We start from the raw sequence: 55,341 nt of genomic DNA, 5'->3' as shown, positions 1-55,341 counted from the left end.
TGACCCAGATCCAGGAACAGACCCTGGTCTATGCGCCCAAGATCATCGCCATCTTCATCTCCCTGCTGCTGTTCCTGCCGCTGATGGGGGGTCTGCTCGGCGCCTTCATGCGGACCATCGCGGCGCGCATCTCGGGCATGTAGCGGGGCTGAATGGAGCCCTACGCCACCGCCGATCAGGTCTGGGCCGGCGGGCTGATCTTCGCCCGCATCGGCGCCATCATCCTGACCCTGCCGGGCATCGGCGAGACCTATGTCCCGCCGCGCATCCGGCTGTCGCTCGCGCTGGTGATCTCGCTGGCCCTTTGGCCCGTGATCGGCGGGACCCTGCCGGCCCTGCCCGACAGCCTGGGCGCCACGGTGGGGTGGGTGATCCGCGAGGTCATCACCGGCCTGATGATCGGCGTCATCCTGCGGGCCTTCACCAGTGCGCTCGCCACGGCCGGAGAGATCGTCTCGCTCCAGACCACGCTCAGCTTCGCCCAGACGACCAACCCGCTGCAGGCCCAGCCGGGCACCACCATCGCCGCCTTCCTGATGCTGCTGGGGACGGTGCTGGTCTTCGCCACCAACACCCATCACCTGTTCATCGCCGGACTGGTGGGGTCCTATGAACTGATCGCCCCGGCCCGACCGCTGATCGCCGCCGACTTTGCCGAGCTGGCCATCCGCACCGTGGCCGACAGCTTCATGCTGGGCCTCCAGCTGTCGGCGCCGGTCGTCGTCTTTGCCCTGATCTTCAACCTCGCGGCGGGCCTGGTCGGGCGGGTGATGCCGGCCTTCCAGATCTTCTTCGCCGCCGCCCCGCTCAGCATCATCCTGGGCCTGTCGGTCTTCGCCCTGTCGCTCGGCGTGCTGGGAACGGTCTTCATCGACCGCTACCGCGCCCTGGCCAACCTGTTCGTCTCGGGATCGGGAGAGATCGGTGGCTGACGACAAGGATCCCGACTCCAAGACAGAAGAGGCGACACCTCAGAAACTCGAGGAGGCGCGAAAAAAGGGCGACGTCGCGAAATCCGCCGACGTCGCCCCGGCCCTCAGTCTGCTCGGCGCCACCGCCGTCATCGTCATGGGCGGCGGCTATTTCGCCACCTCGATGGCCGAGGCCTTCATGCCGTTTATCGCCTCGCCCCACCTGCTGATCGGCGGGCTTGAGGCGGGAGCGGGCGTCGAGATCGGCATGAACGCCATCTGGGCCGCTGCCCCTTTCCTGGGCGCTGTCATGCTGGCCACCATCGTCGGCGGCGTCGGCGGCAATGTCTTCCAGTCCGGCTTCCTGTTCTCGGCCGAGAAGATGAAGCCCAAATGGGAGAAGGTCAGCCCGATGGGCGGGCTCAAGCGCATCTTCGGCCCCGACGGTCTGATGCAGTTCGCCCAGACCTTCGCCAAGCTGATCGCCGTGTCGGTCATCTGCTGGATGGTGCTGAAGCCCCACGCCCGCGAGTTCGAGAACATGGCGGCCATGTCGCCGGCGGCCATCCTTCCGCTCGCGCGCGACATGATGATCGCCCTGATGGCCTCGACCCTGGTCTTTCTGGTTCTGGGCGCCGGGGCCGACTTCATCTGGCAGAAGATGCGCTTCGCCAAACGCCAGCGGATGACCAAGGAAGAGGTCAAGGAAGAGTACAAGAACACCGAGGGCGATCCGCACGTCAAAGCCAAGCTGAAGCAGATCCGCATGCAGCGCAGCCGCCAGCGGATGATGCAGAACGTGCCCAAGGCCACGGTCATCGTCACCAACCCGACCCACTATTCGGTGGCCCTGCGCTACGAGGCCGGCGACGCGGCTCCGGTCTGCGTGGCCAAGGGCGTCGACGCCCTCGCCCTGCGCATCCGCGAGGTCGCGCGCGAGCACGATGTGCCCATTGTCGAGAACGTGCCGCTCGCCCGCGCCCTCTACGCCGCCGTCGACATCGACGAGACCATCCCGCGCGAACACTTCGAAGCCGCCGCCAGGGTCATCGGCTTCGTCATGCAGAAGCGGAAGCGGCGATAGCGCTGTATGATCAGCCCACTGATTCGCGGGGCTGCCTTGCCATGACCGTCTCCAGCGCGCCCTCGGCGCCGAAGTTCGACATCACCGTGATCCTGATGGCGGTCGGTTTCGCCGTGGCCATAGCCGCCCTGGCCTGGCCCGCCTTCCAGGCCGGTCCCCTCACGACGCCGCACATGATCCTGCTGGTCACCGTGGCGGCCGTCGCCCTGATGGGACTGTTCGCCCTCAACCGGATCGAGGTCCGAAGCAGCGACCGGCCCGCCGGGGATGTGGCGGTCGAGATGCTCGACGCCATGGCCGAGCCCGCCGCCCTGGTCTGGGCGTCCGGCGCCGTGCTGGCCTACAACGGAGCCTGGGCCTCCCAGAACGGGGCGACCGTCAACCTGCCGAAAGGCAAGTCCGCCCAGGCCCTCTACATGGCCTTCGCCCAGGCCAGGTCCGGGCAGCAGGGCCGCGCCATCGTCCTGATCGGCGAGCGCGAGATCGAAGTCCTGATCGGCCAGGCCGGGGAGGGGCGGTTCCTCGTTCGCGAGGCGCCCGAGGCGACCCTCAGCAGCACCCCGACCGCCGTCGCCGCGCCCGCCTATGCCGCATCTGCCGGTGACGCCCGCGCCATGGCGGCCGGGGCGCCGTTCGGCTCTGCGGTCATTGCCGGCGACGACATCTTCTCCTGTCGTGCCGAGGAGGCGAACCCGGCGCTCGCCACCCTGACCGGTCCCGCCTCGGCCCGCGACGCCGCCTTCGGTCATCTGTTCGACCCGGCCGGGGTGATCGAGGCTCGCGACCGGATCGCCGCCGGATCGACCGGCCCGATCGAGCTGATCGCCCGCGCTCACCCCGACAGGATGCTGCATCTCTATGTCGCCCCGGAAGGCGACAAGCGGCGCGTCTGGCTGTTCGACGTCTCGGCCCAGAAGTCGATGGAGCTGCAGCTGTCGCAGGCCCAGAAGATGCAGGCCGTGGGCCAGCTGGCCGGCGGCGTGGCCCACGACTTCAACAACCTGCTGACCGCCATCCAGCTGCAGCTGTCAGAGCTGCTGGAGCGCCACCCGGTCGGCGATCCGTCCTATGACGGGCTGAACCAGATCCGCCAGACCGGCATCCGCGCCGCCGATCTGGTGCGGAAGTTGCTGGCCTTCTCGCGCAAATCGACCGTCCGCCGCGAACGTCTCGACCTCGGCGAACTGGTCGGGGAGTTCGCGGTCCTGCTGCGGCGTCTGCTGCGCGAGGACGTGCGGCTGGAAACCGACTACGGCCGCGACCTGCCGGTGGTGCTGGCCGACAAGTCCCAGCTGGAGACGGCGGTCATGAATCTGGCCGTCAACGCCCGCGACGCCATGCGCGGCGTGGTCGAGCCCGGCGCCGGCGTGGTCACGATCAAGACCCTGCGGCTGACCCAGGCCGACGCGCGCGCGCTGGGCTGGCATGAGGCGCCGGAGGGCGACAGCGCCCTGATCGAGGTCTCCGACACCGGTCCCGGCGTTCCGACCGAACTGCTCGACAAGATCTTCGAACCCTTCTTCACCACCAAGGCGGTCAACGAGGGCACGGGCATGGGCCTGGCCACCGTCTACGGCATCGTCCAGCAGGCCGGCGGTCATATCGGCGTGGCCAATCTGGAAGGGGCGGGCGCCGCCTTCCGCATCTTCCTGCCCGCCGCCTCGGAACAGGAACTGATCGAGGCCGGCCCGGTCGAGGCCAAGGTCAAGGCCGCCCCGCGCGACCTGTCCGGCAACGGCCGCATCCTGTTCGTCGAGGACGAGGCCGCCGTGCGCGGCATCGCCGCCCGCCTGCTGCGCCAGCGTGGCTACGAGGTCATCGAGGCCGCCGACGGCGAGGAGGCCCTGGCCCTGGCCGAAGAGTGGGCCGGTCAGATCGATATGATGATCTCGGACGTCATCATGCCCGGTCTGGATGGACCGTCCTTGCTGAAGAAGGCTCGCCAGTATCTCGGCGACGCCCCGGTCATGTTCATCTCCGGCTATGCCGAGAGCGACTTCTCCGACCTGCTGCAGGACGAGACCGGCGTGTCCTTCCTGCCCAAGCCGCTGGACATCAAGACGCTTGCAGAGCGGGTGAAGCAGGAACTGCGGCCGGGGTGAAGCGACCCTGCCTCTGGGAGGAGGAACTGACCGCCCCTTGCCTCCCGGCCCCGCTTCCTACCCTATGCGGCCGGACCCAGTTCCGGAGTTAGCCATGCTCGATCGCCGCAGCCTCATGTTCTCCGCCGCCGGGGCCGGCCTGCTCGCCGCCTTGCCGGTTTCGGCCTTCGCCCAGTCGCAACAGGACGCCGCCCTCGACGCCTTGCTGGGCGAATGGTTCTACGACAACGTCGAGCGCAACCCGACCTTCGCCACCAGCCTGGGCATCGACAAGGACGACCGGGCCCATCTGGCCGCACAGTTCGCTGACCTGAGCCTTGAGGCGGAGGAGGCAGACAAGGCGCGGGATATCGCCCGCTGGAACCGCATCAGGGACTGGCCGACCACCAACCTGTCCGACAGCATGAAGGTCACCCTGGCCGTCTCGCAGTTCCAGGCCGAGACCGCCGCGATGCGCGCCGAACTGCCCTTCGCCGGTTCGCCCTATGTCGTGGCCCAGAACGGCGGCGCCTATTTCAACGTTCCTGACTTCATGACCAACCAGCACCGGCTGGAGAGCGCGGCCGATGCCGAGGCCTTCCTGTCGCGGCTGAAGGCCTTCGCGGTCCAGCTCGATCAGGAAAACGCCCGGCTTGAGGCGGACGCCGGGGCGGGCATCACCCTGCCGGCCGTTATCATGGACAAGACCCTGACGCAGCTGAAGACGCTGCGCGACACCGCCGCCGCCGAGATGGCCATGGTGCAGGCCCTGGTCCGCAAGACGGGCGAGAAGGCGATCTCCGGCGACTGGGGCGCCCGCGCCGTTGTCATCGTCGATGAAGAGATCAGGCCGGCCCTGACCCGCCAGATCGCGGTCTTCGAGGCCCAGCGGCCGGACGCCTCGACCGACGTCGGCGTCTGGCGGCTGCCGCAGGGCGAGCGGCTCTATAATCTCGGCATACGGGGCTACACGACCACGACCTATACCGGCGCCGAGATCCATGAGATCGGCCTGCAACAGGTCGCCTCGATCCAGGCCGAGATCGACACCATCCTGAAGAGCCTGGGCATGACCGGGGGCACGGTCGGCGAGCGGGTCAATGCGCTCGGTCAGGACCCGCAGCACCTGTGGCCCAACACCGACGAGGGCAAGGTCGCCCTGATCGCCTCGCTCAACGACATGGTCGCGGCGATCACCCCGCGCCTGCCCGAGGTCTTCTCGACCCTGCCCCAGGCGCCGGTCGAGATCCGGCGCGTGCCGGTGTCGATCCAGATCGGCGCGCCGGGCGGCTACTATCAGGCGGCGTCGCTGGATGGCTCGCGACCGGGCGCCTACTACATCAACCTGCGCGACACGGCGAACCGGCCGAAATGGTCGCTGCCGACCCTGACCTATCACGAGGCGGTGCCGGGTCATCACTTCCAGATTTCCGTCGCCCGCGAGGCCGGGACCCTGCCGATCTATCGCCGGGCCAGCGGCTTCTCGGCCTACAATGAGGGCTGGGCCCTCTATTCCGAACGCGTCGCCGCCGACGACCTGAACATGTACGAGGGCAACCCGCTGGGCCGGATCGGCTATCTGCAGGCCTATCTGTTCCGCGCCGTCCGCCTGGTCGTCGACACCGGCCTGCACGACAAGCGCTGGAGCCGTGAACAGGCGATCGCCTACATGATCGCCGAGGCCGCCACCCCCGCCAACGCCGCCCAGTCCGAGGTCGATCGCTACATCGTCTGGCCGGGCCAGGCCTGCTCCTACAAGCTGGGCCAGACCGTCATCGAGGGCCTGCGTCAGGAAGCGGAAGCGAAGCCGGGCTTCGATATCAAGGCCTTCCACGACCGGATGTTGCTCAACGGCTCGGTGCCGCTGGCGGTGCTTCAGGGCATCATGCGGGCGTAAGCGCAATCTCGGCGGCGATGTCGGGATCGGCCGCCGCCTCGGCCAGCAGCCAGTCGCGGAACCGCGCGATCTTGGGCGACCGCCGGCGATCCTCGGGCCAGGCGATGAAATAGCCTTCGGACAGTCTCACCGTCTGCCGGAACGGTCGGACCAGCAGGCCCGCCTTGATCTCGCGGGCGAAAAGGATGGGCGACCCCAGGGCGATCCCCTGACCGCCCATGGCCGCCGCCACCTCCAGCCCCTGGATGTCGGCCCTCAGCCGCGAGGCAGGCGTCGCCCCCGTCGTGACCCCGGCGCAGGCGAACCATGCCGCCCATTCCTTCTCGTCCCCGACCCTGGGCGCGTCGACCAGATCGGCCGGATCCTTCAGCCTGAGCCGCTCGCAGAGGGTCGGGCTGCACAGGGGGGTGAAGACGCTGGGCATCAGCAGGGCGCATTCGACCCCGGGCCAGTCGCCGTCGCCTGACCTGAGCGCGATATCCATGTTCTCGCGCGCGAGGTCGATGATGGTCGGGCTCGTGTCCAGCCTGACGGCCAGCCCCGGATTGGCGACCTGAAATGCCCCGAGCCGCGGCGCCAGCCACTGGGTCGCCAGGGTCGTCAGGGTGGTGATCGACAGCACCCCCTGATCCGCCTCGGTCACCTCGGCGAAGGCCCGGCGCAAAATGGTCATGGCCTCGGTCGCCGCCCGCGACAGCCGCTCGCCCTGTTCGGTCGGCTGAACCTCGCGCGGCAGTCGCCGGAACAGGCTGAACCCCAGCCGCGTCTCCAGCGCCTTGATCTGCCAGCTGACCGCCGCCTGGGTCATGCCGAGTTCCTCCGCCGCGCGGGTGAAACTGTTCAGACGCGCCGCCGCCTCGAACACGCGAATCGACGAAAGGGGCAGGCCGGCGAGCGGATCACGCATAAGGACACCTAGGGCTGACCCGTCATACTACTGGTTTGCGAACGGGCGCTGTCAAGCCGATATGTTCAATATCGAAGGCAATCGGCACAGGAGGCCGCCATGGAAGAGATTCATCGTAAGCATAAGGAAGCCGCGTGGGGGTGGCTGGCTCTCGTTCTGGCCGTCCTGGACGGTTTCCCCAGGCGTCGCACCCGGACGACGGCCGCGCGGCGCCGTTTGACGAGCGTGGTGACGCCTTGGAGCAATCACTCGCCCAGCGGCTGGTCGGCCTGATCGATTTCTGAACACAGCCGCTTGTCCCGGCGGCGCGGTTGATGACCAATGCGGCTCGTTGTTTTCGGGAGCCCGCCATGATCGACCGCCGCCGCCTGATGTTCACCGCCGCCGCCGGAGCCAGCCTGATGGCCGCCGGGCAGGTCATCGCCCGGCCCCAGGCCGGAACGGCATCGGCCGCCTTCACGGCGGTAATGAACTCGATCGTTCAGGAGACGCTGATGACGTCTCCGGAGCTGCTGACCTCGCTGGGCTTCGACAAGGGGCCGAACGCGCCGAAGAAGGCGCAGCTCGACGACCGGTCCCAGGCCAAGATCGATGCGGACAAGGCGACCTTCCGCGGGCAGATGACCGCCCTGAAAGCCGTCGACCGCGCCGCCCTGAGCACCGACGAGAAGGTGTGGTACGACTCGCTCGAGTATTTCGGCGACACCGCCATGCTCGGCTACGACTTCCCCTACGGCGGCGGGTTCAGCCCGTCGCCCTACAGCGTCAGCCAGCTGACCGGTTCCTACCAAGGCATCCCGGACTTCCTCGACAGTCAGCATTCGATCGAGACGGCCGAGGACGCCGAGGCCTATCTGAGCCGCGTCTCGGCTTTCGCCACAGCTCTCGATCAGGAGACGGCGCGGATCGAAGCCGAGTTCGAGGCCGGGGCGGTCCCGCCTGATTTCGTCATCGCCCGCACGCTCGGTCAGATGGAATCGCTGATGTCGCCCGGCGCGGCCGGAACGACCCTGGTTCAGTCGGTGGTCCGGAGGACGGGCGAGAAGTCGATCGCCGGCGACTGGGGCTCGCGCGCCGAGACCATCGTCAACGACGCCGTCTTCCCCGCCCTGACCCGTCAGGCGGATGCGCTGCGTGCGCGTCAGGCCGGGGCGACCCACGACGCCGGCGTCTGGCGTCTGCCGGACGGCGATGACTTTTACCGCTTCGGCATCCGGAGCTACACGACGACCAATCTGTCCGGCGACGAGATCCACGAGATCGGTCTGGCGCAACTAGCCGAACTGTCCGCCCGAGCCGACGGCCTGCTGAAGGCGCAGGGGCTGACGCAGGGGTCGGTCGGCGCGCGGATCAAGGCGCTCGGCGAAGACCCGGCCCAGCGCTATCCGAATACGGATGAGGCCAAGGAGCAGCTCCTGCGCGACCTCAATACCCAGACGGAAGAGGTGCGCCGTCGCATGCCGCAGTATTTCGGTCGCCTGCCGCAGGCCGCCGTCGAGATCCGGCGCGTGCCCAAGGCGATCGAGGCCGGGGCGCCGGGCGGCTACTACAACTCGCCCGCGCTGGATGGGTCGCGGCCGGGCATCTACTACATCAACCTGCGCGACACGGCCGAGTGGCCAAGGCTGCAGCTGCCGACCCTGACCTATCACGAGGCGGTGCCGGGCCATCACCACCAGATCGCCCTGGCGCAGGAGCGGGCCAATACGCCGCTGCTGATGAAGGTGCTGGGCTTCTCGGCCTATTCGGAAGGCTGGGGCCTGTATGCCGAACAGCTGGCCGACGAGATCGGCATGTACGAGAACGATCCCTACGGGAAGATCGGCTATCTCCAGTCCCTGATGTTCCGGGCCACGCGCCTGGTTGTCGACAGCGGCATGCACGCCAAGCGCTGGAGCCGGGAGCAGGCGATCCGGTTCATGGTCGACGCGCTGGGCGACGCCGAGAGCGCGGTCACCACCGAGATCGAGCGCTACTGCGTCTGGCCGGGGCAGGCCTGCTCCTACAAACTGGGTCACACCAAATGGGTCGAGCTGCGCGAGACGGCTAAGGCGACCTTGGGCGACCGGTTCGACATCAAGGCCTTCCACGACGCGGGCATGAACACCGGCGGTGTTCCCCTGACGGTGCTTGAGCGGGTCATCACCGAATGGACCGCAGCGCAGGCGGCCGCCTGATGATCGATCGTCGCCGACTGCTCGTCTCCGCCGCCGCGGGAGCGGGTCTCGCCGCCCTGCCGTCCCTGGCCTTCGCCCGCGCGGACGAGGACGCGCGGCTGGACGCCATCCTGTCGCGCCAGTTCGATGAGGATATGGATGGGGCGCCGCAGGGAGCGACGGCGCTGGGGCTTGATGTCGGCGAGCGGGCGGGGCTGCGGAGCCGGCTGGATGACCGGTCGTTGGCCGCCGCCGAGCAGGAGGCGGTTCGGGCGCGCGAAAGGCTGCAGGAGCTTCAGACGATCGATCCGGCCGCCCTCTCGGCCGAGGGGCGGGCGAGCTACGACGTGCTGTCGTTCCAGAAGGAGATCGCGGCCGAGTCCGCCGGCTTTGGCTGGCACACAGCCGACAGCTGGCGGCGGACCCCCTATGTCGTCAGCCAGATCAACGGCGCCTATGTCGACGTGCCGAGCTTCCTCGACACCACCCATCCGGTGAAGACGCGCGAGGACGCCGACGCCTTCATCGAAAGGCTGAGCGCCTTCCCGGCCTCTCTCGATGGGGACACCGAACGCAGCCAGGCCCATGCGGGCATGGGGATGGTCGCGCCGGACTTCATCCTCGACAAGGCCATCGCCCAGCTGACCGCGCTGCGGGATCAGCCCGGAACCGACCAGGCGATGGTGCGCAGCCTAGCCCGCAAGATGGCCGAGGCGGGGATCGAGGGCGACCACGTCGGCCGGGCCGAAACCCTTCTGGACGGGCCGGTGAAACAGGCGCTGGAGCGGCAGATCGCAGAGCTGCGGCGTCAGCGGGTCGAGGCGGTCCATGACGCCGGGATCGGCGGGCGGCCGGACGGCCAGTCCTATTACGCCCTGAACCTGAAGGCCTATACGACCACGACCTCTGCGGCAGCCGAGATCCATCAGCTGGGTCTGGACCAGGTGGCCGACATCCAGTCTCAGGCCGACGCCCTGCTGAAGGCCGAGGGCTATACCCGGGGCACTGTCGCCGAGCGGATGGCGGCGCTGCGGACCGAGGCGCGGTTCGTCTGGCCCAATACGGACGCGGGTCGGGCCGACCTGCTGACCTACGTCAACGCCGAGATGGAGCGCGTTCGCGCCCGCATGCCGGAGGTGTTTGCCCGTGTTCCGACCAGCGAGTTCCTGGTCCAGCGCGTCCCGCCCGCGATCGAGGCCGGCGCCCCCGGCGGCTATGCCCAGGGCGGCAGTCTGGATGGGAGCCGGCCCGGGATCTACTTCATCAACCTGAAGGACACGGCGGACTGGCCGCGCTGGACGCTGAAGACCCTGACCTATCACGAGGCGGCGCCGGGGCATCTGTTCGAAGGCGCGCTGGCGCTGCAGTCGGCGAACCTGCCGCTGTATCGCAAGACGGTCGGCTTCTCCGCCTATGGCGAGGGCTGGGGCCTGTATGCGGAGCGGCTTGCCGATGAGCTCGGCCTCTACGAAGGCGATCCCTTCGGCCGCATCGGCTATCTGGAGAGCTTCCTGTTCCGCGCCTGTCGCCTCGTGGTGGACACCGGTCTGCACGCCAAGGGCTGGAGCCGCGAAGAGGCCATTCGCTACATGGCCGAGAATGTCGGTGATCCGAACGAGACCGAGATCGACCGTTATTGCTCCGCCCCGGGTCAGGCCTGTTCCTACAAGATGGGAGAGATCGCGATCACCGGGCTGCGGGAAGAGCTGAAGACGGGTCCGAACTTCGATCTGAAGCGGTTCCATTCTGCGGTGCTGGATGGCGGTCGCATGCCGCTGACGGTGCTGGAGCGACGGGTGCGGGCGGCCTTCGCCTAGACGGTCTGGCCGTCCTGCTGCCGCAAGGTGTTGTGGATGTCGGTCGCGGCGACAGCGGCCTCGGCGGTGGCGACGGCGATCTGGTTGAGGCCGCGCACGACGTCGCCGGCGGCGTAGAGGCCGGCGATGCTGGTCTTCTGGTGCAGATCGACTTCGAGCCCTCCGTCGTCGGCGAGGCGGGCGCCGAGGGACTGGGCCAGTTCGGCGTTGGGTGAGGTCCCGAGCGCGGAATAGACGAGGTCGAAGGCCTGATACTGACCGTTCCAGCACAGGGCGGTGACGCGGTCGCCTTCGAGACGCACCTTTTCGATCGGCGTCTCGACCAGTTCGATACCGAGGCGGACAAGGGCCTCGCGTTCGGTCAGGGCGTCAGTTGCGCCGACGTGGATCAGGGTCACCCGGTCGGAATAGGTGCGCAGGAAGGCGGCCTCGCGCACCCCCTTGTCGTCGTGGCCGATGACGGCGACGGCCTTGCCGGTCACTTCGTAGCCGTCGCAGATGGGGCAGATGCGGACCAGAGTGCGCTCGATGGCGCGTTCCACGCCCGGCAGGTCGGGGTGGTGGTCGATCACTCCCGTCGCCAGCAGGACCGCCCGCGCCCGGATCTCGCGTCCGTTCAGAGAACCGACGAAAAGGTCGCCGTCATGCCGGAGGGTCTCGACGCGACCGGCCTCGATCCGCGCGCCGTATTCTTCCGCCTGCTCGCGCATGCGGGATAGGATGGCGTCGCCGGTGATGCCGGCGGGAAAGCCCGGCATGTTGTGACTGAGCGGGATCCAGCCGGCGCGCGGGGCGCCGCCGTCGGCGATCAGCACAGAGCGCAGGAAACGGGTCAGATAGGTCGCGGCGGTCAGGCCGGCGGGACCCGCCCCGACGATCAGGACGTCGATGTCGGCCTGTGCATCGGTCATTCGCTGACCCAGGACGCGGGCCAATAGTCGCTGGGGACGCCCCAGCATTCGGACATCGCAGACGACGATTTCAGAACGAAGCCCTGACTCGTCCAGGCCCAGCTGTCGGCCATGCCGCAGTCGCCAAGGCCGCGTCCCTTGTTGAAGGCGTCGAGGACCCGGGTCGCCGGATCGAAGGCAGAGTTGACGAGAAACGCCTCGTGTTCGCCGGCGGCGGTCGGGAAGGTCAGGCGGCGCGGATCGGTCCCCCGGGGCGTCGTCGTGAAATAGCCGGTGATCAGATTGTAGGCGCCCGCGCCGCAGGGGACGCCCCACAGGACGGTGTTCGCATCCAGCCGGGCCGAGGAGATCACCGTCTGCAGGGATGGGTTGAAGGCGGTGTCGGCCCGGCACTGGACCACGGCCGGCAGGGCCTCCAGCGCCGCGGGCAGGGTCTGGCCCTCCTGATCGCCGTATCCGGCCTGGGACACGGCGGGAGCCGGGGTCACGCGGGGGGGAGGGGTGGCTGCGGGCGCGGCGGAGGCCGGGCGCGACCCCTTGCGGATCAGGGCGGTGGTCGTGCCCAGCCGGCCCTGATGCTCGTCGATCCACAACAGGGAGGCGGCGGCGCCGCTGAGCGAAATGGGCACGCTCTCCGAACCGGCGCCCAAGGACATGGTCTGGCTCTCGGCCATCTCGTCGATCAGGCTTCGCACGAGTTCAGGATCCACCGTCGCGACGGGGAGGGCGTCCTCGCCGGTCGCCGCCGTCAGGCCGTTGAAGGTGTTGTTGTCGATCCGTGCGGTCACCGGGCCGTCGAACGATCCACTTTCCGGCCAGAAGCCGACGACGACCTGTGGTCGGGCATCCGGTCCGGCCGGCATGGTGATCCGGACCCAGCCGGCCCCCTCGGTGGCATGGCCGAAGGCGTGGCAGGTCCCGATGTTGTCGCAAACGGCGAGCCAGTCCCGGAACGTCCGTTCGTTCGGATTTCCCTCTCCGGCGTCAGCGCTTCCGGCCAGGGCTCGCGCGCGACCCTTGGCATCGGCCCTGGCGGACTGGTCATCACCGCACGCGGCCAGCAAGGCCGCCAAGGCCATCAGTGCGATCAGACGCATTCCATTTCCCCTGTCGCAGGCCGGTCAGGCCTTGCGCAGCCCCGACGGCCTGTGCGCGCCGACTTTGCCGCTCTCGACCCGATACTCGGGGTTATCTGAGGTCGCCGCAACCGTGTGGGACTTGATGGTCGGGGGGTGTCGTCAGCTTGCGGACGATCCGGCCGGGCGTAGTGTCCTGACTGTGGTCCCGTTCATGGGGTCGTCGTCTCCTGCCTGGCGTCGACATCAGCGAGAACGGCCCGCATCAGTTCCACGTCGACCAGGATCGGCACTTCGCAAAAGGCGATGATCCAGCGTTGAATCAGGCGTTCGGTCTCATCGTTCATTCGGCGTATCCCTCTGGAACCGGGCACGCCCTTCCGCCGGACAGAACCGGCCCGACCGGTCGGGGTTCAACTTGACCGCAGGCGGCTTTTTCGGGGCAGGGTTAATACCGGACGCCTCGCCCTTTGCCTCGCGCGCCCGTGGTCGCTATACCGCCGCCACCTCCCGAAACTTGCAGAACAGGACGAAGCCACATGGCCAAGATCAAGGTCGCCAATCCCATCGTGGACATCGACGGCGACGAAATGACCCGCATCATCTGGCAGTGGATCAAGGACAAGCTGGTCTTCCCGTTCGTTGACGTCGAACTGGACTACTACGACCTGGGCATGGAGCACCGCGACGCCACCGACGACCAGGTGACGATCGACGCCGCCCACGCCATCCAGAAGCACGGCGTCGGCGTGAAATGCGCCACCATCACCCCCGATGAGGCGCGGGTGAAGGAATTCGGCCTGAAGAAGATGTGGAAGTCGCCGAACGGCACGATCCGCAACATCCTGGGCGGCGTGGTCTTCCGCGAGCCGATCATCTGCCAGAACGTGCCCCGTCTGGTTCCGGGCTGGACCCAGCCGATCGTCGTCGGCCGTCATGCCTTCGGCGACCAGTACAAGGCCACCGACTTCCTGGTTCCCGGCCCCGGCAAGCTGATGATGACCTTCACCGGCGACGACGGAAAGGTCATCGAGCACGAGGTGTTCCAGTTCCCGTCGGCCGGCGTGGCCATGGGCATGTACAACCTCGACGACTCGATCCGCGACTTCGCCCACGCCTCGTTCAGCTACGGCCTGAACCGCAACTTCCCGGTCTATCTGTCGACCAAGAACACGATCCTCAAGGCCTATGACGGCCGCTTCAAAGACATCTTCCAGGAAGTCTTCGACGCCGAATACGCGGACAAGTTCAAGGCCGCCGGCCTGACCTACGAGCACCGCCTGATCGACGACATGGTGGCCGCGGCCATCAAGTGGTCGGGCGGATTCGTCTGGGCGTGCAAGAACTACGACGGCGACGTGCAGTCCGACGTGGTCGCGCAGGGCTTCGGCTCGCTGGGCCTGATGACCTCGGTCCTGATGACGCCGGACGGCAAGGTGATGGAGACCGAGGCCGCCCACGGCACCGTGACCCGTCACTTCCGCCAGCACCAGAAGGGTGAGGCCACCTCGACCAACTCGATCGCCTCGATCTTCGCATGGACGGCCGGCTTCAAGCACCGCGCCAAGCTGGACGACAACGCCGAGCTGCTGCAGTTCGCCGAGACGATGGAAAAGGTCGTCGTCGACACCGTCGAGGCCGGCTTCATGACCAAGGATCTGGCGCTGCTGGTCGGCGATCAGCAGGGCTGGCTGACCACCGAGGGCTTCCTCGACAAGGTCGCCGAGAATCTGAAGAAGGCATTGCCGAACGTCGGCTAACGCTTCCTCGATCACCGATCGAATCTTTCGACCCCGCCGGAGCTTCTCCGGCGGGGTTTCGTTTGAGCGGTGAGCCCCGACGTGCATTGATGGCGTTTGCGTCGGAGGAGGGGAGACCACCGGTGAAAAGGGTATTCGGCAATCTGGTGCTGGCCGCCATCGCGCTCGCGGGGATCAGCTTCTTCGCGGCTCCGGCCGTGGCCTTCTTCGGCATCCGCTCGGCGGCGCAGTCGGACGATGTCGCCGGGCTGCAGCGGTTGATGGATTTCGACGCCGTGCGCGCGTCCCTGCGACCCCAGCTGTCGGGCCGGCCCGAGGCCCTGACCCCGCCGCCCTCCTTCATGAACGACCCGATCGGCGCCTTCCGCCGCCAGTTCGAGGACGCCGCCGCGCCGCAGGGGCCGAACCCCGACGCCTATCTGACCCCCGACGCCATCGACGGCCTGACCCGGGCCGAGGGCCGATACGCCGCGGTGCGCAGCACCGCTACGTTGGAGACCGACACACAACCGCCGCCCTGGCCCAAGCCGGTCTACTGGGGGATCAACCGCGCCCGCATGGCCGTGACGGACGAGGGAGGGTCGGACACGGTCTTCACCTTCGAGCGCAAGGGCGCGTTCGAATGGAAGCTTGTCCACATCGGCCTGCCTGACGGCGCCACCCCTCAAACGCCTGCGCGTGTTGCGCCGGTCACCCCCGCTCCGGAGACGAAACGATGAAGGGCCTGATCAAAGGCGTTGTGGTCCTGGCGGTCGTCGCGTTTGTCGTCGTCTACTTCGGATCGCCGATCCTGACGGTGAACGCCCTGGTGACGGCGGCCAAGGCCGGGGACGAGGCGGCGCTGGAACGGCTGGTCGACTTTCCCGCCTTCCGCGACAGCCTGAAGGACGAACTGACCGCCAGACTGATGGCCGAGGCCGAGGCGGATCCCGATGTCCGCAACAGCGGGCTGGGCGGTCTGGGCATGATGCTGGCGCCCATGCTGGTCGGCGGCGCGGTGGACGCCCTGGTCAACGCCCCGACCATCGCGGCCATGGTCCGCACGGCCGACACGCCTGACCCGGCCGACGCCGCGACGGCCCGCACGCCCGAGCCGGAGGGCGAGGATCAGGACATCCGCCAGAGCTACGCCTATCGCGACCTGAACACCTTCGTGCTGGGCCTGACCGATCCGGATCGGCCGGACGAAAAGCTGAAGCTGCTGCTCACACGGCAGGGGCTGTTCGGCTGGAAGCTGTCAGGAATCGACTTGCCGGACGCACCCGCCGCCTAGCGCGCCTGCTGCGCCGCGATCCAGGCGTCCATGCGGCGGTCCAGCAGGTCCAGCGGGAGGGGGCCGTCGACCAGCAGGGCGTCGTGGAAGTCGCGGACGCTGAACCGTTCGCCCAGCGCCTGTTCGGCGCGGGTGCGGATGGCGCGCAGGCGGATCTCGCCGATCTTGTAGGCGAGGGCCTGGCCGGGCCAGCCGATGTAGCGCTGAAGCTCGGTCTCGATGTTGTGCGGCGACAGGGCGGAGTTGTCGGTGAAACAGGCGCGGGCCTGTTCGATGGTCCAGCCCATCCAGTGCATGCCGGTGTCGGCGACGAGGCGACAGGCGCGCCACATCTCGTAGCTGAGGCGGCCGAACCGCTCCTCGGGCGTGCGGTAGAAGCCCATCTCCTCGCCGAGGAACTCCGAATACAGGCCCCAGCCCTCGGTGAAGGCGGTGACGCCGGCGTTGCGGCGGAAGGCGGGGCCGGCGGCGGCCTCCTGTTGCAGGGCGATCTGCAGGTGATGGCCGGGGACGGCCTCATGCAGCGTCAGGGCGGGCAGTTCGTAGAGCGGTCGCTGATCGAGCTTGCCGGTGTTGACGATATAGCCGCCGGGCGTTCCCTCCTCGAGTGAGCCGCCGTTGTAGCGACCGGTCGTATAGTTGTCCTCGATGTCCAGGGGCACGGGCCGGACGTTGTAGGTCAGGCGCGGCAGGGTGCGGAACAGGGCCGGCAAGCCGCCGTCGGCCCGCTTGGCCATCTCCGAGGCCTTCTCCAGCATGTCCTCGCGCGAGGTGGCGTAGAACTGCGGATCGGTGCGCAGGTGGTTCAGGAAGCCGGCGAAGTCTCCGGTCCACCCGGAGGCGCGCATCTCGGTGTCCATGCGGGCGCGGATGCGGGCGACCTCGTCGAGGCCGATCTGGTGGATCTGGTCGGGAGTGAGGTCGGTGGTGGTGTAGCGGCGCGCCTCGAAGGCGTAGAATTCGCGACCGCCGCGGCGAGAGCCGATGCCGACCCCGGCCGGGGCGGCGGGCAGGTATTCGTTGGCGGTGAAGTCGACCCAGGCCTGACGGCGCGGGACGATCTGTTCGGCGACGATGGCGGCGGCGCGGGCGCGCAGGACCTCCTGATCGGCGGCCGGGATGGTCGCGGGGAGGGTGGCGAACGGGCGCAGCAGCGGGTCGGTCGCGGGCGTGAAGGCGGCCTCGTTGCGGAAGATGGTCAGCGCGCTTTCGACGACGGATTTCGGCTGGACGAAGCCGGTCTCGAGCCCGCGCCGGGCGTCGGCCAGGCCTTCGTCGTACCATGTGTGGAGGAGGCTCAGCCGCGCCAGCCAGGCGTCGGCGTCGGCGCGGTTGGTGATCCGGGTGCCGGCGGCGAGGAAGCCGGCGCTCTGTCCCGGCCCGCCTTCGGAGTTGAAGGCGAGGCGGCCGCCGTCGAGGCCGATGGACTCGATCGACCGGTCGACGATGTTGGCGAGGAAGTCCCGGTTCAGGGCGTCGTTGGACGACAGGGTCGAGGCGTCGATGGCGGCGAGGCGGCGCCTGAATTCGTTCAGAGGTTCGAGGCGGGCGACCTCGGCGGCGCGGGACTGGTCCGACAGTCGGGACTTGGCCGACTGGTCCCCTTCACGCGCGGCCTGGATCGGGTTGAGGCTGAGCTGCCAGGCGTCGTAGTCGGCGATGATGGAGGCGAGGGCGGGGTTTTCTGCGGTCGTCGCCGTCGCGGCAGGCGGCGTCTGGGCGTCGGCAGTCATGGCCGGACTGGACAGAAGCAGGCCCGCGACTGCGGCGACGACGAAGCGATTCATGAGCGATCCCCGAATGAGGGCGGCATGGGGACGGAAGAGGGGGGCGAGGTCAATGGGCGCCGGGCTTGACCCGGGGACGGCCGCCATCGCAACTGCGGCCACGGAGGCTTCCACCATGCGACACATCCCCCTGACCGCCCTCGGCCTGATCCTCGCCCTGGGCGCGGGCGCGGCTTCGGCCCAGGCGCGCGATCCGTCGGCGGACACGGACGCGGCCTTCGCGCCGTGGAGCGGCGACGAGACGCCCGGCTGCGCGGTTGCGGTCGAGCGGGACGGCGTCACCCTGCTGACCCGCGCCTATGGCATGGCCAATCTGGAGCATGGGGTGCGCGCCACCGACCAGACTGTCTTTGAGGCGGGGTCGGTCGCCAAGCAGTTCGTCGCGGCGGGGATCGTCATGCTGGCGCTGGACGGCCGACTGTCCCTGGACGACGACGTGCGTCGACATGTGCCGGAACTGCCCGACTACGGTACGCCCATCACTCTCAGGCAGATGCTGAACCACACCAGCGGCCTCCGGGACTGGGGGGCGATGGTCGCGATCGAGGGCTGGCCGCGCGGGCAGCGCTATATGACCAATGCGCGGGTGCTGGACGTCATTATCCGCCAGCGCGCCCTCAACAACGTGCCCGGAGCGGAGTTCATCTATTCGAACTCGAACTACAACCTTCTGACCATCGTGCTGGAGCGGGTGTCAGGGCAGAGCCTCCAGAGTTTCACCGAGGCGCGATTCTTCCAGCCTCTGGGCATGAGCCACAGCCGATGGCGCGACGATTACGCCGCCGTGGTCCCGGGGCGGGCGACCGCCTATGGCCGCGACAGGGCCGGTCGCTGGCGAGCGGACATGCCGCTGGAGGATGCGCACGGAAACGGCGGTCTGCTGACCACGGTCGGCGATCTGCTGATCTGGAACCGGGCCCTGGACGAGGGGCGGTTCGGCCCGGTCTTCATGGCCGAAATGCTGCGTCCGGGCGTGCTGAACGACGGGCGGGCCATCTCCTATGCCTCGGGTCTGTTCGTGTCGGGCGAGCCGGGGCGGCGTGAGGTCTCGCACGCAGGGGCGACGGCCGGCTACCGGGCCTGGCTCGGCTTCTATCCGGACCAGCATCTGTCCCTGGCCCTGCTGTGCAACGCCGCCGACGTGAACTCCGGGGCGCTGGCGCTGCGAACCGTCGTGGCCTTCGCGCCCGAACTGGCGCCGCCGGTCCTGCCACGCGTGGTGCTGCCGCCGACCGGGGATTTCGTGAGCGATGAGACGGGAGAGCTTCTGGCCATCGCCGCGGTCGACGGGGTGGCCCGGACTGCCGACGGGCGGCTGGTGATCGCCGGGGAGGGAGGGCGGTTCAACCTGGGCGACGACGTCCTGATCTTCGACGGGCCGGACCGGTTTGAGCGGATGGACGCCCAGGGGCGGCGCATCCGGTACCAGCGCCCGGCGGCGCCTGCCCTGGACGCCGGGATCGTCTCAAGCCTGATCGGCGACTGGCGAAGCGACGAAGCCCTGGCCACGGCGCGGATCCGGGCCGGGGATCAGGGCGGACTGACCCTTCAGTTCCCGAACGCGCGACCGCAGGCCGTGACGGCGACCCGGGGCGAGGCGCTGGCCTTCCCCCAGGGCGAGATCCTGATCGACCGTGATTCGTCCGGAGCGCCGGTCGCGCTGCGGATCACCGTCGACCGGTCGCGCGGGATCGTGTTCCGGCGGGTCGGTTAGCCGGCCAGAGCAGCGCGCACCGCAGCCAGTCCGTCCTCGGCTTTCGACCCGTCAGGCGCCCCGCCCTGGGCGAAGTCGGCCTTGCCGCCCGCGCCCTGGCCGCCCATGGCGATAACGGCGGCGCGGGCGAGGTCGGCGGCGTTGACGCGGTCGGTGACGTCAGACGTCGCGGCGACGGTGACCGCCGCCTTGCCGTCGGTGACGCCGATCAGGGCGACGACGCCGGAGCCGACCTGGGTGCGGAACTCCTCGGCCACGCCGCGCAGGCCCTTGCCATCGACGCCGTCGAGGATGCGGGCGATCAGTTTGATGCCGTTGATCTCTTCCGGCGCGGCATTGGCCGATGCGCCGCCGCCGCCCAGGGCCAACTGTTTCTTCAGGTCGGCGACCTGTTTCTCCAGCGCCTTGCGTTCGGCCGAGAGGGCCTCGACGCGGGCGGGGACGTCCAGGGGCTGGACCTTGAACGACTGGGCGAGCGTCCTTGCGACGCCGGCCTGGGCGAGGAGGTACTGGCGCGCGGCCTCGCCGGTGACGCCCTCGACGCGACGGATACCGGCGGCGATGCCGGTCTCGCCCGTGATCTTGAACAGGGCGATGTCGCCGGTGCGGGCGACGTGGGTGCCGCCGCACAGTTCGACGGAGTAGGGGCCGTTGTTGTCGCCCGTCAGGGCGCGGCCGAGGGTGACGACGCGGACCTCGTCGCCGTATTTCTCGCCGAACAGGGCGACGGCGCCGGCGTCGATGGCATCCTGGGGCGTCATCAGCTGGGTCGTGACCGGGACATTCTGGCGAATGACCGCGTTCACCTCGGTCTCGATGGCGGCCAGCTGCTCCTCGGTGACCGGGGCGTTGTGGCTGAAGTCGAACCGCATGCGTTCGGCATCGACCAGCTGACCCTTCTGGGCCACGTGCGGGCCGAGCACATTCTTCAGCGCCGCGTGCACCAGGTGGGCGGCGGAGTGGTTGGCGCGGGTGGTCAGACGCTGTTCGGCATGGGCGCGCAGCTGGGCGCGGGCGCCGATGGTGAGCGTGCCGGATTCGATCTCGATCTTGTGGGCGTAGAGGTCGCCGCCGGCGTGTTTCTGGACGTCGAGGATGACGCCGAAGCCTTGCTGCCCGGAAGCGTCGGTCCATTCGACCTCGCCGCGATCGCCGGTCTGGCCGCCGCCTTCGCCGTAGAAGGGGGTCTGGTCGAACAGCACCTCTGCGGTCTGGCCGGGCTCGAGCGCGTCGATGGATTCGCCGCCGCGCACGATGGCCAGGACCTCGCCCGAGCCTTCGATGGCGTCATAGCCGGTGAAGACGGTCGGGCCGAGGCGGTCGCGGAGCGACAGCCATTCGCCGGCCGAGGCGGTCTGGCCCGAGCCCTTCCAGTTGGCCTTGCCGCGCTCGCGCTGCTGGGCCATCGCCGCCTCGAAGGCGTCGTTGTCGACGGTCAGGCCGCGACGGCGGGCCTCGTCCTGGGTCAGGTCGAGCGGGAAGCCGTAGGTGTCATAGAGGGTGAAGGCGGTCTGGCCCGAGATGACGCCGCCGTCCGACAGGCCGCTGGTCGCTTCGTCCAGAAGGCCCATGCCGCGACCGAGGGTGGTGCGGAAGCGGATCTCCTCCTGCTTCATCGTGTCTTCGATGGAGGCCTGGGCGCGGCCGAGCTCCGGGAAGGCCTCGCCCATCTCGGAGACCAGCGTCGGAACCAGACGGTGCATCAGGGGATCGGCGGCGCCGAGCAGGTGGGCGTGACGCATGGCGCGCCGCATGATGCGACGCAGGACGTAGCCGCGACCCTCATTCGACGGGGTGACGCCGTCGGCGATCAGGAAGGACGACGAGCGGAGGTGGTCGGCGATGACTCGGTGGCTGGCGGCGCGGTCACCCTCGGCCTTCGTCGAGGTGGCGTCTTCGGAAGCGGCGATCAGGGTCTGGAACAGGTCAGTGTCGAAGACCGAGTTCTTGCCCTGAAGCACGCTGGTCATCCGCTCCAGTCCCATGCCGGTGTCGACCGAAGGCTTGGGAAGGCTGCGAACGATCTCGTCGTTCTCCTTCTCGAACTGCATGAAGACGTTGTTCCAGATCTCCACATAGCGGTCGCCGTCCTCGTCCGGCGAACCGGGAGGGCCGCCCGCGATGTGGTCGCCGTAGTCCCAGAAGATCTCGGTGCAGGGGCCGCAGGGGCCGTTGTCGCCCATGGCCCAGAAATTGTCCGAGCCGGCGATGCGGATGATCTTGTCGTCGCCGAAGCCGGTGACCTTTTTCCAGATCGCGGCGGCCTCATCGTCGTCGATATAGACGGTGACGAGCAGGCGGTTCGGGTCGAGGCCGTAGTCTTTGGTGACGAGGTTCCACGCCCGGTCGATGGCGTGTTCCTTGAAATAGTCGCCGAAGGAGAAGTTCCCCAGCATCTCGAAGAAGGTCAGATGGCGGGCGGTGTAGCCGACGTTGTCCAGATCGTTGTGTTTGCCGCCGGCGCGGACGCATTTCTGCGACGAGGTGGCGCGCGGGTAGGGCGGGGTCGCGGCGCCCGTGAAATAGTCCTTGAACGGCACCATGCCCGCGTTGACGAACATCAGCGTCGGATCGTTCTGTGGGACCAGCGGCGCGGACTGCACACGCGCGTGACCGTCGGCCGCGAAATAGTCGAGGAAGGTCGAGCGGATCTGTTTCAGGCTGGCCATGGTCGATTCAGTCGTTTGCGCGTCGGATATCGGGGAACGCGCATATAGAGACTGGCGGGGCCGTGAGCCAAGAGTTTCCGGTCAGGCGGGGGTGTCGGTCTCGTCCACGGCGTCGTCATCGTCCGACAGAAGGGCGTCGAGGGCCTCGATGATGGCGTCGATCTGTTCGGCGCTGGCGGCGACGCGCAGCACGGCGCCGTCGCTTCCGCCGATCTCCAGCAGGTAGCCGTCGTCGCCTTCGGCCAGGTTGAACTGGGCCAGGGTCGGGATGTCGTTGGCCATTGGCAGGCTCCTCGGCGGGGGCGCCGCCAGCGTCGGAAGGCTGGTGTTCTAGGGCGTCTGCATGACGCGGGGCAATGATCAGGCGGGGTGCTATGCTTGGGCATGTCCACGCTTGAAGTCTGGTTTGACGGCGACTGCCCGCTTTGCCGGCGTGAGATCGCCTTGCTTCGGCGCCTCGATCGACAAGGTGCGATCGTTTTCACCGATGTGGCGACGGGTGAAGGACACTGTCCCATCGACCGGGCCGAACTGCTCAGCCGGTTTCATGCGAGGGAGGACGGACGGCTGGTTTCCGGCGCCGAGGCCTTTGCGGCGATGTGGCGGGCGATCCCCGTGCTGGCGCCTTTCGGACGGCTGGCGAGAAACCGGAACGTGCTGGCCGCACTCGAACGGCTCTACCGGCTGTTTCTGACGGTGCGACCGGGCCTGCAGCGCGCGCTGGGTCGCCGGGGCTGAGCGCGCCGTCTGCCGGTGTGAACGACCGCCTGATCGGAAAAGAAAAGAGCCCGCCCGGACAAGCCGGGCGGGCGGCTCCTCCCGGCCCGAGCCCCGCGGGGGTCGGCGGCGGGTCGCGGAGACCGGCCGGGAGGAGTGTCTCATTGGCCCTCCCCCGACGGGGGAGGTGGCGCGTCGCTTCTTGAGCGACGTGACGGAGGGGGCCGGCCGCGGACTCGGTGTCTGGGGTTGCCCCCTCTACCGCGAAGACGCGGTCCCCCTCCCCCGATGGGGGAGGATCAGCCCTCCAGGTCCTGGCCTTCGTCCGGCTCGGGTGTGCCCAGGAGTTCGTCGGCGATCTTCGAGGTCGACTTGCGGACCTTGTCCTCGATGGCGTCGGCCATGTCGGGATTGGCCTTGAGGAAGGCTCGGACGTTCTCGCGGCCCTGACCGATGCGGGTCGAGTCATAGGAGAACCAGCTGCCCGACTTCTCGATGATCCCGGCCTTGACGCCCAGATCGATGATCTCGCCCAGCTTGGAGATGCCCTCGCCGTACATGATGTCGAAGATGACCTCGCGGAACGGCGGGGCGACCTTGTTCTTGACGACCTTCACGCGGGTCGTGTTGCCGACGACCTCGTCGCGGTCCTTGATCGCGCCGGTGCGGCGGATGTCGAGGCGAACCGAGGCATAGAACTTCAGCGCATTGCCGCCGGTCGTCGTTTCCGGCGAGCCGTACATGACGCCGATCTTGTGCCGGATCTGGTTGATGAACAGCACGATGCAGTTGGACTTGGAGATCGAGGCGGTCAGCTTGCGCAGGGCCTGCGACATCAGACGCGCCTGAAGGCCCGGGAGGCTGTCGCCCATCTCGCCCTCGATCTCGGCGCGCGGCGTCAGGGCGGCGACGGAATCGACCACCACGATGTCCACGGCGCCCGAACGCACCAGGGTGTCGACGATCTCCAGCGCCTGCTCGCCCGTGTCGGGCTGCGAGACCAGCAGGTCGTCGAGGTTGACGCCCAGCTTCTGGGCGTAGCCGGGGTCGAGCGCGTGTTCGGCGTCGACGAAGGCGGCGGTGCCGCCGGCCTTCTGGATCTCGGCTACGGTGTGCAGGGCGAGCGTCGTCTTGCCGGAGGATTCAGGGCCGAAGACCTCGATCACCCGACCGCGCGGCAGGCCGCCAATGCCCAAGGCCATGTCCAGACCCAGCGAGCCGGTGGACACCGAGGGGATCACGTCGGCGACCCCGCCCTTGCCCAGTTTCATGACCGAGCCCTTGCCGAAGGCGCGGTCAATCTGCGCGATCGCGGCTTCCAGCGCGCGCTGCTTGTCGCCGTCGTCCTTGCCCACCAATTTCAGATTCGCCTGAGCTGCCACCTTGCCACTCTCCTTTGCCATGATTCCTGTGAAACCCGGGGGAGAGGCCCGCCTTCGGTCCTGTGACCGTGACCCGCTCCCTGTGAGACCGGACAGTACACGGTTTGTTCCGGTTGCCAATATGTTCTTTTCTGGAACGACGGACGTCGTCTGCAGGCTACGTCCGTTTTTGACGCCGCCTAGTAGAGCTCAATGCAATTCAACTCGGCGTCGGCATCGAAAGTCCGAAGATGTTCAACCTGGTCCCGGAGCATCTGTTCGACCGTCTGGCTCGGCTGGTTGCCCCGCCTGATCCAGATGATTTTCGGCGGCGCTCCCAGAAGCGCGGCCAGATCGGCGAAGTCGCTGTCATGCGTCACGATCGTAAAGCCGTGCTCGCGCGCATGGTGGAAGATGAGGAGATCATCGGCCGTATCCAGACCCAGCAGCCTGACCTGGGATGAATCAGGGAAAAGATCCGCCAGTCTGTCGCAGAGCTTGAAGCTCAGGTTCTGGTCGAACAGCAGCTTCACGCCGCAGTGGCTATCCGGCGCTCACGATCCGCCGCGAACGCCAGGGCGGCGCGGATGTCCTGCTCGGTGAGTTCAGGGAAGTCGGCGATGATCTCGCCGTGCGACATGCCTGCGGCAAGCCAGCCCAGCACGTCGGAGACTGCGATCCGCATGCCGCGGATCGAGGGACGTCCTCCGCGCCGACCGGGTTCGACTGTGATGATGTCGCGGTAATCGCTCATCCGGTCAGTCTAGCACGATGGGCGAGTGGGCGCATCTGACGGCGCGAGCCTATTCTTTCAGGTGCGGGTCCAGCAGGGCGTACCAGCTGGTGCTCAACCGTTCGAACTCGGCCGGGCATTGCTCTGCCCGTTCCGGGGTCAGCCACTCGTCTTCGAGCAGGTTGGCGTATTTTTCGGTGTCGGAGCCGTAAACCAGGCAGGTCAGGGTGTAGTAGCGCTGCTGGCTCAGGCTGTGCTCGCCGGCAAATTCGCTCTCGTCGACGTCGGCGGCCTCTTCCGGGTCGGTGTAGAAGCTGAGGGCGCCGGCGATGGCGGACTGTTCGCCCTCGTCGCCGTCGATCAGCCACCATGCGGCCAGACTATCGACGGTGTCCTCCTCGCGGCCGGTGAAGGGGATCTCCAGCACGTCGACCAGGGCGTGCCCCACCTCGTGGAAGACGGTGAAGAGGAAGGAGCCGTTGACGGCGTCCTCTATCTCTTCCTCTGTCTCGTAGTAGTTGGCGAAGTTTTCGCGCTCGCCTTCAAACATCTCGATGCAGATCTGAATCTCGCGATCATCGGGGATGTAGTAGGCGTTGTTCTCGCCGCATTCGGCGAAGCGCATGCCGATGTCGACCGGCAGGCTCAGGCTCTCGTTCAGGACGTCGGCGACGTCCTCCAGCCAGCGCTCTTCCGACAGCTGTGCGGCCAGTTCGGTGTAGTCGTCGCTTTCCAGGACGGCTGGCCGGACGACGAAGTCGCCGCGATCCTGGGCAGGCCCCGCCGAGGCGGACTCAGCCGAAGCAGTGCCGTCTTCGCAGGCGGCCAGGACCAAGGATGTGAAGGCGATGAGCGTGAAGCGGCGTGCGTGCGCCGCGATCGACATGGACATGCTGTTTCCCCCTGAACGCGCCGTTCTCTAGCGCCCGCCGGGCGCTACGCCAACGTCCGCGAACAGACCGTCAGACCTCGTCAGTGCGAGGTGGGGTCGCGGACGGCGATCAGGGACTTGGTCAGACCGGCGACGACCTCATCGTGGTGGGCCGCGTCCGGATAGAGGAAGCGAAACTGGGCCTTGTCGAGCAGGCGGGCGTGCTGGACGTCGCGCATCGCCGCGCCCATGTCGGGCGCCTTCTGCGAGAAGCCGTGGCGGCGCTTGAGCAGCGACTTCGCCCGGCTCTGTTCGGAGCGCCAGTGGAAGAAGGGGGCCGAGAAGTGCGGCTCCACCGGGAACCAGAAATAGGGAGTCTGGACGTAGTAACTCGGGGCCAGGCGACGGCATTCGGCGGCGAAGGCCTCCATGCGGGTCCAGTCGCCCACGTGCTCGATCACCGAGTTGGAATGGACCAGGTCGAACGCGTGGTCGGCGTACTGCGGCAGGGCGCAGGCGTCGCCGTCGATGACGGTGAACAGGTGGGGGTCGGCGATCTCGTCTATGCCGCCCGGATTGACGAGGGTGATCCGGACTTTCGAGGCCTGCAGAAATCGGGAATCGAACAGGGTCCAGTAGTTCGCCTCGCCGCCCAGATCGATGATGTTCACCGATCCCTTCCTGGCGTGGATCCGGGTGATCAGATCGACAATCCGTTTGGCGCGGGCGCGGCGGAAGCGCGACACCAGCGAGTTGGGATCGGTGTTGTCCTGGAGGGCGTGGATCAGGTTCATGACGATCCTGATATCGCAGCCGCTTTGCGATCCGCTTAAGTGGCAGGGTTAGCGGGGTCCTAAGTGGGGCCGTCGGCGGTGGGCGGGGGGGCGGGCTCGGCGAACCGGGCGGTCAGGGACAGGCCGCAGGCGAGGATCAGGCAGGCTGCGGCCGCCGCGGCCAGCGTGCCCCTGGCGCGCGGCGCGAGGGGGGCGAGGAACAGCAGGACCAGCACGGTCATCAGGGCCAGAACGCCGGGCAGGTCCATGCCGACGCCGAGGAAGACCTGATGCGACAGGTTCAGAATCCAGGCCCCTCCGATCACGGTCGCGACAACGGCCGGGATCAGGGAGCGGGCGTTCTCCAGCCGGGCCCCGACGAGGGCGCAGGCGGCTGCGGCCGCAGTTGCCAGCAGACCCGGCCAGATCAGGATCAGGGAGGCCTCGGGCGCCGACGCCTGGGCCGCGCAGCCGAGGACGAAGATCAGGGCGATCAGGCCGAGCCAGCCGCCCCAGACGGTCTTCGGCGCGGTCTGCTGCCAGGCCGTGAGGGCGATGGCGATGCAGCCCGCGCCGACGACGATCGGATCGAAGCCGCCGAGCGCGAGGCTGGCGACCACGGCCGCGAGGATGACCCCGGCCAACAGTTTCGGGCCGAGCGCCTGACGTCCGGCGAGAAGAGCCAGGGCGACGGAAGCCATGGCGAGACCGGTCCCGGCCTCCATCCACGGCAGGCGGCGCAGGAGGGTGTAGTAGACGTCGGCGGACTCGGCGCGTGACGACACCGGTCCGGCCAGGACGCGGACTCCGCTGGCGACGACGACCCCCATGGCCAGCACCCACAGGCCCGACAGCATGCCGCGTCCGACGTCGGCGGCGGTCAGTCGGGTCGCATGGCGCGCGCCCCAGGCGGCGAAGGCGCCGAGTGCTGCGGTGAGGGCCAGCAGGGTCCAGCCGAGATCCAGCGAGTGGACGATGGTGAACAGGCCCAGATAGTCGCCGTAGACGACATTCCGGCCCGCCACCGGCAGGGCGTCGGCCCGGATCAAGGCGTCGGTCGCCTCCAGCGCCTGGGAGCCGATGTGCTGGACCGCGCCCTGGTCGAGGTTGTCGGGCGTCGCGGTCGGGGAGTGATATTGGGACGGGCGGCCGATGAAGGCGAAGTTCACTCCGCCAATGCCCCGACTCTTGGGGATGGTGAAGTCGGTGCCGTTCGGCATGTTCTCGTAGACGAAGATCGACAGGGAGCTGGACGACGCTCCGCCGTCGGCGCGGCGCGCGGCCCGGCTGAACAGGTCGATGGTCTCGGCGTTGCCGCGCCCGGTCTCGAACATGAAGGCGCGTCCGCCGCCGCCCCGGGCCTCCAGATTGACCACCGCGCCGATGCGGTCGCGCAGCGGATGTTCGGAGAAGAAGATGCGGGCGCCGTCGAGATTCAGCTCTTCAGCATCGGTGAACAGGACGACGAGCGTGCGGTCGGCCGGGCCGCGTTCCCTGATCGCGCGCACGGCCTCCAGAACGGCGGCGACGCCCGCGCCGTCGTCGGCGGCGCCGGGAGATTCCCAGGCGCTGTCGTAGTGGGCCATCATCAGGACGGCCGCGGCGGTCGGGTTCCGGCCGGGCAGGACGCCTACGATATTGACCGCCTGATTGCCCGCCGCCGCCGGATCGCCGCCCCAGCGGTCCAGCCGCTCGATGGCCTCCGGCGACAGGGCGCCGCCCTGAAGCGCGGGGTTGAGGCCCAGCGCCGTCATCCGACCGAACAGATATTGCTGAACCCGCGCATGGTCGGCCGATCCGACGGGGTGGGGACGGGCGGCGATGGCGCGCACGTCGGTCATGGCGCGGACGGCGGAGAAATCGATAGCGGGGGTTTCGGTTCCGCGAGGCGCGGGGACCTGAAGGGCCAGGACGCCGATCAGAAGCGCAACCGCCAGCGATCCGAGAAACAGAGCCCAACGCATCGTGAATCCCCCTCGGACGTTTCGCCGACCATAGGGGGGCAAGCGGGGCCGTGTCGACCGGGATCAGGCCGCCCGGCTGAGGGCGGAGGGCGCCTTGACGAACAGGCCCTTGCGGCCCGTCACGGGGCGGAAGGCGACAGTGTCGCCCTCGATCCGTTCGTCGGAGCCCAGGATCAGGACGCCGTCGTCGACCAGCCTGCGTTCCAGACCGTCAACGACCTGTCCGCGTTTGGCCGGATCCATCTCCGACAGGACGTTGCGGCACAGGATGACGTCGAACCGGGCGGCGTCGGCGGGGGCGTCGAGCAGGTTGTGGCGGGCGAAGCGGACCGCGTCCTTCAGGGCCGGCTTTGCCACCCAGGCGTCGTCCGCCGGGTCGAACCAGTTGAGCATGGTCTGGGCCGCGAGGCCGCGCTGGATCTCAAAGGCGGTGTAGGAGCCCGAGCGTCCGCGCTCGACGGCGCGCTGGGACAGGTCGGTGGCGACGATCTCGACATTGGCTCCCGTGTCGAGCGCGGCCATGGCCAGGGAGTAGGGCTCCTGTCCGTGAGAGCATCCGGCTGACCAGACCCGGACCAGACCCTCGGGCCGGGCGCTGCCGATGGCAGGCAGGAGTTCGCGAGCGAAGGTGTCGAACACGGTGCGGTCGCGGCGGAACCAGGTCTCCGGGTTCAGCAGGGCCTCGATGACCGCCCAGCCCAGGCTGGCCACAGGCCTGGCCCAGAGGCTGGCCAGCATGTCGTCGACGCTGTCGAAGCCTTCGCGGCGAGCGACGGGCGCCAGCCGGTGCTCGGCCAGATGGATGCGATCGCGTCCGAGCCTGAAGCCGGCGCGCGAGACCATCAGGGCCTGCAGACGGTCGAAGTCGTCCTGGATCATGTGACAGCTACGGCGCGGGTCATGACTGGTTTCAGACCGCTCCGACTTCAGAGAATTTGGAGTGCAGGATTTCCGAGTCGAACGGCTTCATGACGTAGTCGTCGGCGCCCGCGGACAGGGCCTCGGCGATCCGGTCAGGCGCCGTCTCGATGGTGCAGAACAGGACCTTGGGCTTGTCGCCGCCGGGAGTGGTGCGCAGGCGGCGCAGGAAGGTCAGACCGTCCATGACGGGCATGTTCCAGTCCAGCAGGACGACGTCCGGCATCATGCCTGCGCAGTAGGACAGGGCCTCGACACCGTCCGCCGCCTCGTCGACCTCGAACCCGAGACCTTCCACGATGCGGCGCGCGACCTTCCGGATAATCCGGCTGTCGTCGACGATCAGGCAGGTGCGGATGTCCAACGCGGTAGTCTCCCAGCGGCTCGAATCAGGCCCCGCTTCAACCGCCAATATCGCTTCCGGGCGGTTAACGAGGCGTTGGGATTCGGGATTAAGACGGCATCCGCGCCGTCATCGACACGCGGCCTTCCACAGCTTCGACCGTGAGCGTGCCGCCTGCCTGATCTGCCGTCAGCCATAGCCAGTAGGGCTGGATCCACTGACCCGCGAGGCCTTCGGTCAGGCGCTGGCCGGCCAGACCCGTCGCCGCCTCGGCCTTCAGCCGGGCCCGCGCGCCTTCGGCGACGCCCTCGATCACCAGTTGCGCGCCCTCGCGGCGCACGGCGACCGTGGCCGCGCCGCCCATCGGCAGGGCGCCGATGGTCAAATAGGCCAGGTTGACCAGGGCGCGGGCCTGGGGCTTGCCGAAGTCGCCCTCGCCGAGTTTCCAGGCCAAGGTCGCCCGACCGCCCGAGACGACGTTGTCGACCAGGGCGGTCAGTTCAGCGCCGGTGAACCGTTCGGCGGTCGTGGCGGCCCCGAAGGCGACGCGGCAGAACTGGACCAGGGCGACCATCTTCTTCGCGCTGTCGGCGATCAGGCCCATGGCGTCGTCGCGCATGTCCTGGGCCGTCGGATCGTTCAGCAGGTCCAGACCCGACATGATCGCGCCCGAGGGCGAGATGAAGTCGTGGCAGAGCTTGGCGGCGATCAGGCTGGCGAGTTCCTGGCCGTCGACGGGCAGTTCGGCCAATTGCGAACCAGACTGGGCGGTGAAGGCGGCGTCGGTCATGCGGGGGACTGGCTCGTCGAGGGCTACGGGTTTGACCGGCACGCTGGCGTGATTTGCCGGTTCGCGAAACCGCTCGCGATGGTCTATCCCCCGGCGAATGAGCAGCAGACTATCTTCCGACCTCGCCTCCGGCGCCCTGCACGACCACCTCGCCGAGATCGCGGAGGAAGCGGCCGCCGTCATCCTGCCGTTCTGGCGGGCGGGCGGAGAGGTGTTCTCCAAGGCCGACGACAGCCCGGTCACGCTGGCGGATCAGAAGGCCGAGGCCCTGATTCTGTCGCGACTGTCGGCCCTCTATCCCGAGGTGCAGGCGGTGGCCGAGGAACAGTCAGAGGCCGACGGCAAACCCGAGAGCGCGGACGAGCGGTTCTGGCTGATCGACCCGCTGGACGGGACCAAGGGGTTCGTCCAAGGCAAGGAGAGCTTCACCGTCAACATCGCCCTGATCGAAGGAAATCGCCCGACCGTCGGCGTGGTCTCGGCGCCGGCGACGTCCCTGACCTGGCGCACGGCGCCGGGCGGCGGAGCCCAGATGCGCCGCTACGGAGACGTCTGGCGGGCGATCAAGGTGCGCAACCGGCCGGACGAGGGGTTCGCCCTGTTGAGTCACAGCGTCACAGACGAAGAGGCCGCGCGCCTCGCCGCCCGCCACGGCTGCACCCAATGGCAAGGGACGGACTCGTCGCTGAAGTTCTGTCTGATCGCCGAGGGGCGGTTCGACGCCTATCCTCGCACCGGTCCGACGATGGAGTGGGACACTGCGGCGGGGCAGGCCGTGCTGGAGGCCGCCGGGGGGCGGGTGCTGGGACCGGACGGCCAGCCGTTGACCTACGCCAAGCCGGGTTTCCTGAACGGGCCGTTCGTGGCGATGGGCGGGTAGCCGACCCAGCGCCTGTCCGAGGGATGGCTGTCGGTAGTGGAAGACGGCGCCGGGATCGGGCAAGAGTCCAGGCTTCACCATTCAACGGCATCCCCTCGCGTCGGAAACATGAGCCCTATCCCGATCTACGCACGACCCGGCTTCGCCGCCGCCATGCGGAATTCCACCACAGGCCCGCTGGCCCTGCTCGACGACGACCCCAGCTTCTATCGCTGCATCGGGGACATCCCGACCTATGCGCTGGGCGTGCTGGCGCTGCATCTGCATTCGCTCGACCGGCTGTACCATCGGGGTCTGCATGAGGTTGCGAAGGACCTGTTCAGCGCCGGGCGGGCGACGGCCATTCTGAAACGGATGCAGTCGGCGGGTCTGATCGTGCCTCAGGACGCGTTCCAGCGCGGTCGGCAGCGCCGCTTTGCGCCCGCGCCCGCCATGCTTCGGGCTTTCCGCACCTGTTATCTGATCGAGCTGAAGAGCCTGGCCCTGATCGTTCCGGGCGTCGGTGCGCTGGTCGAGACCTATGACGATCCGAAGGTCTTCGACGGGATCATCGCCTTCCTGGCCACGCGCCATCTGGCGGCGCCGGCCCTGGATCAGGAGCTGATCGAACCGCTGGGCGGGGTCGGACGGCGGTCGATGGGACTGATGGTCGCCTATTCGCTGGCCGAGGCGGCGTTCGAGGCCGGCTACCCGCGCGCGGAGGGTGTGATTGACCTCAACCTCAGCCGACTGGCGAAGCGACTGGGTGTTTCCAGAACGCACGGTCGCCGGGTTCTGAAGCAGTTGGAGGAGGCCGGGCTCATTTCGGCTGGCGAAACGCCCGAGACGCTGAGGCTGACACCGGGCTTCGCGGATGCTTACGAACTCTACTTTTTCGGCATGTTCAGCATTCTGCTGGCGGCCGTCGGCTCTGACGATACCTGACGGGGCTGAAAAGCCCCGTGTTTCCAATGCGAGCTCGCCGAGCGTACCAAAATTGTTCAGTGGACAGCGTTCGCTGAATGGTCAACCTTAACCAATCCACTCAACAGGGGGACTTCTGAAATGAAACTGCTTCTCGCAACCACGGCCATGGGCCTTCTGATGGCCGCAGGGGCCGTGGCGCCCGCCAGCGCCGAAGCCGACATGGCTCCGGCCGAAGCGCCGGTCTGGATGGCTTCGGTCACCTCGCTCGCCGACGACGGCGGCCTCTCGCTCGTCCAGGACGATGAGGACGACTGCGAAGACGAAGACGAAGACGAAGACGAAGACGAGGACGAAGACGAAGACGAAGACGAGGACGAGGACGAGGACGAGGACGAGGACGAAGACGAAGACGAAGACTGTGACGCCGATGAGGACGATCTGGCCTAACGACCAGTCAGTCGGTTGACGCGGGGGCGGCGGTCCGGGGGGATCGCCGCCCCTTTGTCGTTCAGTTGGCTTGCGACATCAGCGCTCAGATCGGGCCTTTCTGAGCAGTCATCAGTTCCAGACGCTTCAGCGCCAGCAGGACACGATTGGCCTGCATGGCCGGCCACAGGGCCAACTTCAGCATCAGGGACATGATCAGCAAGACTGCTGCGGGCAGGCCCCAGTGTACGGCCGAGAGCGCGTCGTCCGCCTGGAAGAACCGCCAGCCCGTCAGGAGCCCGGCGACGAACATCACCGCCTGGGCGGCCAGAAGCACCACGCTGACCCAGCCGGATCGTCCCGCGAACAGGGACAGGACCTGATTCACATGGCCGGGATCGTCGCCGATCCGCCGTAGCAGGTCGCGCTCTTCGAGCGTGATGGCGTGATCGAGAAGGTCGTCAGTGCGGGTCATTGTAGTCTCCTTCCAGCACGGCGCGCAGGGCGCGACGGGCATGCATGAGGCGGGTTTTGATCGTTCCCGCGGGAACATCGAGGGCTACGGCGATCTCGGCGACGCCGAGGTCCTCGAAATGGAACAGGGCGACCGCGGCGCGTTGGGCCGGCGGCAGCGCGGTTATGGCGGCGTGCAAACGGCGGGCGTCGTCGCGGGCCGCGAGATCCGGGGTCTCGTGCAGGGCGGGCGGCTCGGCGGCGGCCGCGCGCGAAATCTCGCGGCGTTGTCGGCTGGAAGCGATGTCCCTGGCGCAGCGCCGCGAGACGATCCTGTAGGCCCACGCCGGGAAGGCCCGCTCGTCCTGAAGGCCGGTCAGCCCGCGTGTGATCTCCAGCCACCCCGCCTGAACGCAGTCGCGGGCTGCTTCGCCGTCTCCCAGGAGGCGCCAGGCATGGGCGACCAGTCGCGGTTGCCAGCGCTGGACCAGATCGGAAAAGGCGCGCCGATCCCCGCCCTGGGCCGCCACGACGAGATACTCGTCCAGCAGCCGCCGGGTGGTTGTCGTCAGCCCTGTGTTCGATCTCGTCATCGGCACATAGGTGACGCTTGCGAAGAGAACGGTTCAATCCGGATGGATGAAATCGTTCGAACCCAAGGTTTCAGGCTCGGACGGGCAGGCCCATCATCAGCCCCCTGGCGCGGTCGGCGATGACCGGAACGCCGTGGTCGCGGGCGGCCTCGGCGGCTTCGGCGAGGACGAAGGCGGCCTGATCCGGGTCGGAACCCATCAACTCGCTGCGGGCGATCATCAGACGGGCCATGGCGATCTGGTCGACGGCCCAGTCGACGGCTGTGGGAACGACCGTGCGGTCGGCGAGGCGACGGCGGACGCGGGTCTCGATCTTCGTCAGTTCGGTCAGGTCGCCGGCGGCGGCCGCCGCATCGACTTCGCGCGCGACCATCAGGTCCAGCGCCAGGGCGCCGAGGATCGTGCCCTGGCCGGTCGTCAGGGCGACGGATTGGCGGACCGGCTCGATGGGAGCGTTCGGATCGATGGAGCGGGCGATCTGGATGGCGACCCAGTCGAGCGGGCTGTGATCGACGAAGAACTGGTCGGCGGCGGCGTCGAACATCTCGTGGCCCGTCTTCATCGCCGCGTCGTCATTGGCCATGGCGGCGAGGGCCGAGAGCCCGGCGGCGCAGAGGGCGAGAGCGCGGGCGCGGGTCAGGGGGCGGGTGTCCGGCGATGAGGCTTCGACGAGGGCAGTCAGGTCGCGGCCGGCCTGATCCAGCAGACGGGCGTCTCGCTGGATGATGCCGCCTTCGAGCGCCAGGGCGGCGGCGTCGAGCCGCAGGTCGTCGGCCTCGAGCGGATTGTGTCGGGTCAGAGCGTGCAGGGCCGCGTCCATCAGGGCTGCGGCGTCCTGACGGTCGTTGGTCTTTTCGCTCAGCCGGGCCTGACGGGCGCGGATGCGGGCATGGACGCCGGCGATGGAAGCGAGGGTCGGCAGGCGTTTCGAGGTCGCGTCGCGCGCCATCTCCATCGCCTGGACCACGGTGTCGCGGTCACCGAACAGGTCGAATTTCGTGATCAGGGCCTGGGCGCCGGCCAGGAGGGCGCGGGCGCGTTCGTCCTCAGTGCGCGCGGCCTTCAGGGCGTCTTGGGCGGTGGAGAGGGCGCGAGCAATGCTGTCGGGGGCGCCGCTGCGGCGGGCATGCTCGCGCCACAGGATCGAGGCGCGATGCCAGGTCTGGGACGGACGCGTGCAGGAAATGCGGCCGCCGTCGGTGGTCAGGGACTTCGCCTCGCGCGCCAGCAGATTGACGCCGATCAGCTCCAGCCAGCCGAGGTCGTCGCTTTCGCGCGCCTGCACGAAGAGCCGTCTCAGATCCTTGCCGAACTCGAACATGGCCACGTCGTCACTCTCCGCGCGTCCCGGATCGGGACCGTCTCAGGCGTTCGCTTCCTTGTCTAGCAAACCCGACGCCGCGCTGCGGTTCCACTGCGGCCTGTTGCGCCGCACACGACCGGCGCCTACCTGATCCGGACCGCAACACCAGGTGTTTCACATGACGACCCTCTTCGACCCCATCGACCTCGGCGCGATCCATCTCGAGAACCGGATCGCGATGGCTCCCCTGACCCGCAGCCGGGCGATCGAGGGCGAGGTCCCGAACCCGCTGGCGGTCGAATACTACGCCCAGCGCGCCTCGACCGGCCTGATCGTCTCGGAAGCGACCCAGATCAGTCAGTCCGGTCAGGGCTATCCCAACACCCCCGGCATCTTCACGGAGGCGCAGGTCGAGGGCTGGAAGGCCATCACCGACGCCGTGCACGCCAAGGGCGGCAAGATGGTCGCCCAGCTTTGGCATGTCGGTCGCGTGTCGATCCCCGACTATCAGCCCGACGGCGGGCAGGCCGTCGCCCCCTCGGCCATCGCGGCCGTCGGCAATGCGATGAAGCGTGACTTCTCCCTGACGCCGTTCGAGGTCCCTCGCGCCCTGACGGTGGACGAGATCAAGGGCATCGTCGGCGACTATGTCCACGCCGCCGGGATGGCCAAGAAGGCCGGCTTCGACGGGGTCGAGGTCCACGGGGCCAATGGCTATCTGATCGACCAATTCCTCAAGGACGGCTCGAACCAGCGCGACGACAGCTACGGCGGTACGGTCGAGAACCGCTCGCGGTTCCTGCTTGAGGTGGTCGCCGCCGTGGTCGCCGTGTGGGGCGCCGACCGGGTCGGGGTGCGTCTGTCGCCGTCCAACGGGTCGAACGGAACGCGGGATTCCGATCCGGAGACGATCTTCGTTCATGCAGCCGGCGCCCTGAAGCCCTTCGGTCTCGCCTATCTGCACATCATCGAGGGCGAGCCCGGCACGGCCATGGCTGGCTGGGACGGTGCGCCGAAGCTGGCTGCGAAGATGCGCGAGGCTTTCGGCGGACCGGTGATGCTGAACGGCGGCCTGACCCGCGAACTGGCCGAGAAGGCGATCGAGGAAGGTCGCGCCGATCTGGTCAGCCTGGGCGTCCCGGCCCTGTCCAATCCGGACATCGTCGAGCGCTGGAGGCAGAACGCGCCGCTGAACGCCCCTGACAAGGCCACCTTCTATGGCGGCGGCGCCAAGGGCTACACCGACTATCCGTTCCTGGAGACGGCGGAGGCGTAGGCCTTCAGAACACGTCCGGCTCCGGCGTCTTCGCGCGCCGGGCCGGGCGGTCGCCGATGCGGCTCCAGGCCTCGGCCAGGGCGTCGACGGCCGCCTCAAGCTCCGGCTCGGGGAGGCAGTAGGGCAGGCGGACGAACCGGTCGAAGGCGCCGTCGATACCGAAGCGCGTGCCCGGCGCGATGATGACTCCGGACTTCCGGGACTCCGTGACCAGGGCGCCGACGACCGGGCGGGGCAGGGCGACCCACAGGGACAGGCCGCCGGTCGGGCGGGTCGTCTTCCAGCCCGGCAGAACCTGAGCCAGCCGCGCGTGAAGCACGGCCTCCCGCGCGGCCAGCGCAGCGCGGCGTTCGACGACGGGGGTTTGATCCCCGGCCAGAAGGTGGGCGGCGGCGAGTTGTTCGATCACCGCTGCGCCCAGATCGAGCGAGGCCCGGGCGCGGACGGCGGCGTCGGCGACTTCGGTCTCCGCCCGCATCCAGCCGATCCGGAGACCGCCCCACCAGGTCTTGCTCATCGAGCCGACGCGGACGACATGCGGGCCGGGCGCGGCGGGTGGCGGCGGGGGCGTGTCGAACCAGAGCTCGCGCTGGGTGTCGTCCATAACCATCAGTGCGCCGACGCGGGCGACGGCGACGGCCACCAGCGCTTCATCCTTGGCGGCCATGACGTGGCCGGTCGGGTTCTGGTGCGCGCCCAGCAGATACACGAGTCGGGGCCGGACCCGGTCGATGGTGGCGACCAGACCGTCAATGTCCCAGCCGGCGGGAGTCAGGGCCACGGGCACGGGCCGCATGCCGGCGCGCACGATGGCCTCGATGGCGTGGGGGTAGGTCGGGTGGTCGATCACCACCGCATCGCCCGGTCGCCCGAAGGCGCGCAGCAGGATGGCGAGACCGTTCTGGGCTCCCGCCGTGACCACGATCTGGTCTGGTGTCGTCGGCAGGCCGGCACGATCATAGGCCTCGGCCGCCGCACGTCTGAGCGGGAGGAGACCGATGGGGTCGTAGCCGTGTCCCGGCAGGTGGGCCGGCAACGAGTCCAGCGCTCGCGCATAGGCGGCGTGGACATGCGCCCCGGCGGGAAGGACGGCTGTCGCCATGTTGACGACCTCCGGCCCCGGGGCGACGTGGAACAGGCCTTCGAGACGCTCGGCGCGTCGGAAGGGCAGGGCGGTATAGGTCCCGGCGCCGACGCGACTGGTCAGGAAGCCGTCGGCGCGGAGCCGGTCCATCGCCGCGCTGACCGTGATGCGGCTGACCCCCAGCGCCTCCGCCAGGCGTCGCTCACCGGGCAGGCGGGCGTCGAGCGGCAGGCGGCCGTCGAGCACCAGACCCTTCAGGGCATCGGCCAGGCTGCGCCATGCGACGTCCTTGGTCCCGGACGCACGCCAGTCGCCGAGGTGGCGGGACAGGCTGATGAGGTTGACGACGGACATGAGGCCACCGTCGCCAAAGTGGCTATGGTTTACAAGGCCGGTTGTTCTAGCGTAGCCGCATGTTCATCCGTCGCTTCATCCAGCTCCAGATCGGCCTGCTTCTGTACGGGATGTCGCTGGCCCTCATGGTCCGCGCCGACCTCGGGCTGAATCCGTGGAGCGTCTTCCATCAGGGCCTGTCGGAGATGACGGGGCTCAGCCTCGGGCTGATCGTCAATATCGTCGGGGCTCTGGTGCTGCTGATCTGGATCCCGCTGAGGCAGAAGCCGGGCGTGGGGACGATCTGCAATGTGCTGGTCATCGGCACGGCGGCGGATGTGAGCCTGCATTTCCTGCCGGAGATCCACGGGCTGGGGCTGCAGACCGGATTCCTGATCGGGGCCATCCTGCTGAATGGCGCGGCGACGGGGGCCTATATCGGCGCTGGCCTTGGACCCGGTCCGCGAGACGGCCTCACCACCGGCGGGGTGCGGGTGACAGGTTGGGAGGTTCGCTGGGTGCGGATGGCGATCGAGGGGCTGGTCCTGGTCATGGGCTGGATGCTGGGCGGCACGATCGGCGTCGGCACTGTGGCCTATGCGCTGTCGAACGGGCCGCTGCTGCAGGTCTTCCTGCCGATGTTCGAGATCAGGCCGGAGTCGAAGGTCGTTCCGGCGCCCTCGCCGACCTGACGCCTAGGAGCCGAAGCGGGCGTTCTCGGGCACATCTTCCAGACGGCAGAAGTTCCACAGGTCGTCCTCGGCGGTGTCGACATCGTCACCCAGCCGGGCCTGCCGTTTGATGACGTCCGTGCCGAGCACTTCGTAGGTGACGTTGTAGGCGCCCGCGTCGCCGCCGCGCTCGGTCCTGCAGCGCTGTTCCTCGCCCCAGCTGTTCGGGCCAGTCTGCAGGAACTGGCCGGGTTCGCAGCCGCCATAGTCGATGGTGAAGGCGGTCGGCGTCAGGAAGGCCAGATCGCCCTCGCCGGGCCAGACCTGTTCGCAGTCCTTGTCGCCCCGGACATAGTAGCCGAGCGTCATCGGGATGGGCTCGGGCTCGGTCTGGCCGGGGGCGAGGGTGACGCCGGTGGGACGTTCGGTCCCGGCGGTCTCGCCCAAGAGGTCTTCGAGGGTGCGGTCGGCGGTTGAAGATGGCGGGCGCGTCGTTTGCGGGCGCGCCGCTTGCGGCCGTTCGGCGGCGCTCAGCGGCGGCTGCGCATTGGGGCGAGGCGTCAGGGTCGACTGGGTCGGGGCAGTGTTCAGCGAGCGTGTGGTGGCCGAGCTTTGGCTCTGCTGGGCCGAGGCGGGGCCCGCAAGCAGCAGGGCGCCGGCCGCCAGCGCCAGGGTCGTTCCACAGGTCTTTGTTCGTCCGTTCATGTCGTCTCTTCGATCACGCATCAACGACAGAACGATGGCGAAAGGTCGAGGTTCAGCCGCGAAACGACTGACGGAATGTGACGCCTAGCCGCGTTCCTTCGTCTTGGTGAAGGCGACCTTCGGGAAGCGTTCCATGACGTAGCCGGTCTCCCAGCTGGACTTGGCGAGGAAGACCGGGGCCTGGTCGATGTCGCGGGCCATCTGGCCGCGGTATTTGGACATGAAATCCTCGACGTCGGCCTTGTCGCCCCCCTCGACTTGGGCGATCCAGCGCGCCTCGGCATAGGGGCTGTGCTCGAAGATGACCTCCAGCCCGTATTCCTCGCCCAGACGGTCGGCCATGACCTCGAACTGCAGCTGGCCGACTGCGCCGACGATGAAGTCCGCGCCGATCTCCGGGCGGAACAACTGGGTGACGCCTTCCTCGGCCAGGCCGTCGAGCGCCTTCTTCAGGTGTTTGGCCTTGAGCGGATCCTTGACCCGCACGCGCTGGAGGATTTCCGGGGCGAAGTTGGGCAGGCCGGCGAAGCGGATCAGGCCGCTTTCGGACAGGCTGTCGCCGACGCGCAGCACGCCGTGGTTGGGAATGCCGATCACGTCGCCGGCGAAGGCGTCGTCAGCCAGTTCGCGGTCAGAGGCGAAGAACATGATGGGGGCGTTCACCGACAGCTGTTTGCCGGTGTTCTGGACCTTCAGCTTCATGCCGCGCCTGAAGCTGCCCGAGGCCATGCGGAACATGGCGATACGGTCGCGGTGGTTCGGGTCCATATTGGCCTGGACCTTGAAGACGAAGCCGGTGACCTCGGCATGGCCGGGCTCGACGGTCAGTTCGACGGGAGCGGGGGCGTTGCGGGTCTCGGGCGGGGCTTCCTTGCGCGCCGGCATGGTCTTCGGCGGCGGCGCCCATTCGCCGATCGCGGCCAGCAGTTCGTCGATGCCGAAGTGGCGCAGGGCCGAGCCCCAGAGGACCGGCGTCATATGACCTTCGAGGAAGGACTGGCGGTCGAAGGCGGGATAGCCGCCCTCGACCAGTTCCCGGGCGTCCATCAGGGCCTGAAGCTCGCCCGCTTCGAAATACTCGCCGGCCTCGGCCAGTGGCAGGGCGGCCGGGTGGGGCACGTCATCCTTCGAACCGGCCGGCTTCTTGGCATAGGGCTGGAATTTGCCGGTGCCCATCTCGACCATGCCGCGCAGGCGGTTGCCGCTCTCCGCCGGCCACCAGATCGGGGAGGGATCGAGCTGAAGGCGCGAGGCGATCTCGTCCAGCAGGGCCATCGGGTCCTGGGCCTCGCGGTCCAGCTTGTTGATGAAGGTGATGATCGGGATGTCGCGCAGGCGGCAAACCTCGAAGAGCTTCAGGGTCTGGGGCTCGATGCCCTTGGCGGCGTCCAGCACCATGATGGCGCAGTCGGCGGCGGTCAGGGTGCGGTAGGTGTCTTCCGAGAAGTCCTCGTGCCCGGGCGTATCGAGCAGGTTGAACATCTTGCCGTCGTGCTCGAACGTCATGACCGAGGCGGAGACGGAGATGCCGCGCTCCTTCTCGATCTTCATCCAGTCGGACTGGGTGCGCCGGTTCTCGCCGCGCGCCCGCACCGCGCCGGCCGCCCGGATGGCGCCGCCGGACAGCAGGATATGCTCCGTCAGCGTGGTCTTGCCGGCGTCGGGGTGTGCGATGATGGCGAAGGTCCTGCGGCGCAGGGCCTCCTGTTCGAGGGTCAGTTTCGACATGGGGGCGGGAGGTAGCGCGCGACGGCGTCAAAGTCACGCGGGCGGGCGCGAGGGCTTGCTCTCGAAGGTCCGTCGAGAAGTCGGCGAGAATCCCCTCGCCATGCAGGGTCTTTGGAGTCATCCTCCGATTGCGAGACGTTCCGGACATGAGCCGGACGCCGCAGGGAAGAGGGAAACGGCTATGGCTTTGCTGGATTCAGCACACCGCGTTTCGAAGGTCCGGGCTCCGTCCAAACACTTCACGGAGCGCGAGATTCATCCTGCGATCTGCCTGGCGGCAGGCTTCACCGTGATCATCGGCGCCGCGGCGCTGGTGCATGTGGTGTTCAACGTCCTGATGTAGACGAGCAGGACTTCAGGCGGCCATTCGCCCCCAGACGGCGCGGTCGGCGGCGACGGCGTCCAGCTTGCCCTTGCCGCCGCGCGCGTGAAGCTGGCGCATGACCGTTTCGGGCAGGGCGCAGAACAGGGGCTCGACCAGGGCGGGATCGCAATCGGTCTCGGGCGCCGCGAACAGGGCGGCGTTCACGTCCGGCGAGCGGTCGTGGATCAGCCAGGCCAGGCGACGGGCGCGCTCCGGATCGTTCCGATGCAGCAGCGGGTCCTCGGCGAACAGCTCGCAGCCGAGCTCCATCAGGTAGTCGAAGCCCAGCTTCTCGAACCGGCGCGCATCGGCCGACGTGACCGGAGAGGCCTCGTTCAGGTCGAACACCACGTCGTTCATGAGAAACAGCATATTGGGGCACTCGCCTGACGCCGACGTTTCTCGCCGACGTCGTGAACCTACGCCCCAGTGGTTTTCGGTTCCGTTCCCGAACGTCGTTAAGGATTTGCGACCAGAGCCGGGAGCTCAGTCCTGAACCTTCTCGACGATGAAATGCCGGCCTTGCCGGTCTTCCACCTCGACCACCCAGATGTCCGGGTCATAGGTGCGCTGGCGTTCGATATAGGCGTCCAGTTCGCTTTCAGTCCCGCTGACCGGCTGGATCCACAGACGCTCTCCATCCTGTCCGACGGCTTCCGAATACAGGCGCGCGGTCCGTTCGGACGTATTGTAGGCCTTCACGATCACGGTCCCCGCGCGCATGTCGCCCCGGCGCACGACGGTCGCATTGGCCCCCTCGATCTGGGCGCGGCGGATCAGGGCGCCGACCCACAGGTCTGAGTTCAGAAGCAAATCGGTAACCCTGCTCGGAAACGGGACCGGAACGACGTGGCGCTACGGTGGGCTCATGAGGATAGGCCTTTCGACCCGCACCGCCAGAGCCATGACCGCCGCCGTCCTGATGGCGGCGACGCCGGTGGCGGCGTTCGCCGACGGCACGGGGACCTTCTACGACCGGACCTTCGTCCTGGCCGCGCACGAGAAATGCCGGCTGTTCCGCGCGCCGGTCGCCGGGGCCCTGTCGGCCGCGACCTTGCAATCGCGTGGCGCGGCCCTGCGCGCCGGCACGACCGAGGCGACGCTGCAGGCCACGGCCACCCGGGCAAGGTCGCGGGCGCGTCAGGTCTCCTGCGCCAACCCCGAACTGGCCATGGTGCGCGACCGGGTCGCTGACGCCTTCGCCGGATGGCAGCGAATCCCGCGGATGGATTTCAACGGCGACCACTCCACCTGGACCGCCGACCGCGTTCGACGCGAGGCGGCGACCTGGCGACTGGTGCAGACCTCGGTCACCGGCGCGTCGCCTGTGAGGTTCGGGCTCACCGCGGTTGCACCGGGCTCAGGCAATGTGTCCGGCGGCGAGGCGCTTTCGGCCGTGGTCTCCTTCGTGGGGCGTCCGCGGCCCTATGCGGCGCGGATGGTGATGCGCGACCCGGCCCTGGCCGCCCGCCCGTGGCTGACCGCCGCCGGTCGCGCCGTCCTGCCGCCCGAGAGCGCGCGTCAGGAAGTCTGGTCCTCGGGCGCCGCGCCTGCGGCCGCCACCCTGCTGGCGACCGGCAAGACCCAGGGCGAGACCTGGTATTTCCCCGCGACGGGCGGAGATCGCCTGTCGCGCCTCGACCCTCGCGAACCCTTCCTGATCCAATTCCTGTTCCGAGACGGCAGCGTTGCGACCGCGACCTTCGAGGCCGGGGACTTCGCGGCGGCGCGCGCGTTCGTGGCCTTGGGGACGGTCTAGCCGCCCACGTTCAGGGTGATGATCTCCGCCCCGCCCTCAGGCGCGACGGGACGAACGGGGACCGCCACGGGCATTCGCACGGTCACCGCCGTGCCTTCGCCCAAGGTGCTTTCAAGACTCATCCGGCCGCTGTGCAGTTCGGCCAGGGCGCGGACCAGCGACAGGCCCAGACCTGTGCCCTGGACCTTCTGTTCAACAGCGCCGGCCTGTTCGAACGGGCGGCCGAGACGTATGAGGTCGCGGGCGGCGATGCCGACGCCGGTGTCGGACACGACCAGTTCCAGATACGGGCCGATGACGTCCAGCGTCAGGGTTACGGAACCGCCCGCCGGGGTGAATTTGATGGCGTTGGAGAGCAGGTTCAGCGTGATCTGCTTCAGGGCGCGACGGTCGGCGTCGACGCTCAGGGGCTCGTCCGGGACAAGGCTGTTCAGGCCCACGCCCTTGTCGGTCGCGGTGACGCGGACGAGGGCGACGGCCTCCGACACCACCTCGCGGGCGTCGAAGGTCTCGCGCGACAGCTCGTAGCGTTCGGCCTCGATCTTGGACACGTCGAGGACGTCGTTGATCAGGTCCAGCAGGTGGCCGCCGGCTTCGTGGATGCTGTCGGCATAGTCGGCGTATTTCTGGGGCAGGGGACCGAAGAGGCGCTGGCGCATGATGTCGGAGAAGCCGAGCACGGCGTTCAGCGGCGTGCGCAGTTCGTGGGACATGTTGGCCAGGAAGCGGGTCTTGCCGCTGTCACGGGCCACGGCCTCGGCTCGGGCGGCCTCCAGACCGATCTCGGTGGCGAACTGCCGGGTGGCGTCGAAGGCCTGGGCGATGAGGCGCGGGCCCGTCTCGCCGTCGTCCATGCGGCGCAGGATCAGATTGACGCGGCGGTCCAGCGCGATGCGGGGGGCGAACCGGGCCTGACCTTCCTGACCTGCCACCGCCCGGTCGATGGCGGCGAGGATCGCTGGACGGTCGGGGGCGTGAACAGCGGCGAACAGGCCGGACTGGAACAGGGCCTCTGGGTCCAGAGCAGGCGGGGGCGAGCCGTAGGCGGCCAGGACGCGACCGGACGGCTCGAGCACGAGTGTCAGCGCCGGCTGGGCGGCGAGCAGGGTCTCGACGCGCAGGGTCATGGCCTCGGCGGCATTCAGTTTGGTCTCTCGCAGCCGCCAGGCGAGCCGCACGGCCAGCACGGCCGCGATCATGGCGAGGAGGACGGAGATTGCGGCGGGCAGGGGCTGGCTTTCCGGCGGCCCGACGAACAGGGCGGACAACTGGCCGCCGAGGGCCGCGACGCCCGAGCCGACCGCGCCCGCCTGGGCCAGTTTTACGCCATGGCGGGGTCCGCCGAGCGCCAGAGCCGCCACGAACGGCATGCCCACATAGCCCACAAGCGGCCCAGCCAGTCCGCCGGACAACATGGCTGCGGACAGGGCTGCGAGGGTCCAGACCACCAGCAACAGAGACCGCTCCCCCGTCCCGTCCCGCCACACCAGAGCCAGGCCGGCGAGGCCGGGTACGACCATGGCGGCCGCGCCGAAGATCGCCGAGCCACTGATCCAGCCCAGGGTCGCGCCGGCCACAAGCGACAGGATCGCGCCCACGGCCCAGGCCGCATGCCAGGCCGTCAGCGCCGACAGGCCCTCGCCCATCGCGCGCGTGGGCGGCGGAGAGGCGTCCGGATCGGGGCGGGCGACAGAGGTCAAACAGATGTCCGGGCGGCCGGGGCGAGGGGCCGGGGAGGGGAGCGCGCCGACCGTCGAGACTAGCGTCGCAGCCGAGTCGTCTAAAGCCCGCACCCGCAGGAGGCGACTCGGTCGGGGGCGGCGGGGCTGACAACTGGGGATGGACGGGCCGGTTGTCGTTAATCCGCGCGCGGCCTATCTGGCGGACCATGACCGACCCGGCCGACAAATCCCCCGACAGCATCGACGCGACCCTGGACGAACTGGCCGAAGATTTCGAGGTTCTGGAGGACTGGGAACAGCGGATCGCCTATGTCATCGACCTGGGCAAGGACCTGGCGCCCCTGCCGGACGCCGACCGGACCGAGGCCAACAAGGTGCCGGGCTGCGCGGCCCAGGTCTGGCTGGCGTCCGGGCGCGAGGGCGAACGGCTGACGTTCCGCGCTGACTCGGACAGCGCGATCTCCAAGGGCAATGTGGCCTTGCTGCTGAAGCTCTATTCCGGGCGTCCGGCCCACCAGATCCTCGCCTTCGACGCAAAGGCGGCGCTGGACCGTCTGGGCCTTCCTCAGGCCCTGACCCGGCAGCGGGCCAACGGACTGAACGCCATGGTCGGGCGAATCCGCCAAGAGGCGATGGCGGCCGGCTGATCAGCCGATGCCATAGTGCCGGGCCAGAGTCTGGAGGCCGGCTTTCAGAACCGTCTTTCCCTCGCGCCGCCTGAAGCCCGCCTCCTGTTCGGCGAGCTGCAGGCTGCCCTGGCGGACGCAGACCTGTTCGACGAGGGCGCGCGCTCGGGGATTGATCGATGCGAGGGCGCGGGCCGCGCGACGGCCGGCGGCGAGGGCGCGGTCTCCGGGCTCGACCCGGGCCGACGAGCCGCTGCCGCCCGTGCGGGGCAGGGCGTCCCAGCGCATGGTCATGGATGGACCCGATCGGGCGAGCTCTGCGTCGAGCCTGAGACGTTCGGCGGCCGCGATCTCGGCGGGGGTCAGCCAGGGGCGGCCATCGGCATCTTTGCGACGCGCCAGCCAGGCGATGGGGCTCTCCCCCAGATTGGCGCGGCGCAGGGTCAGGCGGCCGTCGGGTTCCATGATCGCCCTTTCGCCCTCGATGCGGCCGGGTGCGCCGGCGGGATGCGAGACCGTATCGGCGGATGTCGGACGCTCGACCCAGCCGCCGCCAGTGCGCGCCTTGAGGCCGGGGCTTTCGACGAGGACGCGGAAGGTCGCCTCGTTCAGCGTCATCGCCGCGCGCGCCCGGCGGTCGCCGCCGATCCGCAGGGCGTAGCTTCCGTCGGGCGCCGCGATGTCGATCCAGCCCCCTCGTGCCAGCAGGCCGCGGGCCCGCGCCGTCGGGCCGCTCACGCCACCTCCGGCAGGTCGGTGACCGGCGGGGCTTCGCACAGGCCCAGGATGGCCGCCGAAAGCTCGTCGAGGAGGTCGTTCAGGTGGGGCTCGTCGCGCGCCTCCTCCATCCGGGTGCAGGCCCTCGACACAGTCTGGCGGTTCAGGCCGAAGGCGTGACCCACGCGTTCGAGCGACCAGCCCAGCGCCACATGGGCGAGATAGAGCGACACGCGCCGGACCCGCAGCGCCGGCAACGACAGCCGGCTTTTGCGGGTCAGGGTCTCCATCGGAGTTCCCAGACGCATGGCCACCACATGGACGGTCAGGTCGGCCCGGTCGCGATCCTGTGACGGCACGATAATCCGATAGGGTGTGTTCAAGGCGTTTCTCCCAAGCCGATGCGCGACCGCCAGACTAGATGCGGCGGGACACAATGTTAGGAATATGGTCCGTTGCGACGTCAGGATCGGTCGCACCTCCAGTTGTGGCGGGACGGCGATGTTTTTGGTGAAGGCGCATAAGGCGTGCTCGAACGCCCTCTCGCGAAATAATTCGAATCGTTGACTCGCGGAGTCTCGACGCGATTCGCAAATCACCCCAGATTCGCCTTCATGGGGTGGCGTTAATACTTCTTAAGGGTTCGACGGGTTAACTCTCGAACAAGGTTACCCGGACGTAAGCCCCGGGTCATATGGTCTAGCTTTTGCCTGGAGGGGCATGAATGCGCGTTCTGCTTATCGAAGACGATCATGCGACTGCGCAGAGCATCGAGCTGATGCTGAAGTCGGAAGGCTTCAACGTCTACACGACGGACCTGGGCGAAGAAGGCATCGATCTGGGCAAGATCTATGACTACGACCTCATTCTTCTGGACCTGAACCTTCCGGACATGAGCGGCCTGGAAGTTCTGCGCCAGCTGCGCGTCGGCAAGGTCAATACGCCGGTGATGATCCTCTCGGGCTCGACCGAGATCGAGACCAAGGTCAAAACGTTCGGCGGCGGCGCTGACGACTACATGACCAAGCCCTTCCACAAGGACGAGCTGATCGCGCGCACCCACGCCGTGGTCCGTCGCTCCAAGGGTCACGCCCAGGCGATCATCCACACCGGCGAGATCGCCGTGAACCTGGATGGCAAGACGGTCGAGGTGCACGGTCACCGCGTCCACCTGACGGGCAAGGAATACCAGATGCTGGAGCTGCTCTCGCTCCGCAAGGGCACGACCCTGACCAAGGAAATGTTCCTGAACCACCTGTACGGCGGCATGGACGAGCCCGAGCTGAAGATCATCGACGTCTTCATCTGCAAGCTGCGCAAGAAGCTGGCCACGGCCGCCGGCGGCAAACACTATATCGAAACCGTCTGGGGCCGCGGCTATGTGCTGCGCGACCCGTCGGAGACCTCGGCGCCCGCTCCGCAGAGCGCCGCCGCCTGAAAGACCTGATGCCCTGAGGCCGAACGAAAACGCCCGCCGGGAGACCGGCGGGCGTTTTGCTGTCTGTAGCGGCCGGCCGTGTCGGGGTTCAGCTATATCGGTTCGACCCGCACCGCGACCTCGTTGCGGCGCAGCGGCGGCAGGGTCCAGGGCGGGTCGTAGAACCAGACGACAGGCTCCCCGCGCGCCGTCCATCCGCTGCCGGTCAGTCCGGCCAACAGCTCGGCCTTGTGCGTCTCCACGGCGCGCACCGAGCCGACGCCGCTGAACCTCAGCACCGCATAGGTCTGCGCCGGGACGCTGACCAGACGAACGGCCGGGTCGTTCGGCACGGGCAGTTCGTCGATCGCATAGGCCGCCGGCATGAAGAATTGCACTGTCCAGCGGTCAGCGCCGGCCGGCGTCTGGGCCACCGGCGCGGTCATGGCGATCGTCTGGGATCCGGCTGCGCCCGCCTGGGCGACAGGGGCCGTCATCGCGATGGAGTCCCGCCGCGCATTGCCGCCGAAGATATAGCCCGCCAGACGCCGGAAGCCCTGATTGCGGGCCGCGTCACTGTCGCCTGTGACCTCGGTCTCGGCGGCGATCCGCTCACCGTACAGGCGGATGTCGATTGCGCCGACGGTTGCGACGCTTTGATAGTCCGGTTCTTCCGTGCCCGATCTGACTCCGACCGTCGAACAGGCAGTCGTCATCAGGGCCGCACCCACGGCCGCAAGCGCATGTCTCATGATCGAAACCTTGTTGAAGGGGCGGAAGATCGCTGTGTCCATTAACGCACGGATCGACCTTGCGGTGCATCTGCGCTCCATGTCCGCCGGGACGAGCCACGCCAGGCCGCCAGACATCAGCCTGCGCGCATCGCCTCGGCCACGGCAGCGAACATCGGGTTGGGTCGCCCTGCCGCGTCGAACAAGAGAGGGCTGTCCTTGCCGTCGTCACGGGCGTCACGGCGCAACCAGCTGTCGGTGTCGCGCAGACCCCAGACCGTAAAGGCGAAGCGCTGGGCCGGCGGCAGGTCCATGAAGGCCGAGGTCAGTTCGGCGACGCGGGCGGTCTGTTGCTCGATCTTCTGGCGTTGAGAGCGGGTGTCGAAGCGGCCTTCGGAGCGGAGCGAGGCGTCGAGTTCCGAGACATGGATCGGCAGGCCGAACCCGGCGGCCTCACGGAAGAAGGCGGCGGTCTGGCCGGCGGGGATCTCGATGTCGAGGTGGGACTGGGTGCCGATTCCGCCGATGGGGACGCCGGTCTTCAGCAGCCGCTCGACCAGCCGCAGGAAGGTCGAGCCCTTGGTCGGCAGGTTTTCCAGATTGTAGTCGTTCAGGAACAGGACCGCGTCCGGGTCGGCCAGTTTTGCCTGTTCAAAGGCGCGGGCGATATAGCCGTCCTGGCCCAGGGCCTCGGACCACAGGCAGGCGCGCAGGCCGTTGCCGTCCTCCGCCACCGCCTCGTTCACGACGTCCCAGCCGGTTGCGCGGCCGCGATACCGGCCCGCGACGGTGGCGATGTAGCGGTCGTACTCCGCGCGGAACCGCTGCGGGTCCAGTGAGCGGAAGAAGGCCGAGTCCTGCGAGTACCAGATCAGGGTCGTGCCGAAGAGGCGCAGGCCGTGGGTGGTGCAGAAGTCGGCGATCCGGTCGGGCGCGTCCCAGCGGTACTCGCCGGTCTCCGACAGGATGTACTCCATCTTCATCTCCCACTCGGGCGTGAGCTGGGAGACGTGTGTCAGGCAGAGATCGACCCAGGGCCGGTCCTCGAACTGGCCGGTCATGGCCGAGGTCCCGATGGGGAAGGGGGCGAGGGATTTCAGCGGGGTCGCCGCGATGGCTGGCGCGGCGGAGGCGTTCTTCTCACACGCGGCCAGCGCCAGGGCGGAGGCGAGGAGAGCGCGGCGAGAAAGACCCTTCTTTCCTTGCGGGAGAAGGCGGCAGCCGAAAGCTGACGGATGAGGGGTCACGCTGACCTTTCCGACCATCCCTGGCAAAGCTCCCATTTCAAGTCGGGGTGACCCCTCATCCGACTTCGCTTCGCTCAGCCACCTTCTCCCGCAAGGGGAGAAGGAAGACTAAGCCGAACGACGACGCAGGCCCATCTCGTCGAAGGCGGCGGTCTCGCGCTTGCCGGCGGCGATGAGGGCGTTGAGGCGGGTCATCTCGGCGACGTGTTCGAACTTCTTCAGCTCGGAATAGGCGTCGGTCAGGGCGTCGCGGGCGCCTTCTTCCTCGGCGTCGAGGGTGACCAGATCGGTTTCAGCGGCGCCCTTGCGGGCCTTCCAGCCGGCCATATAGGCCTGAAGCAAAAGACCGGCCTCGGCGTCGGCGCGGGCGCGTTCGCGTTCCACCTCGACCTCGGCGTCAAGCACGGCCAGGCGCATCTCGGCAGAGACCTTGCGGCTCGAAATTTCGGCCAGGCGCTTCTGCAGCGTCTCGACCTCGTAGTTCGAGATCCGGATCAGCGAATGGGCCCAGGCGGTCATGCAAGCTTACTCCGTTGGGCGGCGGTCATTGCGCGACCATGCCCTGGTTCAGAATTGCCTCCAGGCGGGTAAAGGAATCGGAAAGACGCGTGGCGTCGTCCTTGTCCTGACCCAGGAAGGCCTCGAGTGCGGGGTTGAGGGCGATGGCCCTGTCCGTGATCGGGTCGGCGCCGGCGCGATAGGCGCCGATCTTGATCAGTTCCTCCATCGAGGCGTAGGCCGAGAGACACTGGCGGGCGCGTTTGTTCAGCTCGCGCTCCGGAGGCGTCTGGCAGGCGGGCATGGTGCGGCTGACGGACTTCAGCACATCGATGGCGGGGAAGCGGCCGCGCTCGGCGATCTTGCGGTCCATGACGATGTGGCCGTCCAGGATGCCTCGCACGGCGTCGGCGATGGGCTCGTCATGGTCGCCGCCGTCCACCAGCACGGTGAACAGGGCGGTGATCGGCCCGGCCGTGGTGCCGTCCGGGCGGACCGGGCCCGGACCAGCGCGCTCAAGAAGCTTGGGCAGTTCGGTGAAGACGGTGGGGGTGTAGCCCTTGGTGGTCGGCGGTTCGCCCGCGGCCAGCCCGATCTCGCGCTGGGCCATGGCGAAGCGGGTGACCGAGTCCATCAGGCAGAGGACCTCGAGATCCTGGTCGCGGAAATATTCGGCGATGGCCAGGGTCATATAGGCGGACTGGCGACGCTTGAGGGCCGGCTCGTCGGAGGTCGCGACGACGACGACGGCGCGGCGCAGGCCCTCCTCGCCCAACGTCTCCTCGATGAACTCGCGGACCTCCCGGCCCCGTTCGCCGATCAGGCCGACGACGACGACGTCGCAGGTCGCCTGTTTGGCCAGCATCGACAGCAGCACCGACTTGCCGACCCCGGATCCGGCGAAGATGCCCAGCCGCTGGCCTCGACAGGTGGTGGTGAAGATGTCCATGGAGCGGACGCCGAGGTCCAGTCGTTCGCCCACGCGGCCACGCGAGTGGGCGGGCGGGGGCGAAGCGCGCAGGGGATAGGGGGCCGGGCCCTGGGGGAGGGGGCCCTTGCCGTCGATGGGCTGGCCGAAGGCGTCAATAATCCGGCCCAGCCAGGCCTTGGTCGGATTGACCGCCGCCGCCTGGCCGATGATGTGAATGTCGGCGCCGGGGGCCACCCCCTCGACCGGGCCGAACGGCATCAGCAGGGCCTTGGAGTCGCGGAAGCCTACGACCTCGGCCGGCAGGGGAGAGGCGCCGCGCCGTCCGATCTCGGCCCGCGCTCCGACGGCCAGTCGCGACAGGCCGCCGCGCGCCTCGATCAGCAGGCCGCTGACGCCCGCCACCTTGCCGGTGACGACCAGCGGATCGATCGCTTCGACGGCGGCGACGAGGTTGCGCAACGTGGGGCCTGCGAGAGGAAACAGAGGCGTTAACCTCTGGTCCAACGTGGTTAACGCGGCGTGAAGCCGGGCCTTTCGGCTGTGGACGACGATCGATGATCGCCCGCCGGGCGCACCCGATCAGGGCGCTGCAAGGGTGCGCTGGAAGAAGGCGACGACCTCCGCATTGAAGGTCTCGTGGAAGGTTGCGCGGTCGAGGCCCGGCGTGACCTGGCAGATCACCGGGGCCGCCGCCTCAAGCTCGGGCGAGCAAGGCGGCAGGAAGTCGAAGTGATCAGCCGCCGGGACGACATGATACTCGGGCGGCGTCGGCAGGGCGTCGTGGATGGCTGGGCGGAGAGGGGGTGGGGCAGGACACGGTCGGTCTCCGCCCGCCAGAGCTGGACCGGCTGGGTCACGCCGGACAGGCCCTCGCGGGTGAAGGTGTAGCCGAGCGCCGGCGCGGCGGCGACGATGGCGCGGATGCGGCGGTCATGGGCCCAGGCCGCCGGGATCGCGTCCGCTGATGGCGGGTGTTGGCCGATCAGGCGGCAATCGTAGAACTGGGGGTGGGCACGGCAGTGTTCGATGACCCGGGTCAGGTCCGGCTCGCCTCCCGCAGCCGCCAGCACGGTGAACCCGCCCGACGAGAAGCCGAACGCGCCGACCCTCCCTGCATCGATCGCGCCGTAGCCCGCCTTGGCGTTGACCATATAGTCGATCAGCACATGCAACTGGCGGGGCCGTTCGGCGACGTCGGCAGCGCGGCTCATGTCACGGTAGTTGTCGCCGGTATGGGTCAGTGCGGCGGCCACGAAGCCGGCGCGAGCCAGGGCCTGGGCCGTGTCGGCATTGCCGGAATAGCTGCCGCCATTGCCGTGCGACATGACGATCAAGGGGAGAGCTGCGTTGGAGGCCGTGTCTTTCGGATACCAGACGCCGACCTCAATCGGCGCGCCGGCCCCATCAGGGATGCTCAGCTTTTCAAACCCCACCTCCGACTGGGCGCGGGCGGGCGTTATGAACAGGGTTGTGGCGATGAGGGCCAGGACGAACAGTCGAAACATAGGGGGCGGTGCTCCTTGAAGTTGGAGCATCCACTGACGGTCGATCTCGCGGCGAACCAGCGTCCTTTCGCGAACGTACGCGCGAACGCGCGAACGCACGCGTCCGACGGTCTCTCCGTTTCCGGCGAGGAAGACAGGCGACGGGCCGACGATGGAAACGACCCCCGTTGAAGGTGGGCAAGCCGCAGCCAATCGTCCCTGGCGCGGTCAGGCTTGAAGGGGGCACGCCCGGACGCTTGTTCCCATCGACTGTGGCCCTATGTCCATGGATGGTCGATAAAGGGCGCCCGCCTTTCCCGACTCTACCGACGCCATTTTCCACGCGATCAGCCGGAGCTCTCCATGTCCGACACCGCCCCCAATGCCCGCACCACCCAAGGCCGTGGCAAGGTCTATGACTCGATCATCGACACCATTGGCGATACGCCGCTGGTCGGTCTGCCGCGCCTGTCGGCGGAATACTCCCCAAAGGGCCGGGTGCTGGCCAAGCTGGAGTTCTTCAATCCCATTTCGTCGGTCAAGGACCGGATCGGGGTGGCGATGATCGAGGCGCTGGAGGCGGCGGGTCGGATATCGGCCGGCAGCGTGCTCATCGAGCCGACATCCGGCAATACCGGCATCGCCCTGGCCTTCGTGGCCGCGGCCAAGGGGTACCGACTGATCCTGGTCATGCCGGAATCCATGTCTATAGAGCGTCGGAAGATGCTGGCCCTGCTGGGCGCCGAACTGGTGCTGACTCCGGCCGAGAAGGGGATGAAGGGCGCGATCGCGATGGCGACCGAACTGCTTGAACGCACCCCCGGAGCCGTCAGCCCTTCGCAGTTCGAGAACCCCGCCAACCCGGCGATCCACAGGTCCACGACGGCCGAAGAGATCTGGAACGACACGGCGGGCGCCGTCGATATCGTCGTCGCGGGTGTCGGCACGGGCGGCACCATCACCGGCGTCGGCCAGGCGCTGAAGGAGAAGAAGGCGTCGGTACGGATGATCGCGGTCGAGCCGACGGCCTCGCCCGTCCTGTCGGGGGGCGAACCCGGCCCGCACAAGATCCAGGGCATCGGCGCGGGATTTATCCCCGCCATCGTCGACCGCTCGGTCATCGACGGCGTCGAACAGGTCTCCAACGAGGACAGTTTCGAGATGGCGCGCAAGGTCGCCCGGGTTGAGGGCATCCCCGTCGGCATCTCGTCTGGCGCCGCCCTGACCGCCGCGTTCCGCCTTGCAGCGCTGGATGAAAACGCCGGCAAGACGATCGTCGTCATCATCCCCAGCTTCGCGGAACGCTATCTGTCGACGGCGCTGTTCGAGGGGCTGTAGGCAACACCGCCGGTTAACCCGTCCACGGTTACGCTGGCGACCTCATGTCCGATCCGGCGCCCGTTCCAGTCCAAGAGGCCCCGCAACCCGCCTTCCGGGCGCGGCATGCGCTGCTGAAGCGACTGGCCGACGTCGTGTCTCTGCCCGGCAGTCGGGTCAACGCCTTCGAGCGCGCGGTCACCGGAGACCTGCTGGTCGAGATGTTGCGTCTGGCGGCCCCGCGCGAGCGTCAGCGGGTGGCTCAGCGGCTGGCGCCGCTGGCCGAACTGCCGAACAGCCTCGCGCGGATGCTGCTGAGGGACGATCCGGCCATAGCGGGCTTGCTGCTGGAGCAGTGCGCCTCCCTGACCGACGCGGATCTGGTCGCCTGCGCCCGCGACACGGGACCGGAACATCGCTTCCTGATGGCCGGCCGTCGTGGTCTCGCCGAGGTGGTGACCGAGACCCTGATCGGCTTCGGCGAGCAGGGTGTCCTCGAATGCCTGTTGCGCAATACCACGGCCCGCCTGTCCCAGAGCGGGGTGGAGGCGATCGTGGGTCTGAGCCGCCAGATGCCGATTCTGTGCGGCCATATGTTGCGGCGGCCCGAGCTTCGCCCATCGGGCGCCTATGTCATGTTCTGGTGGGCTCCGGCCGAGGATCGCAGGACCATCCTCCAGCGCTTCGCCGTCAGTCGCGAGGTCATGCAGGAGGTCGTCGAGGACGTCTTCGCCATGGCCGCCGAGGAGGGCTGGCAGGATCCGGTGTCCAGAAAGGCGCTGCAGTTCATCGAGCGTCGCCAGAGGAACCGGGCGGCCATCGACAAGAGCCCCTACAACAGCCTGGAACACGCCGTCACCGTCGCGGCCCGCGACGGACTGAACCGCGAGGTCGCGGCCGAGATCGCGTATCTCGCCGGGATCAAGCCGCTGACCGGCGCCAAGATCATGGGCGATGTCGGCGGCGAGCCCCTGGCCATCCTGTGCAAGGCGACCGGCATGTCTCGCGTCGATCTGCAGAACCTGTGGCGGTCAGTCCGTCGACCGGAGACTTTGCCGGATGGCCGCGTGCATCCCGACTGGGACCGGGTTCAGGTGACCTATGAGATGTTGGCGGTCGATCGGGCCCAGACGGTGCTGCGTTACTGGAACTGGTCTCTGTCATCGGCCCTGTCGCCCGACCTGCTGAGGGCCATTCGCGATGGTGACGACCAGGCCCTTGATGAATATTCGACGCCCGAACGCGCTGCGATGATGGCCCTGGCGGAAAACTTCGGCCGCTGAACCCTCAGGCATGCAGACTGAATACAGTCCTGCAGGGTTGCTCGACGAGTTTCTGATGCATTGAGTTCGGACGCGCATTGCTTTCGGCGCCAAACATCCGTATTTCCCAAAACCACAATCGCCACTGCCCGGCAAGATTAGGCAAGGAAACGCTCGTGGACGCTGCAAGACTGGACGAACGGTCCGAACTTCTGGAAATGACGGCGGACATCGTGTCGGCCTATGTCGGCAACAACAGCGTGTCGGCGAACGACCTGCCGTCGCTGATCTCCAATATCCATGCCGCCCTGTCCCAGGTTTCGACCGGCGTCGTCGAGGTCGAGCCCGAGATCAAGGAACCGGCCGTGCCGATCCGCAAGTCGATCAGCCCCGATTTCCTGATCTGCCTGGAAGACGGTCGCAAGTTCAAGTCGC

The 55,341-nt window shown here is 68.2% G+C and carries 56 protein-coding genes (2 of these 56 running past the window's edge); 24 read left to right on the top strand and 32 right to left on the bottom strand.

Features of this window, described 5'->3' with window-relative positions; translation table 11 throughout:
• From fliQ to ACW17Y_RS12735, 5 genes are all read left to right on the top strand, one after another.
• Window positions 1-143 carry the 3' portion of a flagellar biosynthesis protein FliQ gene (gene fliQ, locus ACW17Y_RS12755; RefSeq protein WP_425987983.1) on the top strand. The gene continues 121 nt to the left of window position 1, outside the view, so 143 of the gene's 264 nt are visible here — the last part of the coding sequence; its start codon lies off the left edge, out of view; it ends in the stop codon at window positions 141-143.
• A gap of 9 nt (window positions 144-152) precedes the next feature.
• Window positions 153-932, top strand: coding sequence for a flagellar biosynthetic protein FliR (gene fliR, locus ACW17Y_RS12750; RefSeq protein ID WP_492036063.1), 780 nt, complete (start codon window positions 153-155; stop codon window positions 930-932).
• A complete protein-coding gene (gene flhB / locus ACW17Y_RS12745) occupies window positions 925-1,995 on the top strand; it encodes a flagellar biosynthesis protein FlhB (protein ID WP_492036062.1) in 1,071 nt (356 codons plus the stop codon). The genes fliR and flhB overlap by 8 nt, the downstream gene beginning before the upstream one ends.
• Window positions 1,996-2,036: 41 nt before the next feature.
• On the top strand, window positions 2,037-4,097 hold the full coding sequence (cckA, locus tag ACW17Y_RS12740) for a cell cycle histidine kinase CckA (RefSeq protein ID WP_492036061.1): 2,061 nt from the start codon (window positions 2,037-2,039) through the stop codon (window positions 4,095-4,097).
• A gap of 94 nt (window positions 4,098-4,191) precedes the next feature.
• Window positions 4,192-5,973, top strand: a complete 1,782-nt coding sequence (locus ACW17Y_RS12735) for a DUF885 domain-containing protein (protein WP_492036060.1) — start codon at window positions 4,192-4,194, stop codon at window positions 5,971-5,973.
• Here the strand turns inward: ACW17Y_RS12735 and ACW17Y_RS12730 are convergent.
• Complete coding sequence (locus ACW17Y_RS12730) at window positions 5,960-6,880, bottom strand: LysR substrate-binding domain-containing protein (protein WP_492036059.1); 921 nt, start codon at window positions 6,878-6,880, stop codon at window positions 5,960-5,962. The genes ACW17Y_RS12735 and ACW17Y_RS12730 overlap by 14 nt on opposite strands.
• A gap of 350 nt (window positions 6,881-7,230) precedes the next feature.
• Between ACW17Y_RS12730 and ACW17Y_RS12725 the strand changes: the two genes are divergently transcribed.
• Both ACW17Y_RS12725 and ACW17Y_RS12720 read left to right on the top strand, forming a co-directional pair.
• Entirely contained in the window at window positions 7,231-9,057 is a 1,827-nt protein-coding gene (locus tag ACW17Y_RS12725) for a DUF885 domain-containing protein (RefSeq protein WP_492036058.1), read from the top strand.
• Window positions 9,057-10,853, top strand: a complete 1,797-nt coding sequence (locus tag ACW17Y_RS12720) for a DUF885 domain-containing protein (RefSeq protein WP_492036057.1) — start codon at window positions 9,057-9,059, stop codon at window positions 10,851-10,853. The genes ACW17Y_RS12725 and ACW17Y_RS12720 overlap by 1 nt, the downstream gene beginning before the upstream one ends.
• Here the strand turns inward: ACW17Y_RS12720 and ACW17Y_RS12715 are convergent.
• The 3 genes from ACW17Y_RS12715 to ACW17Y_RS12705 form a co-directional block, all read right to left on the bottom strand.
• Window positions 10,850-11,764, bottom strand: a complete 915-nt coding sequence (locus ACW17Y_RS12715) for an NAD(P)/FAD-dependent oxidoreductase (protein WP_492036056.1) — start codon at window positions 11,762-11,764, stop codon at window positions 10,850-10,852. The genes ACW17Y_RS12720 and ACW17Y_RS12715 overlap by 4 nt on opposite strands.
• Window positions 11,761-12,861, bottom strand: a complete 1,101-nt coding sequence (locus ACW17Y_RS12710; protein ID WP_492036055.1) for a DUF1176 domain-containing protein — start codon at window positions 12,859-12,861, stop codon at window positions 11,761-11,763. Before ACW17Y_RS12710 ends, ACW17Y_RS12715 begins: the two co-directional genes overlap by 4 nt.
• 191 nt (window positions 12,862-13,052) lie before the next feature.
• Complete coding sequence (locus ACW17Y_RS12705; RefSeq protein WP_492036054.1) at window positions 13,053-13,187, bottom strand: hypothetical protein; 135 nt, start codon at window positions 13,185-13,187, stop codon at window positions 13,053-13,055.
• Window positions 13,188-13,379: 192 nt separating this feature from the next.
• Here ACW17Y_RS12705 and ACW17Y_RS12700 point away from each other — a divergent pair, with 192 nt between their 5' ends.
• The 3 genes from ACW17Y_RS12700 to ACW17Y_RS12690 all read left to right on the top strand — a co-directional run bounded on the left by ACW17Y_RS12700 (window position 13,380) and on the right by ACW17Y_RS12690 (window position 15,873).
• Window positions 13,380-14,600 (top strand): NADP-dependent isocitrate dehydrogenase, encoded by a 1,221-nt coding sequence (locus ACW17Y_RS12700; protein ID WP_492036053.1) that lies wholly within the window; start codon window positions 13,380-13,382, stop codon window positions 14,598-14,600.
• Between the two features lie 122 nt (window positions 14,601-14,722).
• On the top strand, window positions 14,723-15,319 hold the full coding sequence (locus tag ACW17Y_RS12695; RefSeq protein ID WP_492036052.1) for a DUF2939 domain-containing protein: 597 nt from the start codon (window positions 14,723-14,725) through the stop codon (window positions 15,317-15,319).
• The gene (locus ACW17Y_RS12690) at window positions 15,316-15,873 is read left to right on the top strand and encodes a DUF2939 domain-containing protein (RefSeq protein ID WP_492036051.1); all 558 of its coding nucleotides are present in this window, start codon (window positions 15,316-15,318) and stop codon (window positions 15,871-15,873) included. The genes ACW17Y_RS12695 and ACW17Y_RS12690 overlap by 4 nt, the downstream gene beginning before the upstream one ends.
• Here ACW17Y_RS12690 and ACW17Y_RS12685 read toward each other — a convergent pair.
• Window positions 15,870-17,660 carry a DUF885 domain-containing protein gene (locus ACW17Y_RS12685; RefSeq protein WP_492036050.1) on the bottom strand — a complete coding sequence of 597 codons (1,791 nt, stop codon included), beginning with the start codon at window positions 17,658-17,660 and terminating at the stop codon, window positions 15,870-15,872. The two genes, ACW17Y_RS12690 and ACW17Y_RS12685, sit on opposite strands and share 4 nt — an antisense overlap.
• A gap of 115 nt (window positions 17,661-17,775) precedes the next feature.
• On the opposite strand from ACW17Y_RS12685, the gene ACW17Y_RS12680 reads away from it, so the two are divergent.
• Window positions 17,776-19,374, top strand: a complete 1,599-nt coding sequence (locus tag ACW17Y_RS12680) for a serine hydrolase domain-containing protein (RefSeq protein WP_492036049.1) — start codon at window positions 17,776-17,778, stop codon at window positions 19,372-19,374.
• On the opposite strand, the gene alaS is transcribed toward ACW17Y_RS12680, so the two are convergent.
• Entirely contained in the window at window positions 19,371-22,043 is a 2,673-nt protein-coding gene (gene alaS, locus ACW17Y_RS12675; RefSeq protein WP_492036048.1) for an alanine--tRNA ligase, read from the bottom strand. The genes ACW17Y_RS12680 and alaS overlap by 4 nt on opposite strands.
• Window positions 22,044-22,124: 81 nt before the next feature.
• Complete coding sequence (locus tag ACW17Y_RS12670) at window positions 22,125-22,325, bottom strand: hypothetical protein (RefSeq protein ID WP_492036047.1); 201 nt, start codon at window positions 22,323-22,325, stop codon at window positions 22,125-22,127.
• Between the two features lie 102 nt (window positions 22,326-22,427).
• Between ACW17Y_RS12670 and ACW17Y_RS12665 the strand changes: the two genes are divergently transcribed.
• Entirely contained in the window at window positions 22,428-22,781 is a 354-nt protein-coding gene (locus ACW17Y_RS12665; RefSeq protein WP_492036046.1) for a thiol-disulfide oxidoreductase DCC family protein, read from the top strand.
• Window positions 22,782-23,059: 278 nt separating this feature from the next.
• On the opposite strand, the gene recA is transcribed toward ACW17Y_RS12665, so the two are convergent.
• From recA to chpT, 9 genes are all read right to left on the bottom strand, one after another.
• Entirely contained in the window at window positions 23,060-24,142 is a 1,083-nt protein-coding gene (gene recA / locus ACW17Y_RS12660; protein WP_309627747.1) for a recombinase RecA, read from the bottom strand.
• Window positions 24,143-24,321: 179 nt separating this feature from the next.
• Window positions 24,322-24,654 carry a DUF5615 family PIN-like protein gene (locus tag ACW17Y_RS12655; protein WP_492036045.1) on the bottom strand — a complete coding sequence of 111 codons (333 nt, stop codon included), beginning with the start codon at window positions 24,652-24,654 and terminating at the stop codon, window positions 24,322-24,324.
• On the bottom strand, window positions 24,651-24,875 hold the full coding sequence (locus ACW17Y_RS12650) for a DUF433 domain-containing protein (protein WP_492036044.1): 225 nt from the start codon (window positions 24,873-24,875) through the stop codon (window positions 24,651-24,653). The genes ACW17Y_RS12655 and ACW17Y_RS12650 overlap by 4 nt, the downstream gene beginning before the upstream one ends.
• A gap of 49 nt (window positions 24,876-24,924) precedes the next feature.
• Window positions 24,925-25,746 carry a DUF4344 domain-containing metallopeptidase gene (locus tag ACW17Y_RS12645; RefSeq protein ID WP_492036043.1) on the bottom strand — a complete coding sequence of 274 codons (822 nt, stop codon included), beginning with the start codon at window positions 25,744-25,746 and terminating at the stop codon, window positions 24,925-24,927.
• A gap of 80 nt (window positions 25,747-25,826) precedes the next feature.
• The gene (locus ACW17Y_RS12640) at window positions 25,827-26,519 is read right to left on the bottom strand and encodes a class I SAM-dependent methyltransferase (RefSeq protein ID WP_492036042.1); all 693 of its coding nucleotides are present in this window, start codon (window positions 26,517-26,519) and stop codon (window positions 25,827-25,829) included.
• A 59-nt stretch (window positions 26,520-26,578) separates the two neighbouring features.
• Window positions 26,579-28,462 carry a M20/M25/M40 family metallo-hydrolase gene (locus ACW17Y_RS12635; RefSeq protein WP_492036041.1) on the bottom strand — a complete coding sequence of 628 codons (1,884 nt, stop codon included), beginning with the start codon at window positions 28,460-28,462 and terminating at the stop codon, window positions 26,579-26,581.
• A gap of 63 nt (window positions 28,463-28,525) precedes the next feature.
• Window positions 28,526-29,341 (bottom strand): CheR family methyltransferase, encoded by an 816-nt coding sequence (locus tag ACW17Y_RS12630; RefSeq protein WP_492036040.1) that lies wholly within the window; start codon window positions 29,339-29,341, stop codon window positions 28,526-28,528.
• Window positions 29,342-29,372: 31 nt separating this feature from the next.
• Window positions 29,373-29,738, bottom strand: a complete 366-nt coding sequence (locus ACW17Y_RS12625; RefSeq protein ID WP_492038300.1) for a response regulator — start codon at window positions 29,736-29,738, stop codon at window positions 29,373-29,375.
• Between the two features lie 94 nt (window positions 29,739-29,832).
• Window positions 29,833-30,513, bottom strand: coding sequence for a histidine phosphotransferase ChpT (gene chpT, locus ACW17Y_RS12620; protein WP_492036039.1), 681 nt, complete (start codon window positions 30,511-30,513; stop codon window positions 29,833-29,835).
• Window positions 30,514-30,610: 97 nt separating this feature from the next.
• Here chpT and cysQ point away from each other — a divergent pair, with 97 nt between their 5' ends.
• The 3 genes from cysQ (at window position 30,611) to ACW17Y_RS12605 (ending at window position 32,746) form a co-directional block, all read left to right on the top strand.
• A complete protein-coding gene (gene cysQ / locus ACW17Y_RS12615; protein WP_492036038.1) occupies window positions 30,611-31,393 on the top strand; it encodes a 3'(2'),5'-bisphosphate nucleotidase CysQ in 783 nt (260 codons plus the stop codon).
• 108 nt (window positions 31,394-31,501) lie between these two features.
• Window positions 31,502-32,317 carry a helix-turn-helix domain-containing protein gene (locus ACW17Y_RS12610; RefSeq protein WP_492036037.1) on the top strand — a complete coding sequence of 272 codons (816 nt, stop codon included), beginning with the start codon at window positions 31,502-31,504 and terminating at the stop codon, window positions 32,315-32,317.
• A gap of 120 nt (window positions 32,318-32,437) precedes the next feature.
• Window positions 32,438-32,746, top strand: a complete 309-nt coding sequence (locus ACW17Y_RS12605) for a hypothetical protein (RefSeq protein WP_492036036.1) — start codon at window positions 32,438-32,440, stop codon at window positions 32,744-32,746.
• An 85-nt stretch (window positions 32,747-32,831) separates the two neighbouring features.
• Here the strand turns inward: ACW17Y_RS12605 and ACW17Y_RS12600 are convergent, their stop codons facing one another.
• The 3 genes from ACW17Y_RS12600 to ACW17Y_RS12590 form a co-directional block, all read right to left on the bottom strand.
• A complete protein-coding gene (locus ACW17Y_RS12600; protein ID WP_492036035.1) occupies window positions 32,832-33,200 on the bottom strand; it encodes a DUF6768 family protein in 369 nt (122 codons plus the stop codon).
• Window positions 33,187-33,771, bottom strand: coding sequence for an RNA polymerase sigma factor (locus ACW17Y_RS12595; RefSeq protein ID WP_492036034.1), 585 nt, complete (start codon window positions 33,769-33,771; stop codon window positions 33,187-33,189). The genes ACW17Y_RS12600 and ACW17Y_RS12595 overlap by 14 nt, the downstream gene beginning before the upstream one ends.
• A gap of 70 nt (window positions 33,772-33,841) precedes the next feature.
• Window positions 33,842-35,092 carry a hypothetical protein gene (locus ACW17Y_RS12590; RefSeq protein WP_492038299.1) on the bottom strand — a complete coding sequence of 417 codons (1,251 nt, stop codon included), beginning with the start codon at window positions 35,090-35,092 and terminating at the stop codon, window positions 33,842-33,844.
• Window positions 35,093-35,252: 160 nt separating this feature from the next.
• Between ACW17Y_RS12590 and ACW17Y_RS12585 the strand changes: the two genes are divergently transcribed.
• Window positions 35,253-36,350, top strand: a complete 1,098-nt coding sequence (locus ACW17Y_RS12585) for an alkene reductase (protein WP_492036033.1) — start codon at window positions 35,253-35,255, stop codon at window positions 36,348-36,350.
• Between the two features lie 4 nt (window positions 36,351-36,354).
• Here the strand turns inward: ACW17Y_RS12585 and yczR are convergent, their stop codons facing one another.
• A complete protein-coding gene (gene yczR / locus ACW17Y_RS12580; RefSeq protein ID WP_492036032.1) occupies window positions 36,355-37,788 on the bottom strand; it encodes a MocR-like transcription factor YczR in 1,434 nt (477 codons plus the stop codon).
• 59 nt (window positions 37,789-37,847) lie between these two features.
• Here yczR and yczE point away from each other — a divergent pair, with 59 nt between their 5' ends.
• Complete coding sequence (gene yczE, locus ACW17Y_RS12575; RefSeq protein WP_492036031.1) at window positions 37,848-38,459, top strand: membrane protein YczE; 612 nt, start codon at window positions 37,848-37,850, stop codon at window positions 38,457-38,459.
• A gap of 3 nt (window positions 38,460-38,462) precedes the next feature.
• On the opposite strand, the gene ACW17Y_RS12570 is transcribed toward yczE, so the two are convergent.
• Window positions 38,463-39,143 carry a hypothetical protein gene (locus tag ACW17Y_RS12570; protein WP_492036030.1) on the bottom strand — a complete coding sequence of 227 codons (681 nt, stop codon included), beginning with the start codon at window positions 39,141-39,143 and terminating at the stop codon, window positions 38,463-38,465.
• A gap of 84 nt (window positions 39,144-39,227) precedes the next feature.
• Window positions 39,228-40,871, bottom strand: coding sequence for a peptide chain release factor 3 (locus ACW17Y_RS12565; protein WP_492036029.1), 1,644 nt, complete (start codon window positions 40,869-40,871; stop codon window positions 39,228-39,230).
• A 181-nt stretch (window positions 40,872-41,052) separates the two neighbouring features.
• Here ACW17Y_RS12565 and ACW17Y_RS12560 point away from each other — a divergent pair, with 181 nt between their 5' ends.
• Complete coding sequence (locus ACW17Y_RS12560) at window positions 41,053-41,214, top strand: hypothetical protein (RefSeq protein ID WP_492036028.1); 162 nt, start codon at window positions 41,053-41,055, stop codon at window positions 41,212-41,214.
• Between the two features lie 12 nt (window positions 41,215-41,226).
• On the opposite strand, the gene ACW17Y_RS12555 is transcribed toward ACW17Y_RS12560, so the two are convergent.
• A complete protein-coding gene (locus ACW17Y_RS12555) occupies window positions 41,227-41,607 on the bottom strand; it encodes a hypothetical protein (RefSeq protein ID WP_492036027.1) in 381 nt (126 codons plus the stop codon).
• Window positions 41,608-41,721: 114 nt separating this feature from the next.
• Complete coding sequence (locus tag ACW17Y_RS12550) at window positions 41,722-42,048, bottom strand: DUF1491 family protein (RefSeq protein ID WP_492036026.1); 327 nt, start codon at window positions 42,046-42,048, stop codon at window positions 41,722-41,724.
• Window positions 42,049-42,139: 91 nt separating this feature from the next.
• Between ACW17Y_RS12550 and ACW17Y_RS12545 the strand changes: the two genes are divergently transcribed.
• On the top strand, window positions 42,140-42,994 hold the full coding sequence (locus ACW17Y_RS12545) for a hypothetical protein (protein ID WP_492036025.1): 855 nt from the start codon (window positions 42,140-42,142) through the stop codon (window positions 42,992-42,994).
• Here the strand turns inward: ACW17Y_RS12545 and ACW17Y_RS12540 are convergent.
• Entirely contained in the window at window positions 42,991-44,694 is a 1,704-nt protein-coding gene (locus tag ACW17Y_RS12540; RefSeq protein ID WP_492036024.1) for a sensor histidine kinase, read from the bottom strand. The two genes, ACW17Y_RS12545 and ACW17Y_RS12540, sit on opposite strands and share 4 nt — an antisense overlap.
• 188 nt (window positions 44,695-44,882) lie before the next feature.
• Here ACW17Y_RS12540 and ACW17Y_RS12535 point away from each other — a divergent pair, with 188 nt between their 5' ends.
• Window positions 44,883-45,323 (top strand): SufE family protein, encoded by a 441-nt coding sequence (locus tag ACW17Y_RS12535; RefSeq protein ID WP_492036023.1) that lies wholly within the window; start codon window positions 44,883-44,885, stop codon window positions 45,321-45,323.
• Here the strand turns inward: ACW17Y_RS12535 and ACW17Y_RS12530 are convergent, their stop codons facing one another.
• Complete coding sequence (locus ACW17Y_RS12530; protein ID WP_492036022.1) at window positions 45,324-46,040, bottom strand: DUF6456 domain-containing protein; 717 nt, start codon at window positions 46,038-46,040, stop codon at window positions 45,324-45,326. It lies immediately after the preceding gene.
• Window positions 46,037-46,402, bottom strand: coding sequence for a chromosomal replication initiator DnaA (locus ACW17Y_RS12525; RefSeq protein WP_492036021.1), 366 nt, complete (start codon window positions 46,400-46,402; stop codon window positions 46,037-46,039). The genes ACW17Y_RS12530 and ACW17Y_RS12525 overlap by 4 nt, the downstream gene beginning before the upstream one ends.
• Window positions 46,403-46,743: 341 nt before the next feature.
• Between ACW17Y_RS12525 and ctrA the strand changes: the two genes are divergently transcribed.
• Entirely contained in the window at window positions 46,744-47,457 is a 714-nt protein-coding gene (gene ctrA, locus ACW17Y_RS12520) for a response regulator transcription factor CtrA (protein ID WP_426036717.1), read from the top strand.
• A 92-nt stretch (window positions 47,458-47,549) separates the two neighbouring features.
• Here ctrA and ACW17Y_RS12515 read toward each other — a convergent pair whose 3' ends face one another.
• The 5 genes from ACW17Y_RS12515 to ACW17Y_RS12495 form a co-directional block, all read right to left on the bottom strand.
• The gene (locus tag ACW17Y_RS12515; protein WP_492036020.1) at window positions 47,550-48,188 is read right to left on the bottom strand and encodes an SOUL family heme-binding protein; all 639 of its coding nucleotides are present in this window, start codon (window positions 48,186-48,188) and stop codon (window positions 47,550-47,552) included.
• A gap of 116 nt (window positions 48,189-48,304) precedes the next feature.
• Window positions 48,305-49,414 carry an endo-1,4-beta-xylanase gene (locus tag ACW17Y_RS12510; RefSeq protein WP_492036019.1) on the bottom strand — a complete coding sequence of 370 codons (1,110 nt, stop codon included), beginning with the start codon at window positions 49,412-49,414 and terminating at the stop codon, window positions 48,305-48,307.
• 108 nt (window positions 49,415-49,522) lie between these two features.
• Window positions 49,523-49,933 (bottom strand): flagellar export protein FliJ, encoded by a 411-nt coding sequence (locus ACW17Y_RS12505; RefSeq protein ID WP_492036018.1) that lies wholly within the window; start codon window positions 49,931-49,933, stop codon window positions 49,523-49,525.
• A 25-nt stretch (window positions 49,934-49,958) separates the two neighbouring features.
• Entirely contained in the window at window positions 49,959-51,302 is a 1,344-nt protein-coding gene (gene fliI / locus ACW17Y_RS12500) for a flagellar protein export ATPase FliI (protein ID WP_492036017.1), read from the bottom strand.
• Window positions 51,303-51,520: 218 nt separating this feature from the next.
• The gene (locus ACW17Y_RS12495; protein WP_492036016.1) at window positions 51,521-52,348 is read right to left on the bottom strand and encodes an alpha/beta hydrolase family protein; all 828 of its coding nucleotides are present in this window, start codon (window positions 52,346-52,348) and stop codon (window positions 51,521-51,523) included.
• Between the two features lie 342 nt (window positions 52,349-52,690).
• Between ACW17Y_RS12495 and cysK the strand changes: the two genes are divergently transcribed.
• The 3 genes from cysK to ACW17Y_RS12480 all read left to right on the top strand — a co-directional run.
• On the top strand, window positions 52,691-53,665 hold the full coding sequence (gene cysK, locus ACW17Y_RS12490; RefSeq protein ID WP_492036015.1) for a cysteine synthase A: 975 nt from the start codon (window positions 52,691-52,693) through the stop codon (window positions 53,663-53,665).
• Between the two features lie 44 nt (window positions 53,666-53,709).
• On the top strand, window positions 53,710-54,927 hold the full coding sequence (locus ACW17Y_RS12485; protein WP_492036014.1) for a DUF2336 domain-containing protein: 1,218 nt from the start codon (window positions 53,710-53,712) through the stop codon (window positions 54,925-54,927).
• 197 nt (window positions 54,928-55,124) lie between these two features.
• Window positions 55,125-55,341, top strand: partial view of a Ros/MucR family transcriptional regulator gene (locus ACW17Y_RS12480; RefSeq protein ID WP_492038298.1) — the 5' portion only. It continues 185 nt past the right edge of the window; the window shows 217 of its 402 coding nt (coding positions 1-217); it begins with the start codon at window positions 55,125-55,127; its stop codon lies off the right edge, out of view.

It is taken from the genome of Brevundimonas sp. AVps7 (assembly GCF_058681545.1).
This window is presented reverse-complemented; position numbering and strand designations above follow the sequence as displayed.

Bases quoted from the DNA above. Each gene is read 5' to 3' on its own strand.
- ACW17Y_RS12685 (WP_492036050.1), bottom strand. From the start codon at position 17,660: ATGAATCGCTTCGTCGTCGCCGCAGTCGCGGGCCTGCTTCTGTCCAGT.
- ACW17Y_RS12515 (WP_492036020.1), bottom strand. From the start codon at position 48,188: ATGAGACATGCGCTTGCGGCCGTGGGTGCGGCCCTGATGACGACTGCC.
- ACW17Y_RS12630 (WP_492036040.1), bottom strand. From the start codon at position 29,341: ATGATCCAGGACGACTTCGACCGTCTGCAGGCCCTGATGGTCTCGCGC.
- yczR (WP_492036032.1), bottom strand. From the start codon at position 37,788: ATGTCCGTCGTCAACCTCATCAGCCTGTCCCGCCACCTCGGCGACTGG.
- ACW17Y_RS12570 (WP_492036030.1), bottom strand. From the start codon at position 39,143: ATGAACGGACGAACAAAGACCTGTGGAACGACCCTGGCGCTGGCGGCC.
- ACW17Y_RS12485 (WP_492036014.1), top strand. From the start codon at position 53,710: ATGTCCGATCCGGCGCCCGTTCCAGTCCAAGAGGCCCCGCAACCCGCC.
- ACW17Y_RS12600 (WP_492036035.1), bottom strand. From the start codon at position 33,200: ATGACCCGCACTGACGACCTTCTCGATCACGCCATCACGCTCGAAGAG.
- ACW17Y_RS12725 (WP_492036058.1), top strand. From the start codon at position 7,231: ATGATCGACCGCCGCCGCCTGATGTTCACCGCCGCCGCCGGAGCCAGC.
- ACW17Y_RS12720 (WP_492036057.1), top strand. From the start codon at position 9,057: ATGATCGATCGTCGCCGACTGCTCGTCTCCGCCGCCGCGGGAGCGGGT.
- ACW17Y_RS12700 (WP_492036053.1), top strand. From the start codon at position 13,380: ATGGCCAAGATCAAGGTCGCCAATCCCATCGTGGACATCGACGGCGAC.
- ACW17Y_RS12560 (WP_492036028.1), top strand. From the start codon at position 41,053: ATGGCTTTGCTGGATTCAGCACACCGCGTTTCGAAGGTCCGGGCTCCG.
- cysK (WP_492036015.1), top strand. From the start codon at position 52,691: ATGTCCGACACCGCCCCCAATGCCCGCACCACCCAAGGCCGTGGCAAG.
- ACW17Y_RS12635 (WP_492036041.1), bottom strand. From the start codon at position 28,462: ATGCGTTGGGCTCTGTTTCTCGGATCGCTGGCGGTTGCGCTTCTGATC.
- ACW17Y_RS12555 (WP_492036027.1), bottom strand. From the start codon at position 41,607: ATGCTGTTTCTCATGAACGACGTGGTGTTCGACCTGAACGAGGCCTCT.
- ACW17Y_RS12595 (WP_492036034.1), bottom strand. From the start codon at position 33,771: ATGACGAGATCGAACACAGGGCTGACGACAACCACCCGGCGGCTGCTG.
- fliR (WP_492036063.1), top strand. From the start codon at position 153: ATGGAGCCCTACGCCACCGCCGATCAGGTCTGGGCCGGCGGGCTGATC.
- ACW17Y_RS12705 (WP_492036054.1), bottom strand. From the start codon at position 13,187: ATGAACGATGAGACCGAACGCCTGATTCAACGCTGGATCATCGCCTTT.
- ACW17Y_RS12495 (WP_492036016.1), bottom strand. From the start codon at position 52,348: ATGTTTCGACTGTTCGTCCTGGCCCTCATCGCCACAACCCTGTTCATA.
- ACW17Y_RS12645 (WP_492036043.1), bottom strand. From the start codon at position 25,746: ATGTCCATGTCGATCGCGGCGCACGCACGCCGCTTCACGCTCATCGCC.
- ACW17Y_RS12610 (WP_492036037.1), top strand. From the start codon at position 31,502: ATGAGCCCTATCCCGATCTACGCACGACCCGGCTTCGCCGCCGCCATG.
- ACW17Y_RS12690 (WP_492036051.1), top strand. From the start codon at position 15,316: ATGAAGGGCCTGATCAAAGGCGTTGTGGTCCTGGCGGTCGTCGCGTTT.
- cysQ (WP_492036038.1), top strand. From the start codon at position 30,611: ATGAGCAGCAGACTATCTTCCGACCTCGCCTCCGGCGCCCTGCACGAC.
- cckA (WP_492036061.1), top strand. From the start codon at position 2,037: ATGACCGTCTCCAGCGCGCCCTCGGCGCCGAAGTTCGACATCACCGTG.
- ACW17Y_RS12715 (WP_492036056.1), bottom strand. From the start codon at position 11,764: ATGACCGATGCACAGGCCGACATCGACGTCCTGATCGTCGGGGCGGGT.
- yczE (WP_492036031.1), top strand. From the start codon at position 37,848: ATGTTCATCCGTCGCTTCATCCAGCTCCAGATCGGCCTGCTTCTGTAC.
- ACW17Y_RS12640 (WP_492036042.1), bottom strand. From the start codon at position 26,519: ATGAACCTGATCCACGCCCTCCAGGACAACACCGATCCCAACTCGCTG.
- ACW17Y_RS12665 (WP_492036046.1), top strand. From the start codon at position 22,428: ATGTCCACGCTTGAAGTCTGGTTTGACGGCGACTGCCCGCTTTGCCGG.
- ACW17Y_RS12650 (WP_492036044.1), bottom strand. From the start codon at position 24,875: ATGAGCGATTACCGCGACATCATCACAGTCGAACCCGGTCGGCGCGGA.
- ACW17Y_RS12535 (WP_492036023.1), top strand. From the start codon at position 44,883: ATGACCGACCCGGCCGACAAATCCCCCGACAGCATCGACGCGACCCTG.
- ACW17Y_RS12605 (WP_492036036.1), top strand. From the start codon at position 32,438: ATGAAACTGCTTCTCGCAACCACGGCCATGGGCCTTCTGATGGCCGCA.
- ACW17Y_RS12735 (WP_492036060.1), top strand. From the start codon at position 4,192: ATGCTCGATCGCCGCAGCCTCATGTTCTCCGCCGCCGGGGCCGGCCTG.
- ACW17Y_RS12545 (WP_492036025.1), top strand. From the start codon at position 42,140: ATGACCGCCGCCGTCCTGATGGCGGCGACGCCGGTGGCGGCGTTCGCC.
- chpT (WP_492036039.1), bottom strand. From the start codon at position 30,513: ATGACCGACGCCGCCTTCACCGCCCAGTCTGGTTCGCAATTGGCCGAA.
- ACW17Y_RS12670 (WP_492036047.1), bottom strand. From the start codon at position 22,325: ATGGCCAACGACATCCCGACCCTGGCCCAGTTCAACCTGGCCGAAGGC.
- ACW17Y_RS12710 (WP_492036055.1), bottom strand. From the start codon at position 12,861: ATGCGTCTGATCGCACTGATGGCCTTGGCGGCCTTGCTGGCCGCGTGC.
- ACW17Y_RS12565 (WP_492036029.1), bottom strand. From the start codon at position 40,871: ATGTCGAAACTGACCCTCGAACAGGAGGCCCTGCGCCGCAGGACCTTC.
- ACW17Y_RS12730 (WP_492036059.1), bottom strand. From the start codon at position 6,880: ATGCGTGATCCGCTCGCCGGCCTGCCCCTTTCGTCGATTCGCGTGTTC.
- ACW17Y_RS12505 (WP_492036018.1), bottom strand. From the start codon at position 49,933: ATGACCGCCTGGGCCCATTCGCTGATCCGGATCTCGAACTACGAGGTC.
- alaS (WP_492036048.1), bottom strand. From the start codon at position 22,043: ATGGCCAGCCTGAAACAGATCCGCTCGACCTTCCTCGACTATTTCGCG.
- ACW17Y_RS12585 (WP_492036033.1), top strand. From the start codon at position 35,253: ATGACGACCCTCTTCGACCCCATCGACCTCGGCGCGATCCATCTCGAG.
- ACW17Y_RS12680 (WP_492036049.1), top strand. From the start codon at position 17,776: ATGCGACACATCCCCCTGACCGCCCTCGGCCTGATCCTCGCCCTGGGC.
- ctrA (WP_426036717.1), top strand. From the start codon at position 46,744: ATGCGCGTTCTGCTTATCGAAGACGATCATGCGACTGCGCAGAGCATC.
- ACW17Y_RS12590 (WP_492038299.1), bottom strand. From the start codon at position 35,092: ATGTTCGAGTTCGGCAAGGATCTGAGACGGCTCTTCGTGCAGGCGCGC.